Origin of the sequence: Nostoc sp. CCY 9925 (genome assembly GCF_963920935.1) — a bacterium.
Taxonomy (GTDB): Bacteria; Cyanobacteriota; Cyanobacteriia; order Cyanobacteriales; family Nostocaceae; genus Nostoc.
Genome location: NZ_CAWUDO010000003.1, coordinates 115,344 through 173,014, shown reverse-complemented (window position 1 = coordinate 173,014; position 57,671 = coordinate 115,344). Strand labels below are relative to the sequence as shown.

The following is a 57,671-nucleotide window of genomic DNA, read 5'->3' as shown; positions in this document are numbered from 1 at the left end:
GGTGCAAATGCATCAGTTATCAAATATGGGATTAGTCAGATTGAAGATTCGAGAACTAGCACAAGAGAAAGGATGGACACTTAAGGAAGTTTCTGACCGTTCTGGTGTAATTTACAGCACAGTTAGAAGTTATGCTCGTCGTCCAGGAATGACAACAGTTGACTTTACTGCTATCCACAAATTGGCTCGCACCTTTGAGGTGACCATTGAGGACTTAGTGGAAATTTTAGAAGAATAGTCATAGCCCTAACCTTAGGCTAAAGGGCAAAGGGCAAACGAATGAAGAAAACCCCTTTCCCCCTGCTGAATGAAGGCATCCTACCCCATAACTAAAGTTATGGGGCTTGAAGTCAGGACGCCTCAACATTTGCGCTTTGCTTATCTTGAATCTCAATACTCTGCCCAAATAGAATAATGGTGCAAGTATCCCTTTCCCTCTTCCCCTTTTCCCTTTTCCCTTTCCCCTTTAACCTTTCTCCTTCCCTTTTTTTAGTCAAAGACTATACTTGTAACTTTCGTATGACAAGAGTTAAATTTGTTCAAAATTTGGTTTTTAGGTTTGATGCATAATCGGATATCTAACGAAAATTTTCTGAAAGTAGGATAATACTGTGTAATTCTGTTGTAGTTCTCTATGTACAGAATTTGAAATTTATGTTTCCTTGTGGAAGTATGAGTTGAAACACATTTGAATTAAGTTTTAACTATAGAGAATAACTTCATTGGAAGTGCTAAGATTTAGGCTGAATCATTAGTGTTTTTTCTTCCGTGGCTAGAGCTAGTACAGCGATTGGTGTCAGTCCCATTATTAAGGAGATTGTGCAAAAACAGGCACATTCGACACGTTTGACCCTCAAAGAAGTTATTCTTATGGGTATGTTAGCGATTGATAAACTAGATGACCAAGGTCGTCAAGAATTAGCAGATCAGGTTCATCAAATGCAAGTGAATGGAGAAATTTAAGTGAGTAGCTATTATTTATGAGTTATAAATTTTAACTCTTCACTTTTCATTCGTCACTCTTGGGATAATCTGAATCTTGACTAAAACGATAACGACTTCCCATTACATAATCCTCATTAATTTCAAAAGAAATCCATCGGCGTTGGAGAGTCTGAGCAACAAAGCCAGTTGTATTAGAACCTGCAAATGGATCTAAAACTGTATCACCTTCATCAGTTAAAAATTTGATGAAGAACTCGGCGAATCCTTGAGGAAAACGTGCTGGATGAGGTCTAATTTCTGCTGTTTTACAGCGTCGTAAATAAGGGCTATTTGATTCAGTATTAGCAATTTCAAGCAAATTTGGCGGAATTGCACCTTGATTATCTTTTTGAAACTTGTCAGAAATATCATGTCCACTAGGACGAATTTTCGGTTGATAGCCATTTTTAAGTAATTGCTTCATACTTTGGCTATAGGGTTTTAAAACTTTTTTGTTATCTGCTTTAGGATTTGGCGTTTTAGACAACCACCAAACTGTATTGACTGAATCTTTGACACGAATGCGCCTAATTGTCACCCATTCAGCAGGGGTTGGCAGTCGAGCCGGATTATAGTGGTAGAATTCTTGAGCCAGAAAGAAACCTACTTCCTTGCATAATCTAACCAAAAGTTCGTATTGATAGATACTCCGCACGGGATTACCAGGTAAGTAAGCACCCCCTAAATCCACTACAAATGAGCCATTATCTGCCAGTACTCTTTTAAATTCAGAGGCAAAAGGCAAAAACCACTCGATATATTTTTCAGCAGTTTCGTTACCGTATTCTTTTTTCCGTGTGAGAGCAAATGGTGGTGAGGTGAGAATTAAATTAATACTATTATCATCAATAAATTTAATCAGTTTCAGAGTATCACCTAAATACGCTGCTCCATTTTGCTGGGTATAATAGGGACTAAAAATTATTTCTTTTGCTGGCGTTATTGGTTTTTGTTGCAAGAGTTATCAAGCTATCTCAGTTTTATAGTTATAACTTGTTTTGATATTGTCTCGATATTTTATTTGAAAAATCCTGTTTTCCGGGCAAAGTAACACAGAAAAGTATATTAACTTTGTATTCCTGTGTATGAGAACATGTTCGTGAAATATTTGCCTTGAGGTCAGTACACAGGTTGATATAACTTGTTAAAACACTACCACTTTTTGTATGGGAGAAATTTACCAGACATAATGATTTTAACGCGATCGCCTTTGGGGTCTGCTTCTTTTTCCACATCTAAAGTAAAGTCAATGGCGCTCATAATCCCATCGCCGAATTTGTCGTGAATCACGGCTTTAATAGGAAATCCGTAGACCTGCATAATTTCGTAGAAACGATAAATTAGTGGGTCGGTTGGTACAACTGGGCCTAATCCTTTTACCGGATATTCAGTCAATTCGTTAATATAACTTGCATCTAGTCCCAATGCTTCGACTAGTAACTTGGCTTCTTCTGGGGAAGCACTAGCTTGACGGTAGATTAAAGCAGCAATCCATACTTCATCGCGTCCGAGAATTTTTTCTAAATCGGCAAAGCTTAGTCCTTTCTCTTGTTTTGCTGCTAATAGCTTTTGGGTAATTTCGGGAATGGACACCTGGTAACTCCTCTGATGAAAATCTGATTTTCCATACATAGTATCACTGCGATCGCCTGATTTGCGTCTGTATTTCGTCTGCCCCTTTTTGTGTCGGAGAGGGGTTAGGGAGAGATTTACTGAACTCACGTTAATTATTAAAATTTTATAAAAATTTTCTTAACTGTCTTAAATGTCTTAACTGTCCTTGCAAAATTAACTATGGTCGTATTACTATACAAACGACCGCATAAAACAGAATTATTTGCTGCTAAAAAGAGTCTTATTATGGGTAAGTTAGGGTTTAAGAGGATGTTTTAAAAGGGATTTTTGCTCTCATGGTCAAGACAGTGATGCATCTGATGTACATAGCTGTAATCTTGATTCTTTGTTGCACTTGACCTAAGTTAGAGCGGCAAAAGTATAGCTTCCGGCACTTTTAAAACAACCTCTAAGAGCAATTCTAGAGTAGGATTGCGTAGCATCAATTTACCCATAGAAGATAAATACATATGGACAGCTGATGGTGAATCAGTTGACACATTTTCATATGGTTTTGAACAAAGACTTACCAATGGTGTGCCTACACCATTGAGTTTTGTAGCGTCATTCTGGCAGACGTAAGTTGAAATATAAATGTAGAAACTGCTTTTAAAGAATCAAGTTGTTTCTAACATTTTTTTATAGACCATTACGTTCTGTAAGCAAGTTAATAGCTAACCAGTTGATATTGGGGTGTGTTGTCGTTGTCGGCATAGTAGGTCAAGAAGAAAATTCAAAAACCTATACTTCAAATCTCAAATTGTATTGCTCTACAAGAGCAAAAATCAACATACCTGTTTTCAAGTCGCAAGCGTAGAAAATTAAGCAAAAAAGGTAAAAACAAATGGCTAAAATAGTTCGTCCTGTAGTATTGATTCCAGGGCTGGCAGGATCGAGGATAAAAACAAAAGAAAGGCCAACCTATCGAGATAACCTTTGGATGAGTCTAGAAATGCTACAACTCTTACCGAAGGATCAAAGTAATCAACAAAGTGAAGAGGTAAGTCAGCAATCTGCGCCATCAGTAGTGGGATTTAACGTACCAGAATATGAAATAAAAGCAGAAGAAACTCCTGATCCTGGAGCTGAGTGGAAAAGACACATGAAGGTGAATGTCTACGTTGGTGAAAATAATATCATTGATGGCGTAACTCCTCTAGTAGAAGTAGAAGAACCGGAACTTGGAGCAGATGGCGAACCCAATCAATATAATAAGCCAGTGGAAGGATTAGAAGGGATTGAAAATTTCCTTCCAAATATTCCATTCACTGAATACAACACTAGATATTATGAGGAATTAGTGTATACCTTGACAAGAGAGTATAAGAATTTGTTGGGACAAACTAAATCTGATTACAGGAAGAATGAAAATGTAGTAGGTGCCCCCTATGATTGGCGAATCGCTCCAGGAGGTCTGCAAGTACGGTACAGTTATTTCACTAAGCTTAAGAAAAAGATAGAGCAATTATACGAGGACAGTGGAAGTAGTTTGCTAGATCGCGAACGTGTAGTAATAATAGCCCAAAGCATGGGAAATAGGGTAACTCAATATTTCTTACAGTGGGTCAAAAATATTCGAGCACGTGACGGAAAAGAGTGGGGACAAGAGTGGATAGATAAATATATATTCCGATATATAGCAGTCAGCCCACCATGGTTAGGTGCGCCAATGTCCATTCGGATGCTAGTGACAGATGATGGATTAAAGATAGGAACAGCAGCATTATCGGGGATGAAAGAGGTAATACAATCCTATTCGAGTGTTCCTTGGCTATTGCCGGTAACACAAGAACATTACCAATATTTCAATACACAACATTTTGGGTTTCTCAAAAAAGGCTCTGGGCAAACAACAGATGACTTTGCGGCAATAGATATCAAAACTACCTTAGAAAAAGGAGGAGCTAATAGTACCCTGGCATATCTAGAAAAATTTTATCAAACTAATCCTCTCATAACTCAAGCTGAAGGAGAATTTGGGGACAAACTGGTAGGATGCCCACCCGTCAAGAATTTGAGTGTCATTTATTCAACTGGTTTCCCCACAGCAGTAGGAGCATACTACGAGGAAGTGGATGGAGGACTGAAAGTAGCGGATTACTTGGGTAAGGACGAGAAATTGGAGGACGGAGAATTCATTATCAGAAACGGAGTAAGAGTAGAAACAAGTGACACACTACAAACTATAGATAATGAACGCAATTGTGGAGATGGAATAGTTCCCTATGGAAGCTTGACATATTTTAAGGAGTGGCAGAAAGACCCAGAGATAACAGCAAAAACAAATATAAAAGGATACGCATTTCAGGGCGGTGTATCAAGTCATAGCGAAATTCTGCGCGACCCAAGGGTGATCACAAGAATCCTGATTTTGATAGGTCTTCTAGAACCGCCAAAGGGTGAAGAAATTTAGTAGAACTGACGCACTAAAAAGCTGAAACTTCTGTTTTATTGTGGGATGGGTGTCCCCACCCGTCTTTTTTCTGAAGGGCAGGCTTTCCTCCCCACCCCACAATTGAAGATAATTTATTTCTTGAAAATCCTGACTTCACTGTGTCATGAGACTATGACAAGGCATTTATCTATCCAAAACGAACGATGAAAAAAGCTTTATTGTGCTGCTTTGCAATAATTCTAGCAATGTGGGTTGCGGTAACTCCTGCGATCGCATCATCGCCTGACCAGCCGGGTTTACTGCCTACATTCTACGACGTATCTGCGGATGAGGTGGCTGGGCCGCTAGGTTCGATCATTAAAAAAGAAGAGATCGATGCACCTGACGGAGCAATTGCGTGGCGCGTAATCTATCGCTCACAGAAGGCTTCTGGAGTCCCAGTTGCCGTGTCAGGCCTCATAATTGGGCCAAAATCCGCTAAAGAGGGTGACAATCTTCCCGTTGTCAGCTGGGCGCACGGTACTGTTGGCGGTGCTAGGTATTGCGCCCCGTCAAACGTTCCCAACCCAGTCAGTGATTTTGTCGGCTTTCCCTCTTTCGAGAGTACTGTGCCGAATGACTATGGCATACCTGGGCTGTCAGCCTTTATTCAAGCTGGATACGTTGTTGTAGCCAGTGATTACCAAGGCTTAGGTGCTGGAGACAAGCACGAATACGCCGTTGGTCAAAGCCAAGCACGGAACGCCCTCGATATCGTCACAGCAGCCCGTAAACTGACACCAGCAGGCAATAAGGTAGTGCTACTGGGATGGTCACAAGGTGGTTTAGGTGTGGTGACTGCCGGCGAAATAGCTTCGTATGCACCTAATCTTGATGTTGTGGGCGTAGCGGCTTTGGCCCCTGCAAACCCCAAGTCCTTTTTGATTCCCGATATTGCCAAGCAATCTACCGGAGGCCCGCGCATCGGTCGCATCATTCTCCTAAATACAGCTTATGCCTGGGCATATCCCGATTTGCATCTGAGTGACGTATTCACCGACACCGGACTCAAAGCAGCCGAGGCCGCTTCTCGCCAGTGTATGCAGCAGTTGTCAATTACAGGAGACACCGCAGGAGGAGATTCGGTTTTATTTAAGGCAAACAACAATCTTGACGCATGGGTAGCTAGATTGGCCAAAAATGCGATCGGACAAGTTGAGTCCCAGATCCCTGTGCTGGTCATGCAAGGGACTGCTGATAACATAATCCCTGCGGATTCCACAGACCTTTACGTCAGAGACGCTTGTGAACATCACACTCCGGTCTTTTACATAAGGTATGTCGGAAAAGACCATCGAGGGCTGTTGCCGGCTGCGGAGGCTGACTTTACGAATTGGATTGCTGATCGGTTCACCGAAAAATCGCCACCGTCCAATTGCCCTAACGCTGAAGTAAGATTGGACATTCCTGATCAATAAAGCGGCTTTTAAGCTAAGTAGGTCGGCGTAAATAAAGCTAACTAGTGAAGGTCGTCATTTGTCAAAAGTCCTTTAAGTACATTTACGTTTCGTAACATAGTTCTGTTTATTCCCACCGACTTACTTATCCCACGAGTTTCATCTCACCATTGGTTAACAAGTGCTGTAAAGGTAGCTTCTATTTCTGAGATTTGCAGTTCTTCCATATTGCTGGCGATCGCTAAGTTAATTTTAGGCGATGACTACGGCGGTAAACTACGCGGTTTTCACTAGGTTTAGAAGATACTTGAAATTATGTCAGTTTCAAACCTTGAAGCAGTACTGTATTCAACTGCTGAACTTGATTTGTTCCCAATTTACCTATCCTTCTGGTGATTAGTCTACGCTCAATGGTAGTTATTTTAGTCACTCTAACTTTAGACGCAACCCGTAATCCAGTACTAGTAAAATCTGGATCTAGAGGTTCTAAAATAAATTCTTCTGGACTCAAACTACTTATATTTTGAGATGAAATAAAACATAAAGTGACATCATCGCCTATTGTGTCTATCCATAAAACTAAACCAGGGCGTAGCTTTGTTCCAGTCAAGTCTGTAAACGGAAATGGAACCAAGACGATATCACCTTTTTGGAGAGGGATTAGATAGGTTCTCCGTCGTCAAGTGAGTATATATCTGGTTCATTTTCAAGAAAGTTAAATGCTCCTCCATTCTGGGCAAGTAGCACTAGCTCATCAGTTGAAGGCTCTGATTCATCGAAAAATAGCTTTTCTTTCAAAAGCGATCGCTCTTCATCAGAGAGAGATAGAATAACTTGCAACAGTGATTCAACAAGTTTAGTGTTCATTTCGTATTTCGGCTTGTTTTACATACATTTTTTCTATTAATTCGTTTTCGTTTTTTCCTTTTGGTATCTGTATGAAACACAACGGGATACCGAGTTCTTGCTCATCTTCTTGGTCAAGTGATTGAAATTGTGTATATTCATCCTCCATTAAGAAGTAATGTGCTTCTTCTTCATTAGAAAATGTGTATTTAGAACCATCACAATCTAATATCTCAGCAGAGAAATCATCGTAAGTTCTTAACCTTGCCCAATTTAAGTTAGGAAAACTACACCACATCAACCACCAACTTTCTTTGAGAATAGGTTTTTGTTGGAATTGCACTTTATTTCCACTTATTTTTATAGTATTTTTAACTTCTATTACTGTAATTTTAAACTTAATCAATTTTACAAAAAATCCCCCACCTTGCGGCAGGGGATTTTGATTACTTATCTACAAAACTAGTAGCGGAATTAACCGAACTTACCAGCGGTAGAAGCAATCAAGAATGCGGCGTAAGTCACAACATAACCAACTGCAAAGTGGGTTAGACCAACTACGCGAGCTTGAACGATGGATAGAGCAACGGGCTTGTCTTTCCAGCGAACCAAGTTAGCTAGAGGAGTGCGTTCGTGTGCCCAAACAAGGGTTTCGATCAACTCTTGCCAGTAACCTCTCCAAGAGATTAAGAACATGAAGCCGGTAGCCCAAACTAGGTGTCCAAATAGGAACATCCAAGCCCAGACAGACAGGTTATTCACGCCGTAGGGGTTGTAGCCGTTAATCAACTGAGCGGAGTTTGCCCACAGGTAATCGCGGAACCAGCCCATGAGGTATGTAGAGTTCTCATTGAACTGAGCAACGTTACCTTGCCAAATACCGAGATGTTTCCAATGCCAGTAGAAGGTTAACCAACCAATGGTGTTGAGCATCCAGAACGCAGCTAGGTAGAAGGAATCCCAAGCAGAGATGTCGCAAGTACCGCCACGACCGGGGCCGTCGCAAGGGAAGGCATAGCCGAAGTCCTTTTTATCGGGCATCAGCTTAGAACCACGGGCATCCAAAGCACCTTTGACCAAGATCAAGGTGGTGGTGTGCAGACCTAAGGCGATGGCATGGTGTACCAAGAAGTCGCCAGGGCCGATTGTTAAGAACAGGGAGTTTGTACCAGCGTTGATGGCATCTAGCCAGCCTGGTAACCAGACGTTAGCGTAGTTGGGCCATGCTGTGTAAGCAATACTATCAGGGTTAGATAACAAGGTGTCTAAACCGTACAGTACCTTACCGTTAGCAGCTTGGACGAACTGAGCAAAGACTGGCTCGATGAGGATTTGCTTTTCAGGAGTTCCGAAAGCAACTACTACATCGTTGTGTACGTACAAGCCCAGGGTGTGGAAGCCTAAGAAAAGGGATACCCAGCTGAGGTGGGAGATAATCGCTTCTTTATGCTTCAACACGCGGTCAAGAACGTTACCTTTGTTTTGTTCTGGGTCGTAATCACGTACCCAGAAGATTGCTCCGTGAGCAAAAGCACCAAGCATCAGGAAGCCAGCAATATACTGGTGATGCGTGTACAACGCTGCCTGAGTTGTGTAATCCTTAGCTATAAATGCGTAGGAAGGCATGGAGTACATGTGCTGTGCTACCAAGGAGGTCACAACACCTAAAGCTGCTAAGTGCCAACCCAACTGGAAGTGCAGAGAGTTGTTGTAGGTGTCGTAAATACCTTGGTGAGGTAAGTTGAAGGGGCCTTCAACAGGAATACCAAAGAAATTCTTGGCATTTAAGGCTTCTTTGAGACTGTGACCAATCCCAAAGTTTGTCCGGTACATGTGACCGGCAACGATGAATAATACTGCGATCGCCAAGTGGTGATGAGCGATATCAGTCAGCCACAAAGCTTCTGTCTGGGGATGGAAACCACCCAAGAAAGTCAGAATTGCAGTACCTGCACCTTGGGATGTGCCGAACACATGTCCAGGAGTGTCAGGGTTTTGAGCGTAAACAGCCCAGTTACCGGTGAAGAAGGGTGTTAAACCTGCTGGGTGGGGTGGGGTGTTGAGGAAGTTATCCCAACCTACGTGCTGTCCGCGAGCTTCGGGAACAGCAACGTGAATTAGGTGACCAGCCCACGCCAAAGAGCTAACACCAAACAGACCTGCTAGGTGGTGGTTTAGGCGATGTTCAGCGCTCTTAAACCATGCCAAGCTAGGACGGAACTTGGGTTGCAAGTGCAGCCAACCAGCGAACAACAAGACAGCTGCGAATATCAGCAGGAATACTGAACCGTTATACAGTTCGGTATTTGTCCGCATACCGATGGTATACCACCAGTGGTACAGACCAGAGTATGTAATGTTTACTGGATTGCTAGCGCCAGCTTGAGTGAAAGCTTCGACCGCTGGTTTGCCGAAGTGGGGGTCCCAAATCGCGTGGGCGATGGGACGGATGTGAAGAGGATCTTTAATCCACTGTTCAAAGTTACCTTGCCAGGCTACATGGAACAGGAGGCTGGATGCCCACAAGAAGATGATTGCCAAGTGACCGAAGTGAGTAGCGAAAATCTTTTGGTAAAGATTTTCCTCAGTGATGCCATCATGGGTTTCAAAGTCGTTGCCTGTGGCGATCGCATACCATATCCGACGAGTAGTCGGGTCCTGTGCGAGATCCTGGCTAAATTTTGGAAATTTTGTTGCCATAGGTTTAATAATTCCTCTGACCTTTAGCCATCAAGTACCAGTTGAATTTTGGATTTTGGATTTTAGATTTTAGATTCAATCCCTTCTCCCAAGGGGAGACGCTGCGCGAACGGGTTCAGCAGTCACTCATGGGGGAAACCACGCCACTTGCTCATGGGGGAAACCCCCAAGACCGCAGTGGCTCCCCAAGACCACCCTGCTTCACCAAAATCTAAAATCTCAAATCCAAAATTTCCTGATTGCTACCCTACTGAAAGGATGTGTGCATGGAAGAATGCCCAAGTAGTAGCGATTCCACCTAATAGGTAGTGAGCTACCCCTACAGCGCGACCCTGAATAATGCTCAGAGCGCGAGGCTGAATTGCTGGTGCTACCTTCAGTTTATTATGCGCCCAAACGATGGACTCAATTAATTCTTGCCAGTAGCCGCGACCACTGAACAGGAACATCAAGCTGAATGCCCAAACAAAGTGAGCGCCTAAGAATAGGAGTCCATAGGCAGATAGCGCACTGCCGTAGGAGTTGATGACTTGTGTAGCTTGTGCCCACAAGAAGTCACGCAACCAACCGTTGATCGTGATGGCGCTTTGGGCAAAGTTACCACCAGTGATGTGAGTCACAGTACCATCTGGATCTACCGTTCCCCAGACATCTGATTGCATCTTCCAGCTGAAGTGGAAAATTACAATTGATAGGGAGTTATACATCCAGAATAGTCCTAGGAATACGTGATCCCAACCGGACACTTGACATGTACCGCCACGACCAGGACCGTCGCAGGGGAAGCGGAAACCCAAGTTAGCTTTGTCTGGAATCAGACGAGAGCTACGGGCAAACAGCACACCTTTGAGCAGAATTAGGACGGTGACGTGAATGGTGAAGGCGTGAATGTGGTGAATTAGGAAGTCCGCTGTACCCAAAGCGATGGGCGCAGCTGCCACCTTGCCGCCAACAGCCAAAATACCGCCGCCGAAGACATAGCTAACTGGTTCTAGGGCATTAGGTGCAGTTGTTCCAGGAGCCAAAGCGTGAATATTTTGTACCCACTGGGCAAATACTGGCTGCAATTGAATTGCCGTATCAGAGAACATGTCTTGGGGACGACCCAATGCACGCATTGTGTCGTTGTGAATGTACAGTCCAAAGCTATGGAAGCCAAGGAAAATACATACCCAGTTCAGGTGAGAAATAATCGCATCCCGGTGACGAATCACCCGATCGAGCAAGTTGTTTTGATTCACAACTGGATCGTAATCGCGCACCATGAAGATGGCAGCGTGAGCTGCTCCACCAACAATCAAGAAGCCACCGATCCAAATATGGTGAGTGAATATGCACAACTGCGTAGCGTAGTCAGTTGCCAAGTATGGATAGGGGGGCATCGCGTACATGTGATGCGCGATGATGATGGTCAGCGAACCCAAGAAGGCGAGGTTAGTTGCCAACTGAGCGTGCCAAGATGTGGTCAGGTTTTCGTAGAGACCTTTGTGACCTTCACCAGTGAAAGGACCCTTATGGTTTTCCAGGATCTCTTTGATGCTGTGACCAATACCCCAGTTCGTGCGGTACTGGTGACCAGCAATGATGAACAGGACTGCGATCGCTAAGTGGTGATGGGAAATATCTGTCAGCCACAAGCCGCCTGTTACTGGGTTTAGACCGCCCTTGAAGGTGAGAAAGTCAGCATACTGACCCCAGTTCAAGGTGAAGAAAGGTGCTATACCAGCAGCAAAGCCTGGGTAGAGTTCCGTCAACAAGTCTTTGTTCAAGATGAACTCGTGGGGCAAGGGTATGTCTTTGATGGCAACCCCGGCATCCAAAAGCTTGTTAGTCGGTGCAGACACGTGAATTAAGTGTCCTGCCCATCCCAAGGAACCACAACCTAACAATACTTGTAGGTGGTGATTCAGCATCGACTCCACATTCTGGAACCATTCCAGTTTGGGAGCGCGTTTGTGGTAATGGAACCAGCCGGCGAATAGGAATAAGCCTGCTAATACCAAGCCACCGATCGCAGTGCAGTACAGTTGGAAGGAGTTTGTAATACCCCAGCCACGCCATACTTGGAACAAACCAGAGGTGATTTGAATACCGTGGAAACCACCGCCAACATCACCGTTTAAAATGTCTTGTCCCACAATGGGCCAAACGACTTGGGCACTTGGCTTAACGTTTAACGGGTCGCTCAGCCAAGCTTCGTAGTTAGAAAACTTCGCGCCGTGGAAAATCATCCCGCTCAGCCAGATTGTCACTACGGCTAAGTGGCCGAAGTGTGCTGAGAATATCTTGCGGGATATGTCTTCTAAATCGCTTGTATGTGTATCAAAATCGTGGGCGAGTGCGTGAAGGTTCCAAATCCATGTAGTGGTTTTTGGACCTCTGGCTAAAGATCTGTCAAAGTGCCCAGGTTTTGCCCATCTCTCAAATGAGGTAGGAACCGGGTCGTTATCGACGATTACTTTTGCCTTTTTTTCCTCTCGCTCCGGAGGACTTATTGCCATTCGACCTCCTCTCTGATAAGGAATGAGGAATCATGATTACCACATAGTAATGTTTTACCGCACACTCCAGTGATTTGCTGAAGCCACAGTGAAGACCCATGTGGAGAGTTGTTTCTCGTTGAATTATAAAGTCTTCACTTGTACATTGATGGAGATATTTTAACAATAATTCAAAATCGCTGAAATAACTGCCTTTTATGCCTTTTAACCTTCAAACTAATTGTCCAAAAGTCAATAGATTATTCATTTAATTTACAAAGGATAACAATTCGTAAAATATATATTGGGGCATTGGGAGTGCTTAGTGCTGAGTTAGGAGTTAAGAGTTAGAAGTTTTCTCCCCCTGCCCCTGCTTCCCCTACCTCCCTGCCTCCCTTGCCTCTTTTGGGCTATAGTTCCCTATGGACATGTCAAAGAGGATTGCAGGGTGTAAGGCATGGAATTTTGGCAGAAAATGGTGTTAGAGAAGCTCCTCCCTTGGAGTTTTCGGATTCTCAGGTTCGTAATGACATTGGTATTGGTATGTAGCTTAACCAGTTGTGGCGGTAAGGCTGGCAGCCAAGAAGTATCTGTTGGTAATCAATCAGAGGGTGTCCGAATTTCTCAAGTTTCTAAGCAATTTTCGGAAGTTGCCCCTCCTGCTGTTATCCAAGAATTGCGTCCAATTTTGGAAGTTTATCAGCCACAAGTGACGATTATTACTCCAAAACCTGATGAAGTTTTCTCAGATAACAAAGTCACAGCCCGCTTTCAGGTGAAGGATTTACCAATATTCAAAGACCCAGAATTACAACTAGGGCCACATCTACACGTATTCCTTGATAATCAACCTTATATACCTGTTTACGATCTGAATCAGCCCTTAGTTTTTCCAGACTTGTCCCCAGGTACTCATACCTTGCGTGTCTTTGCTTCACGTCCTTGGCATGAAAGCTTTAAAAATGAAGGCGCTTATGCCCAGACAACATTTCACGTCTTCACTAAAACTGACGACAATAACCCAGCTTCTAGTCTGCCGTTGCTCACTTACAGTCGTCCCCAAAGTAGTTACGGGGCAGAACCAATCTTAGTTGACTTTTACCTAACTAATGCTCCCCTGCATCTAGTTGCGTCAGAAAATGCTAAGGACGAATTTAGCGACTGGCGTATTCGTTGCACAATCAATGGTGAAAGCTTTATTTTCGATCGCTGGCAATCAATTTACCTCAAAGGTTGGAAGCCTGGTAAAAACTGGGTAAAACTCGAATTCCTCGATAATCAGGGAAATTCCCTCAAAAATGCTTTCAATACCACAGTTAGGCTGATTAACTACGAGCCAAAGGGTAAAGACACTCTGTCGAGAATTACCAGAGGAGAACTCACGGCAAATCAAGTACGTGGCATTGTAGACCCAAATTATAAATTTGCACCTACCCCTGCTGTTGAAAAAATACCCGAAATACAGCCAAAGGTAGAAAAACAGCCAATTCCTGAAATTGAAGTTCCAGAAGAATCGAAAACACAGCCAATTAAGCCAGAACAACCAAAGTTACAACCTCCAACGGCTGCACCATCTCCTAGCTTGTCGCCAACACCACCAAAAATTATCGAGTCTCCTGCACCAGAACCACAGCCAACAGTAACCCCAACTCCAGAATCAACGCCTTTACCAGAAAAAGTTGCACCTGAGCCAGCAAAACCGAGATTTGGCGGATTTTTCAACCGTCGGGCAGGTAAGACACCCACCCCAGAAACAACAGTTACACCATCTCCGAGTTCGCCACCGACGCTGCCAGAAATTATTGAGTCTCCAGCACCAGAAACAGTTACACCGTCGCCAGCACCACAGCCAGAAGTAACGCCAATTCCACAAGTAACCCCAGCTACGCCACCAGCAGCAACTCAACCAGAACCACTGCCAGAATCAACACCTTTACCGAAAAAAGTTGCGCCTGAACCAGCAAAACCGAGATTTGGGGGATTTTTCAAGCGTCGAACTCTTGAGACGCCCACCCCAAAAGTAATAGTTGCGCCATCTCCGAGTTCGCCACCCACCCTGCCAGAAATTATTGAGTCTCCAGCGCCAGAAACAGTTACACCGTCGCCAGCACCACAGCCAGAGGTAATACCAATTCAAAATTCAAAATGACGCTCGCGGACACGGCTTAGCTACGCTAACAAAATTCAAAATTAAGAAAACTAGATATCACAAGGGTTGGAGCTTATGTATGGGGAGCATTCTTTTTTCAAATTGGTATAATATCAATACCAGAAGTACCCCTGTGATTATCTGTACCTCACTCGGAGAGTAATCTGCTGTAAATCCCCCGAATTTATTTGCGGAGATTCCCCTACACCCCACACCCTTTTTAACGAAAGATACTCAACTCTAAATTTTGCGATAAAGCTTCGACAAAAACCAGCCCTGCTATTGGATTTCCTATTGTGTCTAAGGCGGGGCTGTAACAAGCGATCGCTCCTTTACCTGGTACTATTGCTACAAGTCCACCACCAATGCCTGATTTCATTGGCAGACCAATCCTAACTGCAAACTCGGCAGAAGCTTCATAAAGTCCACAAGTTGACATCACAGCATTGACAATTTGGCGGTTTTGTGTAACTACACAGCCATTTTCAAAAGCTAGGAGTTTTCCTAACAAAGCTAAATCTTCAACTGTTCCCGAAATAGAGCATATTTGCTCATAGGTGTCAAGTGCTGTTTCCAAATCTTGGAGATGTCCGATTTCGGCAAGATAATTAGCGATCGCTTGATTAGCTGTTGAGCGTGTTAATCGTACTGAAGTCAACATGGCTTGGTCTAAATGTAGTTGACAACCTGCTAATTGATTCAACCATTGACAAAATAAAAAAGTGCGATGGCCAGCATCTTTTCCTGGTAATTTATCAGCGAGGGTAATTGCCCCACTATTAATCATGGGGTTACGAGGGCGACCGCGATCGCTAACTAATTGTTCTAAAGAATTGAAAGGTGCATCTGATGGTTCCACCCCAACCCAGCCGAAAACTGTTTTTGCTCCTAGATGTTCTAGGAGATAAAGTAAGGAAAATGTTTTAATAATGCTCATCAGGGGAAACACACAAGCCGTATCTCCAAAGCTGATGATTTGTCCTGATTTACAGCAGATGTGAACTGCAAACCAATTGCGATCGGCTAATGCTAATTGGGGAATGCGATCGGCAAGTTTTCCACGTTCAGCCTGAGTTTTAGCTTGTTGTACCCAAGCTGAGAATTTTGTAGTGCTTAGTTGATCGAGTTCTTTCAAAGGGTTAAAGTGAGTCGGCGTGAATAATTGTTATTAAGATAAGGCAATAGGCATAACAGTAAACAGTTATCCAGTGATAACTGTTTACTGTTAAACCATTTCTAGTTTATGTAAATCGGTTAATTTTGAGTTGGTTGATAGCGAACTTGTAACGTTACAAAAGCTTCTATTCTTTGTTCTCCGGCAACAACAGGCGTGCTGGAGAAATCTGCTGTTTTCTGTATTAAGTTGCTCGTCTCCATTGCTACTGGTATGGGTGGACGAGCGCCGTTAATTTGAATGCTGACAATTTCCTGTTGCTTGAGTTGCAAAGCACTAAGAGCTGCATCCGCTTGAGAGCGAGCATCTTTGGAGGCTGCATCGATCGCTCGTTTTTGTGCAGTAGCGATCGCTTCATCCGAGGCTACTAATGTTACACCATCAATTCGTGTAGCTCCTGTTTTAATTGCTTCATCTAACAAAGTACCAAGTTTTTCTGGAGCAATTTGGAAGCGGACAAGGTTAGTTGCATAATAGCCAATTATTTGGTTACCATCTTTTGGGTTGTAGCGGGGATTTAGAGTAATACTGGTAGTCTCTAATTTAGTCACATCTTGACGCGTTTTTAATAAGTTAACAACTGCTTGCGATCGCTTAGCAAGTTCCTGTTGGACAAGTCCCGATGTTTCACCCTGCACTTGAACACCTAAACTAACTCGTGCATTTGTTTTAGGAATATCCACCATTCCTCTTCCAGAAACCACAAGTGTTTGAGATTGGAATGATATATTTGGCTCAACTCGGCTTTGAGCTGCTTGACAACTTACCAAACCGAACAAACATAAAGCAGGTAAGGTTTTACTAAAATTAGCTATAAAACTTCTCAAAGAATAATACATAACTGTATCAGAAAAATTTTGTGTGTTTCCAATATGGCACTTGGGCAATTACTAGCTGCTGACGTTACAGTTTTGGAAACTGAAAAAATTTGCTTTTACTATAATTTTTCGTGTCAAAGGGTAGCACGTCTGTTTGACCAATCCTGAAAAATGTATTTCACAACGCTATCTTCTGTATTTGAGCCAATGGCTAAAATGTTGCAATAAATTTTCTTGTGGGGCGGGCATCTTGCCCGCCAATTAGGACGGGCTAGAAGCCCATCCCACAAGAGGAGAGCTAATGCACAAATTTAGTCTTGTCACGCCAGTAGGGTGCGTTAGGATGAAATCCGTAACGTACCAAATCCAAAACAATGGTGCCGTACTCTTTGCGCTAACACGTCCTACGTATCTTTTCAAAAATCAAATACTAGTTCTACGATGACTACGTTGAATTGCTAGTTAAACGGATGAGTAAACTTTAGTAAATAACACTTTATGATACCTCGTGTAAGAGCGCCACAATTACCACAAAATTATTCTTGGCTCAATACAGATAAACCTTTATCTCTCAAACAACTCAAGGGTAGAGTAGTAATTTTAGACTTTTGGACATACTGCTGTATTAATTGTCTACATATTCTGCCAGACCTGAAATATTTAGAACAAAAATATCAAGACAGTCTTACTATTATCGGCGTTCATTCTGGCAAATTTGATAACGAAAAAGAAACCGAAAACATCCGCCAAGCTATCTTACGTTATGACATCGAACACCCAGTTATTGTTGATAGTGGTTTTCGAGTTTGGCAAGAGTATGCTGTGCGTGCTTGGCCGACTTTAATGATTATCGACCCGGAAGGTTATGTAGTAGGTTCTGTCTCTGGTGAAGGAAAGCGTAACGTTTTAGAAGAGTTAATTCAAAAGTTAATTCAGCAACACCGCGACAAAGGTACAATTAATTTTCAACAGCTTAGCTTGACTTTAGAAAAACAACGTCAACCGTTAATCACACCTTTAGCTTTTCCTGGTAAAGTTCTAGCTACCCAAGCAGGTTTATTTATTGCTGACTCTGGACATCATCGCCTGATTATGAGTACTTTTGATGGCAAAATTCTTCATTTAATTGGTACTGGAAAATCTGGTTTAACTGATGGTGCTTTTGACGAAGCACAATTTTTTGCACCGCAGGGAATGACATTTGATGCAGAAAATCAAATGCTTTATGTTGCTGATACAGAAAATCATGCGCTGCGACGAGTTGATTTGCAGCACCAGATAGTAGAAACTATCGCTGGAACTGGGGAACAAAGCCGCAAAATTCAACTTCATGGCGGTGCTGGTTTAGAAACTGCGCTGAATTCTCCTTGGGATTTAGTGAAAGTGGGAAATTCTTTGTTCATTGCAATGGCGGGGTCGCATCAAATTTGGCAGATGGATTTAGAAATAGGCGTTGTTAAACCCTATACTGGTATGGGTGCAGAGGCGTGTATTGATGGTTCACTCGTTGAATCTGCGTTTGCTCAACCAAGTGGTATCAGTCATAATGGGCAAGAATTATATATTGCTGACAGTGAAGTTAGTTCCATTCGTGGTGTTGGAATTGTAGAACCTTACCAAGTACGGACTGTTTGCGGTAGTGGAGATTTATTTGGTTTTGGCGATGTTGATGGACAAGGTGAAGATGTGCGTTTGCAACACTGTTTGGGAGTGGAATATGCTGAGAATTTTCTCTGGGTGGCGGATAGTTACAATCACAAAATTAAATTAGTCAGTCCTAGCGGTAATTGTCAAACAGTTTTAGGAGATGGTACTGCTGGTTTACAAGATGGACAGGGTAAAAAGACTCAGTTTTTTGAACCTTCTGGATTGAGTGTTTTGGGTTTATATCTATATATTAGTGATACTAATAATCATGTGATTCGCCGCGTAGATTTGAATAGTTTTGAGGTGATAACGCTGGAGTTTGTTGGGTTGTGTGCGCCAGATGTTTGTATTCCACCGAATTTATAGAATGATTACCTCACCCAGAGACGCAGACTTTTTCTTTGCGTCTTTGCGCGGCAGTCGCTACAACGGGGGGAACCCCCGCAACGCGCTGCCTTGCCTTTGCGTGAGATTTTAAAGAATAATAGACCTCTTGCAAAAGTCCCTAACACCCCACCCCCAACCCCTCCCCGTAAGCGGTGCTACGGTGTACACACAAGTCTGATTCAGTTTTATCCTAATACACTTGGGATTAGCGAGAAAGCCCTCATGTAGAGACGCGATTTATCGCGTCTGATAGACCAACACGTTCACAAGACGCGATAAATCGCCGTCTCTACAGAGAATCTACTAATTTTACAAAAGGTATGTATAAACGAAATTGAGTTTCCAGTTGAAGATATCACATGGCAATCTTCTAGGAAAGGTATAAAATGTAGTGTTTTGAGAGTTGGCTCTACGAGTTGGCAACGTGGAAAAATCAATATAAAGGTATCTACAGAAATTATTGCTCCAACAAATTATAAAGAACGTGACAAACTCAACATTACTGTAGTGTTAGAATTTTATCCTGATGAACCAGAATCGCCTTTAGATGATCTTCGTAAGATGATACAACCAACATGAATACTATTCTTCACATTACACAACGCCAACAATGGGAACAAGCAAAAAATTTGGGCAGCTATCACGTTGATTCACTCGATTCTGAAGGTTTTATTCATTGTTCTAGGTCAACGCAAATCGTTAAAGTTGCAAATAGATTTTTTAATAATCAAAAAGATTTGGTTTTACTTTTTATTGATTTAGAGAAAGTTCAAGCTGAGATTCGTGAGGAGGAGGCAGAAATAGGGGAATTATTTCCTCATATTTATGGAGAATTGAATATCGATGCTGTGTATTGGGTGATTGATTTTGCAGCTGGGGAAGATGGGTTTTTTCAGTTGCCGCGAGAAGTTAGGGATTTATAATTAACGAACCGCAAAGGACGCAAAGAGCGCAAAGGAAGAGAGATGGAAGACCGAGAATTTGATGTGGAGGAGTATGTTAAGCAGATGGCGTTATTGTTGGATTTGCAGGTAAAAGATGAGTATTTTGATAGGGTGGTGGCAAATTTTGAGAGAATTAAGGCGATCGCTAATCTCGTAAATTCTTTTCCTTTACCTGAAGAAATTGAAGTAGCACCAATATTTGAACCATAGTCGCTTTAAGGATCGGCTATTTTTTAGTAATTTTACTGAGTCATAAGTATAAATGCAGCACTAATATATTAGCCGACAATGCTATTAGAAAGATGCAATGAATAATTTGAATGATGCTGAGTCGTTGAAGTCAGCAAGTGTGGGTAGATTCTTGGTGCGTTTACTTTGGGTAGTTTTGGGAATTGGGCTGGTATCTACACTGTTCTCTTTGCTGCAAGTAATTGCACAACCCGTTTATCAATTACTTGCTTTCTTGGATGGATTGGTATCAATAGTTTCATTGATTGTCGGTGTAGTTTCAATCATTGTTTTTTTGGTTTGGTTACATCGTCTCCATGCAGATTTAAAGAATCTTTTTCACGAATATCCAATTAGTCCCGGAGGTGCGATCGCCCGATTTTTAATTCCAATATACAGTCTTTGGGGAATAGCTAACACTTTGTCCACTTTTGCTGACCGATTTAAAGGCGAAGGTGGTGATTTAACAAGTTTGAGCGAAAAAGTGCGATCGCTGATAGCACCGCTGTATGGCTTTATGATTGGTTCAAATGCTGTGGGTCGTATCGCTTTTACACAAGCCGCAAAAAATCCTGAAGATAAATTCCTGCCAATTTGGTTTCTATTATCTTGTATTTTAGATGTAGGTCTTACAACTATTTTGCTGCAACTAGCAAAAACTATGCGGACTGCTATTACTCAAAAAGCTAAACGTGCGATCTCCTAAATATTCCAGCATGAATTTTGATTCAGCCGATGCCCTGACGATATCAACTGCTGTACGTGAAGGCAATGTTAGCGCGGTGGATGTTACCAAGGCTGCGTTAGCACGAATCGCAACGCGGAATCATCAATTCAACTGTTTTACAACAATCACTGCTGAGGCAGCTTTGACTGATGCTGCACGCATTGACGAAGAAATTGCCCAAGGTAATAACCCTGGAATACTTGCTGGTGTGCCGTTCGCGGTGAAAAATCTTTTTGATATTGCTGGTTTAACGACTTTGGCGGGGTCGAAAATCAATGCAGATAACCCAGCAGCTACCCAAGATGCAACCGCAGTGGCGAAGTTGAAACAAGCCGGTGCTGTTCTACTTGGTGCTTTAAATATGGATGAGTACGCCTATGGCTTTGTGACCGAAAATTCCCATTATGGTGCTACTCATAATCCCCATGATTTATTGCGAGTTGCTGGGGGTTCGTCGGGCGGTTCAGCGGCGGCTGTGGCTGGTGGCTTGGTGCCGCTGACGCTGGGTTCTGATACCAATGGTTCGATTCGGGTTCCGGCGGCGTTGTGTGGGGTTTTTGGTTTCAAGCCGACTTATGGCAGGTTGTCTCGCGCTGGGGTAGCTTTATTTTCTAGCAGTTTTGACCACATTGGGTGTTTTGCACGTTCAGTACAGGATATTTCTGCGGTGTTTGATGTGCTGCAAGGAAAAGACCATCGCGATCCAATCTGCACCCAGCGTCCTCCTGTAGAAACGTTACATGTAACATCTCATCAAGATATCTCTGCAATCAAAATTGCGATCGCTGCTGATTATTTCACCAAAAGTGCCCAAGCGGAAGCTTTAGCAGCAGTGCAAATAGTTGCTGATGCTTTGGATGTAACTGAATATGTAACCATAGCAGAAGCGCACCGCGCCCCTGCTGCGGCGTTTGTGATTACGGCTAGCGAGGGAGCAAATCTGCATTTAGATAAGTTGCAAAGGCGTCCTGAGGATTTCGATCCAGCAACACGCGATCGCTTTTTGGCTGGGGCGTTAATTCCTAGTAGTTGGTATCTGCAAGCGCAACGCTTTAGAAGATGGTACCGCGATCGCGTCCGAGAAGTATTTCAAAATGTCGATATCATTCTTGCCCCAACTACACCAATTTCTGCCCCGTTAATTGGTCAACAAACTATGATTTTAGACGGCGAAGAAATTCTGATTCGTCCTCATTTGGGTTTATTTACTCAACCATTATCTTTTATTGGTTTACCTGTTTTATCAGTGCCAATTGTGCGTCCAAATGCCTTACCTTTAGGCGTGCAATTGATAGCAGCACCATATAATGAAGCATTGATTTTACAAATTGCCGCAGCCTTAGAGGAAAAGGGTATAGTTTCAGCACCAGTAGTTTTTAATAACTAATTGGTAAGTTTTTCATTTAATTTTTTGCTATTAAAATTATTCATTAAGTTGACCTACTTAGTTAACAAAAACCAAGTGATTGTACAGAAATTTCTAGGGGCGCAAAGCTTTACGACCCTACCTTGTACCTCACTAGAATGGGAAATGCTATGTCATATCATGTCCGCCTAATCACTTATCATTAAAATCTCTCCGCGTCCCCGCGTCCCCGCGTCAGTCTAAATGATAAGTATTCAGCCGGACATGATATCAGTCCCAATGAATATCATCGCACTAAATCCGATTGCCCTTTTGGGCGAGAGGGCAGTGACCAACTTTTCACTTCACCTAGAGTCACTGGCATCGCAATTGCCACGTCAAGGGTAAAAAGGAAGACCTTGCGCCCCCGACTGCTACTTTCTGGGTCGAAGAACTCAAGCCTAACATCCCAACAGTTACTATTAACCCGACAGAAAGGGCTTTTTTCGACTTTAATGGTGTCTAGTTGACGACGCTGGACGATCGCTTTGGCAAAGGTCGAAGCAGCTTGGAAAATGTTGGTGGCAGCGAAGTTGAGGGCGCGATCGCGGGAACTCTGCCCCACATTGCGTAGCTCGTTGTAGACTCGGTTGAGGAAGTTCGCCAGACTTTGGCGCACAAGGGGTTCTCGGTCTTCGTCCACCTGACGAGAGATTGTCGCCATCGCTGCGTTCACCAGAGAATTGACGTTCCAGCCGTACATTCCCCGTAGGTTATGTACTTTCACCACAGGCACAACTTCACCGGAGAAGAGTTCCACCGTGCGGTTGGTGAGTTGGGCGGGTATGCTAATCCACTCAACTAATTCATCGCTGCCTTCTGGCTCCAGTTGCCCTGCCAACATCAGCAAAAACATTTCGTATATCTGCCCTGAAAACGCTCCTGTTGGCTCTAGGGCATAAATGGTGTCTCCATCGAACTTCAAAGTCCAGATTAGAGAACTGCTTTCACCAGGGTTGCGATCGAGGTGATTGACCATCTGGCGGGCATCGTGGGGGTCTGGTGGAACGATAATGCCGTTGACTTGGGCGGGAGCCATCTGTTCCTTAAAGGTGTCGCGCCGAGTTTCATCCCCAAGGTCATAACCAAGGGTGCCCAGGACGAAAACATTGGTAGAGTAGATGATACTAGGTTCGACGCTGCTTGTTTGTGCCGGAGCAGCAGCGCTGACGGATGCCTCGGTTGATATGCCAAGGGTAGCAGGTTGCAGGGCTGGGCTGGCATTGGTAGCGGCGATCGCTGTACTGATGCTTGCTAAAGGAAGCGTAACGTCAGGAATGGCGTATCCACCATGTTCTGTGCGGGTCACTTGGTCGCCTGCAAAGGAAATGGTGACGGAGGGTCGCCCAAACAGCATCTTCATAGCACCGAGGATATTGACAAAGCCGCGCAGACAGCGTTCCGGTTCTTCGACGATTTCTGTGTCGCACTTAATCGCAGTTTTAAGCAATGCTGCGCGGACGGCTTCGGCATCTACGGGTTTGCCCGCTTGCAGTTGCAAACTCATTAGTAGCGCCGAGATTCCGGTTACAATGGGGGCGGCTCCACTCGTTCCCGTTCTGAGTTTGGGTTTTTCGCTTGCCAATTGCGCTCCCCAAATGTCATCACCGGGAGCCATAATTCCCTCTTTAGTATAATTGCCTCCCCAGTTACTATAGTCGGCTGGTGGATGGCCTAGATCCATTGCTCCTACAGGAAGGGTTCCTGGCAATACAGCAGGCAGACACCAGTATTCACCTGAACCGTTACCCGCAGGTGCAACAATCAGAATGTTGTTATCTAAGCACTTCTGTACGGCTTTAGCAAATAGCTCTTCCCCTTCGCCAGTTTTGGTGGGGCGACACATTCCAAAGTGAATGATATTTGCTCCTAAATCTAGGGCTAACTCAAAAGCACGGGCTAAATTAAGAGGAGAGATAAATTCTTCTGGAATCCCTGTGTTATTAAGTGGCAGATTAATCAGGCGGCAGTTGGGAGCAATACCAGCAGCAGGGGTATTCTCTTGACCCACAATAATGCTAGTGACATGGGAGGTATGGTCATCACCTTTAAGACGTTGGATGAGCGTTTCTGGAAAAGCCGCTTTGAGTGCTTCTTCTTTCTCCTGCTTAGTGCGATCGCTGTCCTCAATTGCTCGGAAAGTCGCGTATTCTTCCGCAGAAAACGGCTCTGGAATCTCCTCCCAGTAGGGAAAAACTTTAGAAATTTCGGCTCCCTGGAAACAGGACAAAGAATGGTCGGGGTTGCCTTCGATAACCACAATAGTGATGCGGGGGTCACCGAGAGTTTGGTTGCGTAGATGAGCTAGTCCAGGGATGCGATCGTCGAGGATGTGGGAATGAAGCGCCAGAGGAACCTGTTGTGCTGTTGCCTCAACCTCGCTGGCTGAAATGGTTGTAGGCTCAATCACATCGTTGGTGGAATTTGAATCTACTTCATCAGCTGAGTCCTGTGCCTGGGTTGCTTCAACTGCTGTTTGTGCTGATGCAGAAACCTCAACAGCTTCAGCCTGACTCACCACAACGTCACTAGCAGATTCCTCAACAGACGTTCCCCAGCCTTCTATGGATTGGCTTGACGGCACAGGCCTAACCCCAAACTCAGATTCAGTAACGCTATCTTCTACATCAGCAGACTCAAATTGAGCTTCAACCGTACCTTCATCCGTTTCACTCGCTGCAACTTTTGTCTCATGTCGCTCAGGTTCAGCAGATTCAACCTGACTCGCCGAAACTGCTGCCTCCATAGTCTCATTCGAGCTAGCCACTTCATTTAAAGCAACATCACTCACTTTCACAGCATGGTTCGGCAGCGAACCTAATATGAACTCACCTACCGCTGACTCTTCCACATAATCCAGACCTGCTGCTCGGTCAAAACCATCGCTATCGCCAGCCCCCAACGCGCAAGGAGCCAGACCCATATTCGTTGCTACTAGATAGAGATTTTGTTGTAATACTCCGACATGTTTGAGCACTAACGAATAAGCCACAGAGCGATACTTGCGGAACAGCCGTCCAAAACGCGCTGTAATTACAAGAAGGACTTGCGGTTGTGGTTTGTAATAAATATATGGTTCCAGAGCGAGGACATCCTCTGATTCAGCAATCTTTTCCAATTGATGATTGAGTGGATTGTAGTGATACAACCCTGCATCCAACCCTCGACAACGCCGCACCACTGGATAGATCTCCAGTTCATACATTGCTCCACCGCCAGGATATGGCCGACTGCCTAACTCGCCATAGTCAATGGGCGCGTTAAAACCAAGTATTTCCCGCCAATTTTCACCAAAATACTCTTCTGCTTGACGAATGTCTTTGACACGGGCAGTACGATAGAGTAGTTCGCTGAGTTGTTCTATGGTGATTGGATTTGTTTCATCGTATTCTCGAATAGATTTCCGCGTTTCAATTGCTTGCGTGAGTGTAGCATCATTACACTTCAACGCTCCTAAGTTCGGACGCGGCAGTGGGACAATTTGGTGGCTCATAGGCGATTTCACCACCGGAAAATCAGACCACTGCTCAATGTTAATATTTTCTGGTGAATAGTCATGGCGGCCCAAGCGGCTGCGACTGTGGAACAGCAGGTTGTGAAAATCCCAAAGCTGGAGCGAGGGGGGTTCAGGGTCAGATGTCAGAAACCCTGCTGCCCACAACAAATTGAGGAATTGATACGCGGTTTCTGGCCCCAAGTAGGGTGGTGGCGTTAATGTCGCTAAGGATTGCGGCTGGGCAAGTTGAGCTAAGATCGCACTTGCTCGCCAATCGAGGAGTTTAATCCGAAACTTTGAGAGGGGGGACTCCAGCACCATTGCGCCATCGTGGGAATGCTGATAGGCAAAGCGCGAGAGAGTGAGGCGCGTTTGTGTCCAATAAGGTTCGGTGAGATTCAACTCGGCAGAGTCCACCATTGGGATTGCTTCTGCTAAGGGCAACACGGCGTAACTCAACCAACCCCGTTCATTTAATTGTTCTAGCATCCGCCCGAACTGTTCCCCGGTTGCACGACCATCGAGTTCGGCTAACGCTTGTACAAGTGACTCAATGGTGGTGTTGCCTGCTTTGAGATGCTCAAGAGCCATACCAATTCCGGGCGTTGTAGCCATAGTAAGCAAAGCGGTTGGATCGGATTCTGGCGATCGCAGGGTGTAGTGGTCTTCGGTGCTTGTCACTTGCACAAAGGGATTGAGGGAAACAGCGAAGGGATGATAGCTCATGGCAGTGGATAATCAAAAACAATAATTGGGGAAGTTAGCTTATAACAGCAAGGACTAATGAAGAAATTGCGATTACTATTTTCTTTAACGAGTAATACCAGCAGCCATTGAAATTAAGCTTGCTTTATCTAAATTCGATTGACATGTATCGCTTTGGTTGTAAAAAAAACTATATTTATCTAATCTATTACTTTTTAATTCTTTCTCTGTAGTACTTACACCAGCATAGGTAACGCAATCCTGACTCTGACAAAAGTCATAAATCTTATTGCCTATGCTATTAAATGCAAAATATCGCCGTATGTCTTTGATGTTCAAAAAATGGAAATGCAAACCTGGCTCTATCTTCTCCTTAGAAAAACTTGCCGCAACAAAGTCTGAAACATTAAAAATAGAAATTACTTTGTGTGAAAAGTTTTTTTGTATATAAGCAGTGAAATGCTTTCCAAAACTTCCCTGAAGTTTATATTTTCCTCCTGGTGAACCCGCTGCTATTAAGATGTTACTACGGCCATCCAAGAAAAGATTAAACCCAATTATAACAACATCTTTTATTAGAACTTCTGTCAATTCAGCCGAATATTCAGCACCATCAAGAGCAATCGCTGTCATCACTAAATCTTCGTTACCTTCCCCAGGAGTGATGTGCATATATATTTTGATCGAAGAATCGTGAAGTGTCGGACGTAAGTCAATGCCTATGGTGTTATTTTTGATTTTGCTAGATCCAATATATAGCGCTGAAAAGCGATCGAGCAAGTTACGATTGATTTTAAGATCTATTCTGCTTTCAACTTTATCTAAAAAATTTGAGGCATCTGTCAGCGATCTAGGCCAAGTATGTTCATAGCTAGCGACTTGAAAATGTACTGCAAATAGCCGATCGCCTTCAACGTTGCATATAGGTTCAACACCAGACGGTGCTTCTAGTTCAAGAACAGCTTCTTCAAAAAGGCGGAGAGCGAAGGTTGGCTCAACATCGAAAGCATCGCAATAACTTCGGATAAACTGAAGACGACGTTCTCGTAGATTCATCTGTTGAAATGAATAATTCAGAGTCATAGTTTTTTTCAAAAAATAAGTAAAATTTGCCAATATTAAATTATATTTTTTGGGCTTCAAGCAAATTCCTTTCTGTAATACAAGCGAAAATCATCCAATCGCTCAACATTTAAGTTTCCCTCAGTAACACCTATCAAAGTCATAATAATAGAATCTTGACTTCGACAAAAGTCATAGACTCTATTACCTAAACCGTTAAAACAAAAATATTTGGGTATATCTTTTATGTTGTCAAAACAGTAATATAAAACTGGCTCTACATTAGCTTTGGAAAAGCCTGCCATAAAGTGATCTGCAATATCAAGCAGAGAAATAACTTTTTCTGAAAAGTTTTTCTTTATATAATATCTAAGATATTCCCCTCGATGTATAGAGTTTTGCTTTTCTGAAGAGTAACCATATAGCTCTACCTCACTGTGCCCATTCAGAAAAAAGTCAAACCCAATAATGCGACAATCTTTTAAAAGAACCTGGACTAACTCAATTGGGTAATAACCACCATCAAGAGCAATTGCCGTACTCACTAGTTCTTCAGAGTTTTCATAAAGCATAAAATGTATTTTTACACTAGATTTTCCAAGTTCTGAGCGTAAGTCGAGTCCCGTGGAAATCCCCATAATTTTGCCAGAATTGATGTGTGCTGCCAGAAACTGTAGCAGCGAATCGCGGTTAATTTTAACACCCACTCGACTTTCAATTGAATCCAAAAAATTTAAGGCTTGTGGTAATGTTTTATGCCAAGTATTTTCTCGATCGCTAAAAATTAAAAAACGACCTGAGTGCAATTTATCGCGTTCAATCTTACAGGACGGCTCAATAACACAGCTTCCCTCTATTTCAATGACTAACTTTTCAAAAAGCGGTAGAGGAAAATCAGAAGTAACATCAAAAGCATCTCTATGTGCCTGCATGAATTGAAGGCGCTGCTCTTGTAAATAATTATGCTCAAAGACAGAAATCATATTCATAATTATATTTCCTGATGAAACAGCTTTTAAGTATCTAAGATGAATGATATACACTCATCAGAATCGAATTTATTTTATATTCATCTTGATTTTATTCTGCTCACAAAGTCAATCATGTGATAGTACATTTTTACCCTTTGAATTGAATCAGCAAAAAACTCAGATTCAGGCATACCGAGATATAAATCATGAAAGACTCGATTACGATAGTGAGAATGAACTTGTTTAACCATCTCATTACCAACATAGTCAACAGCACGGTTGGGAGATTTAAAACCAGCAAAATAGAGGACATCACTATCGTTCTGATCGCTAATACCGATTTGAACACACGTACTCTCATTGAGCAGTGGAAGTGCTTTGACAGGGAGTATTGAAGTTAAATACGCTTGGACATCTGACCGCTGAAGGTCGGTTGGGTAGAAGGTGGGATAAACTTCTACAGCAGATCGATTGTCAAAGAAAAAGTCAAATCCGACCAATAACATCCCATTTATAATTAAATTTTTCCAATCACGCTGTTCTCCACAAAGTTTTATGGCAGTTGCTATTTTTTCTGGATAATCTTTGATGGTCAAATACAACTTAATCCGCGAATGTCTTACTTCTGGACGAACATCAATCGCAAAACTCACCATATCCACTTTAGAAGTATCTAGACCCGTGGCTAAAAACTGCTGAAGTAACTGACGATTAATCTGAAGTTCTGGTCTTTCTTCTATGCCACGGCAAAATACGAGAAAATCTTCAATATCAAGCAACTTAGTTGCATCCGAGACATGAACTTCACAGAGGTAATAAAAGCGAGCTGGATAAAGACGGTCTTTTTCAACATTGCAGCAACAGATAATCGAACCTCCTTTATCTTTTCGCTGCTTTCCTATAAATTCTTCAAAGCAATTCAATAGATAGGAATTTTCAATGTCAAAAATTTGCTTGTGATCCTCAATGTAACGCAAATTTTCTTCATGACGATTTTGACCGTGGCTGAAGGTTATACTACCACTTTGAATCCGTTTTTGAGCTTTAACTTTGGCTGGTTTTACCGCTTTAATATCAGCGAAAAATAGAGGAATATAAGGGTGTAAGGAATTTGCATAAGCAATACGAAAAGCGAGTGCTGGCATCTTAACCATTTGGTTTTCGTCGTAATCAATGGCTTGGAAACCCGCCTGCTGAATAACTTCAACCGTTTTATTGAGAGTAATAATATGAGTGCCTTGTAGTTCTTGCTGTTTAGCCTCATTGATTGCCTGTTGCTCTAGGGAAGAGAGGGGTGGCTCTTTAATAAATAGACCTGTAATGTATAGTGTTCCCCCCGGACGAAGTACGCGTTTGGCTTGAGCAAGAACTTGGGATAACTGATCGGAATACTTAATGCTGTCGTTAAAAAAAACTACATCAAATACTTCGTCTGGAAACGGCGGTGCATGGAAATCACCCATTTGCACCCGTATCCGGTCAACTAAGTTTGCTTGGGCAATCCGAATTTGGGCTTCGGCCACTTCCACTTCCGAAATCGTGATACCATCAATTCGCGTACCGGGAAACGACTGGGCAATATGAATCGCCGGTATCCCTGCTCCACAACCCGCATCAAAGATATAGTTTCCGGGCTGTATTCCCATACGAGCTGCTAGGCTAAGGTTGTGCGATCTAGCTACTGGATCGGGAACCATACGACTAAAGTTAATCGAATTTTTATTATAAAAATTACGAACTTTTTCGACTTCAGGTGTCGGGTTGAACTGAGTAGTAACACTAGGACTAATGGAATTATTCTGCATAATGTTTAATCACGATAAGCCGTGGTTAGAAAAGTCATAATTTATGAGTAGTTAGTCACAAGTCAAGTTCACTGTGCAGACAAGAAAACTTTTAATAAGCAACATTTTTGAAAAATGGTATCAATTGGTTGTGAGCTTGAGTGCGTCTTGAATAAAAAAGACGAGACTAAGATAAGGAAGACAAGACTTGAGAGAATGTCTGCCATCCAAGCATCTTCAGCCTCGTCTTTCGCCTAAAGCCTAATACCGTTTAGTTCTGATACTTAGGACAGTGAACTGCCATTTTCCCAAATGTGGACTAGGCTTAAGATCGATTTGTTTAAAATTAGCAAATCAGAGATGTTTAAGCTTCGCCAGCATCTACGGAACAGTACACAGACGCATCTACGGAACAGTATACAGACGCATCTACGGAACAGTACACAGACGCATCTACGGAACAGTACACAGATGCATCTACACCAGCATCACCTAGAGATTCTTCAGAGAGTTCAGCTAAGTAGCTGGGGAGCTTACCGCTGGTTGTGCGGATTACAGGCTTGCCTTGGTAAGGCAGGATGTTTTTCTTATCCATGAGAAAAATTCCTATTTTTTGTTGTTTGGTTTATTGACCCGTCAGGGTGGGTCAGCCCCTCCTTCTTGAGAAGAAGCCTAGTAGGGCAATATTTGATATGTAGCGAAATCTATTGCCCGCAAACTTTAAAAATACTTAAAATGGCATCGGTATGAGGTTCATCTGAGCTTCAGTGAGCGGTTCATCTCGCCACCCCAGCTTCACTGGCACATCATATAGGCGACCTGACCCAAACCGCGACCAAAAATGCCGCATTCCTGGCATAATCACCTTAACCACATTCAAACCAATGTCGGGTCGGGTTTGATCTACCACCAAAGTCTCTAGACCAACTTCTTGAGCAAGCTTTACACAGGTCATAACCTCAGCGTAAATATCATCCCCCCAAAGCTTGGGGTAATCCTGAGCAGTCTTGAGGGCTTGAGTAGAATCGGGAATTAGATAGGGATGATTTGCTAACGTCGCACTCAGTAACCAATTTGTCGCCTCACCCTTGAGGTTCTCGTCTGGCACTTTATCCAGTTCCCAGCCAATTTGGTTGACTTCTGTAAGGGCGCGGAGGATGGCAATGCTTGGGTCTAAGTGCGCTCCAAAGCCAAGAACCAGTCTTTCTGAGCTTCCACTTTTCCGATTCGACACGCCTACAAAGGCTGGAATACCTAAATCTGCTGTCAAATCCAGCACCCACAAATCGCGATCGCTTTCCTGATAAAACCGTTGCAACTGGATAAAATACGGCTCATTAAAGCTGCTCAGATCCACTGCTGGACGGCTCAGACGGTTGTACCACCACAATGCCACACTGTCGCGTTCCACCAGTTCCAAAAACCCTTGTAGGATTGCTTCTTCCAAGGTATTACCTGCTGCGTTACCATTAGAGTCATTTCGGCAGAAGTGGTGGTTTGGTGGCGAGGGGTAATGGTAGTAACACATCGCTGTGGGTACATATTTATGGGTCTGCTCCGTTACCGACCACATTGGTGTCCAGTCAATGGTTTGACTCGGATCGAACCGCTGGGGAATCCAGTCATGAGCGACAGTTGCCCGCTCATTCAGCATGTCTCGGTTAGCATACTGCTCATCGCTAAAGCACAAACACTGCTCTGGATGAATCGCCAAATCTCCTAGTTCTGCCAGGGTTGCCCGTTTACGGGGTTCGTCCCCCTGAAAAATAGCCGAATAACGTTCTACTGCCTCACACAAACCACTCGCTCGTGATTGGCTATCGGTCTTACCCTTGCCAGAACTCTTATGGCGCAAGGTATGGCGTAGACCGCGCAGGGAGGTGGAATTGCCGAAGCTATGCCCCGCCCGATAAGTATGTACCAACGGATTAGCTGGGTCAGAGATTCGCACCAGTTCCGTTACTACTCCCGTTACCGGACTAATCAAGTGCTGGTATTTTTGCAAAGTCTGTTCTGGAGTGGCAGCGCGGTGACCGCCATCATGGGTGAACTGCTTGCGGCGCGATTCTAGCTTCAACGGTTCAAACCCCCGCCGCTGCAAAATTTCCGGGTCACCACAGGTCGGACATTGCGGCCGCTTAATCAAGATATGACTTTTCAAATCTAGGATCGTTTGCTTGAAGGTGATAACCTTGCCGTCGAGGGTGGGGAAGAGAGCCGTTCCCGGCGCAACAGAATTGACGTGTTGCTTGACAATCCACTTGGCAATCTCGGTAGCGGCGAACTGTAGCCCAGTTTGCAGGGTAGACGGCAGCGTTGCCCGTGCTGTGGGCAAGCTTCCTGCCACACGATCTTTTTGGCCATTGCGCTCCTGCTGGGCTTGTTTTTGCCGCAATACCGAAGACTCAACTTCACGGTTACCCCGCAGCCGATGAGCGAGACAGTCCCAACACCCGGTTTCTTGGGGAACAAACACCGGCCCCAACCACAGGACACTACCCACGGGTTTGACGAGCAGCCAAGTTTGTTGCCGCTCAAGAGCCTGTTGGTTGATGGTAGCCAGTTCGGGCTGCAAATAGTCATCGGTCAAGACGATGTTAAGTGCTATTGAGCAACTTGCATCTGGGAAATTTTGCACCGGAATGCCCATATCCCTTAACGCAGTTGCCAGGGCAGCAACAGTCACTTCACTTATATTCTTGCCCACCGTTGTCAGTGTTACCGACTGTTGTAGCCCCTGCGCTGCAACGGGGGGTGCAATCCCTAACTCGCTCCAAAATGCTGCCACTTCCGGGGATAGATCTGGCGCTGCCTCGGTGAGGTAGCCCTTCTCTGCCAAGCGATTTAGCACATAGTCGATGTATTCCGCTGGGACTTCTCCATCAAGCTTTTCAAAAATCTGGTCGATGGTGTGTTGCCCATCTAACAGGGGTACAATTTGACAGTAGAGTTGCCCAGTGAGGGCATGGTTACCCTGTTCGCCAAGAAGATACACTTGCTTTGGCTCGATCACCTCGACATGAAAGTGGGGCTTAATTTGCAGCAGTGTGGTGGATTGCATAAAGCAAACAGTCAGACAATTTTGGATTTTGGATTTTGCGAAAAGTCGGAGCGTCGGCTTCCGGCGTTAGCGCAGCGATAGCGAGTCCGCGAGCGTCTCTGAACTTTTCAAGACGGATTTTGGATTGACCCCAGGATTTATCCTGGGGCTATCCTCTCACAGGATTTGAGATTGCAGATTGAGTCCGAGGATTTATCCACTTTCTCGTAACTTGGGAGAAATTATTGGTCAGCGATTAACTGATTAAGCCCAGATACGACCCCGCCGGAAGGACTTGTTCTGCTGTTCGGGCGGTTTGGCATGTTGTCTGACGTACTCCCACCAGTAAGAATAATCTTGCAGCCCGGTTTGAGAAGTGGGCACATAAGACTTTTTCTTTTTCTGTTCGGGGGTCGAGGAGACTTCTGGGGGTGTTATTTCTGTTTTCTCCTTAGCCATAGTTTCCTTAGTTTCCTTTGGTGGTTGCGGTCTTTGGAGGGTTTGCGGTTGCACGGGAGCAACAATCCCCTCTAACTTGAGGTAGTCGATCCGGTGTCCGCCATCTCCCGACCCGCCAGCAGTGGTCAGGGTCAGGGTATGTTGCCCAGCACTGAGGGCTGGCAAGAGAATTTGGTTTTGGGTTACCTTACCTGAGCCTACGAGTTCGGCCACTGGCTCGCCATCAACCCAAAGGGTGTCAACTTCAGAGCCAAAAAAGTTGTAAAAGAGCGTAAGTTCGCCTGCACTGTAGCTTTGGGCAAGGGTAAATTGAATATTCAATTTGTCCGTGGAAAAAAGCTGCTTTGCTTTGCGCCGTGATTTTGTTTTGCGGCTTGGAGCTAAGAGCAACGATGGCATCTGCGGGTGGTTAATTGGGTCTGGATCTGACCCAATAATGTAGGTAAATTCTTCTTGCCAGTCGCCTGTCTGCGAAAACTCTTGACCTCCTTTACCAGGTTGACCAATTTGCCATAAAGTTTGAGTTTGTTGAGACATTGTGATTAACGGCTTGTCAGTGGTTCCTTAAAAGAATCGTCCCATACCTGCAAAGCCGCCCCAGCTTGGGCTGGCACAAGAGTGCATAACTTGGTTGATATTACGGTTGGCAAAGGTTGAAGGATCGTTATAGTTGGCGGCATGGAGCAGATCCATCCGAATATGCACCAAATCCTCTGGATCGCCATTTTCCAGATCCACGCACAGCGCCGGCTGTACGAAATGAGGTCGTTTGACGGGGGGAGACAATACAGGAAGTCGCATCGTTGAGTAATCTCCGTATAATTAGGGTAAACAAATTTACGTTTAATGGCAAGAGTGCATTTTTTGGTTGCACTCTTAACCCAATTGTATTGCCCTTTAATACGGTGAAGACCAGGAACGAACTTCGCCCAAGGTAACAGGAATCAAGTCACTGACATCAATGGTGAAGCGGAAAATTTTCTTGGCACGGCGGTTGTTTTCAGGGTCGAAGAACTTCAGTTTCACATCCCAACAATCGCTATCTATCCGACAGAAGGGGCTTTTCTCTACGGTAATACTGTCAAGTTCCATACCAACAGCAACTGCTTGGCTGAAGGTTTGGGCAGCTTGGAAGGCGTTGGTAACCGCGAAGTTGAGGGCGCGGTCTTGGGATGTGGTTCCCAAGTTGCGGAGGTCGTAGTAAATGCGGTTGAGGAAGCCATCTAAGGTATTGCGGATTCTATCTTCGTCAACAGTCCCAGCTTCAGCTTGAACTGCTACCAAGGCTGCATTCACTAAGTTGTTGACTTTCCAGCCGTACATACCGCGGGTGCTTTGGGGTTCCAGCACTGGGACAATTTGACCAGAGAAGAGTTTGACGGTGCGCCCTGTCAAAATGCCTGGTATGCTGACGCGCTCGACATATTCTATGTCGGTTTCGGGTTGGATTTGACCCGCGAGGAGTTCTTGGAGGGCACGGTAGGACTCAGCAGCGAAGGCACCCGCAGGATCGATCGCATACACTGGAGTTAATTCTATATTAAGTGTCCAAATTAGCGATCGCGCTTCCGAAATATTGGCGTCCAAGTAGTCCACCATCTGCCGAGCATCGTAGGGGTTAGCTGGTACCATTACACCATTGAAGTCAAACGGTGGCATCAGTTGTTTAAAGGAGTCCCGACGAGCATCAGTTCCGAAGTCATAGCCCAGGGTTCCCAAGGCGTAGGTAAGCTGGCCGAGACCTGGAAGTTCGCTGGGGGCTTGGCTGGCAGTGACGGAGTTAGCAGTGAGGTTGGACATCATTGGTTGTTGGGTTACAGAGGTGGGAAACGATTGAATTAAGTTTTGCAAGTTGGGGGTGTTGTTAAGGACAGCCTCAGTTCCTGGTAGCTTGCTTGGTGGTCCAACCAAGCTAGAAACTGGTTGCCCTCCGCCAGCGATCGCTTCACTAGTGCTGGTTAAGCCACCACCACAACCGCAGCCTGCGGCTTCTACTTCTGATGCACCGACTTCTGATGCACCAACTGATGGGAATTTCTCAGCCATCTTTCCTCCTTTTACTAACGTTATGGCTCCAGGGATATTTAGTTTGCCTGCTAGACACCGCTTGGTGTCTTCTGGCAAGTCTGCGTCGCAGGGTAAAGCACTCTGCAACAACACTTGACGAATTTTTTGCGGGTCAGGGGTTTGTCCCTGCTCCAGCTGAAGGCTCAGCAGCACAGCTGCTACACCTGAGACAATGGGAGCGGCAAAGCTCGTACCGCTAAGGCGGTGGATACCACCACCGACTTTAGCCCCCAGGATGTTCTCGCCAGGGGCAAGGATACCTTGTGTTTGGTAGGTTTCGCCCCAGTTGCTAAAGTCCATAGGTTTACCATTTGCATCCATCGCCCCCACAGCCAGCGCAGCGGGCATGGCAGCGGGTACGTGCAAGCAATCGCAACCATTGTTGCCAGCTGCGGCGATGAGCAAAACATTATTCTCTTGGCACAAACGAATGGCATTTTGTAGCCAGCCATCAGATTCGCCAAATTCGGTCATTTGACCCCCACTGATATTGATCACGTGGGCGCCAGCATTAACAGCTTGCTCGATCGCCCTAGCCAAATCTAGCTGGGAAGTTTTGCGGCGATCGTCGGAGAAGACTGGTACAATTATTCCCTTGCATTGGGGAGCGATTCCTTGCACCGGACTGCCAGGTTGCCCAAATATAACGCTGGCTACGTGAGTGCCGTGGGCAGACATATTGCCATCGATTCTGGCATCGTCTTTAACCAAGCTGGGCAGATACCTTAGGTCAGCGCCTTGGAAGCAAGGATGAGCGCGGTCAACAGGCCCGTCCAAAACCGCCACACAAATACTATTGTTTCCCTGGGATATTGTACTTAATGTCTCTAGCATTTATAACTATATGGGAATCCGGTTTGATTCAGAGAATTTACTTTGCTTAGTAGGCAAGAGGCAACAGGCAACAGGATTCTAGAAGATTAAGTGTACCTAGTTTTTTCATAAATCAAATAAGAGTCCTATAGCTAGTTGATCGTATTATTTGATTCGTTTGCGTATAAAACTTCGGGTAAATCACAAGTGTTTTAAGTTTTGATCAGAGGTTTTTGTAATTTTCTGTTGCAAAGGTACAAAGTATCATTTCATCGCTTACAAGTTTTACTTTTTTGAGATATATAATTATTTTCCACACCAATGAAAAACACTATGTTTTCTAGCTAAAATAAGCGCCATATTATTTATCTACTATATTTTGTTGTTTTTTACCTGGCTGAAAAACACTATATTTTTGACTTGAAATAAGCTTGTTTAATTAAAAACATTTGCTGAACTTCAACTGAGTATGAATCATCTCAGCTTTCTCAAAAAAAAGCAATAGCAGCGAAAAAATTAATAGTCCACTTAATACTCTATTTAAGACAGTTAAGTGGATTTTTTAGTAGACAGTTAAGACAGTTAAGACAGTTAAGAGGACAGTTAAGAGGACAGTTAAGACAGTTAAGACAGTTAAGACAGTTAAGGCAGCTAAAATATTTCAAATAGTAAACAAAAAAAATTAATAATTTTAAATTTATTGATAATTTTCACGAAGGCAAGGTCATCAATTCCACACTCAAGCAAGAAGCCAAAACCCGCATTCTGCCAGGAATTTTCTACTATCTTGAGTTTTTGCATCCGCACAGGTCAAACATTTGATGCACTTTGACTTGTTGTCTACAAAACGCTCAAAAAAAAAACACCGATAACTACAAGTATTTACAGTTGAATATACTACAGTAGATTAGGACATCTGTCTTAACATACGAAGATTTAATTTTCAAAGGGTGTATTCTATTAAATTGAAAACCGCTATAAGTTCTCAGCTATGAACAAAGCAAATTGACTTTGTTCTACTTGCCTTTCAAACTGGGTTGAAGATTTTTCATTTTGGGTACTTGGTGTGGTAAAATAATCGCCTTATCTACGAGATCTAGGCGAACACAACAGATTTACTTTTTTGCCAGAAACTTGTGGTGTCACTCGTGTAGTGGATAACGCCACATCATCTTCCCAATTTCCACCCCTAGATGTGCAATGTATCCACAACTCTTGGAATGGCGATCGCAATTTTCTGTTTACAGAACTCCGAAAATTAAATTAAATTACAAAAATTCATCCTTTGATAAGCTCAAAACAAACCGGAGTTAATACAACTTAAATTGAGCTTATACATGGATATGTTTTCCTCAAAATTTTTGTTTTTATATAAGTAAAACTAAAGGTGTCTTAGAAAAATTGATTCCTTAATTATACAAAGTCATCGAATGATAAGTAAAAAATAAGTTTTCCTTGATAAATTTGTTGTTAATTTATTAATTAATACGTTTTTGTCAATCCGGCATGTCTGGAGTGAGTAACGAACATATTTTTGCTAATCCGGCATGTCTGGAGTGAGTAACGAACATATTTTTGCCAATCCGGCATGTCTGGAGTGACTAACGAACATATTTTTGCCAATCCGGCATGTCTGGAGTGACTAATCAACATCTTTTAGTAAGTCCGGCATGTTTTGGAGTGACTAATGCTTGTTTTGTAGTTTTGTAGGGTGCGTTATGGACGAAAGTCCTAACGCACCGTCCATGATGTTCGGTGCGTTACGCTGGCGCGATAACGCACCCTACCAAACTTAATAAATAAAAATTACCATATTTGTGGATTTTGCTGAGCCAAAATTTAGTTTTAGTGGGGCATAGTAATGTTATCAACCTTAAAAGGTAATAGATTTATGTCTCAGAAAAAACGCACATCTCGCGTTCTAGAAAGTGCTGAGTTAAAATTTGCTGGACTCAAAGCAATAAATAGCAATTTGGATATTGGAGATAATTACAATATCGCAAAACTGACACAATTAATAGAAGAGTTACGCACTAAATTAGAAAATTATAATACTATTATCAGCATGATTGACTCTTCCAAAATAGAAATTGAAGAGTTAGAAAAAAATTTGGCTACTTACTGTGAGAATATGCTGATGGGGATTGGCTTTAAATACGGCAGAGACAGCCGTGAATATGAAATGGCTGGGGGAATTCGTAAAAGTGAAATTCTACGTAAAAGTAGAGCAACTCGGTTAAAAACTGTTGCTAAAAAAGCAGCTAGCCAAAATTTCCAAGTTGTGTAGTCTCCCTAGTAAAAATATAATTGTAGGAACTTACCAATAAAAAAACACACGATTTTCCTTGTGGGGTGGACTTATTGTCCCCCCCAAGTTTTTACTATGCCATATGTGATATCAAGTTCGGATAATTACTTATTATTAAAATCTCTTTGCGTCAGTCTTAATGGTAAGTCTTCTACCAAACATGATATGAATACTATACTTCATCAAATGCAGGTGGATAAACAACTTTTCCCTTACACTTTTTGTGATAATTTTGCAGTGGTTTAACCATGAAAAATTCTTCTGGTACTGGAAAGGGAGATTCTATTCCATAAATCACGGAAGTCTGAAAGCCAAAGCGAGTATAAAATTCTGGATGACCTAGTACAATTACTATGGCTTCTTTGTTTGCTTCGGCTATTTCTAACCCTGCTTTGATTAATGCACTGCCAATTCCTTGTCTTTGAAACTGGGGATAAACTGCCAAAGGTGCTAAACCAAGTACTTGTAATGTTTGTTTGTTCGCCAAATCAATATAGCTAAATAAAATGTGACCGACTACCATACCTTCAATTTCAGCAACTAGCGAAAGTTCTGGAATATAGCGGTCAGAATGGCGAATTCTTTCTACAAGTTTGGCTTCGTTGTCTTGACCAAAAGCTAATGTATTCACCTGTGCTATTGCTGGGTAGTCTGTCAAAGTTTCACAACGGATATTCATCATTTTAAAATCAATTCCATAAAAATCCAGTTCGCTCGATATTCTAACGGAATTTCTGTTTTTTCTAAGTACGGCTCGATATTGTAAAAGCCAAATGCACGATAAAGTGCGTGTGCTTCTTTTGCATAAGGCGCGGTGTCTAAGCGAAGTTTGGAGTAACCAATATCAGTAGCTTCATTGATGATAGCTTGTAATAATGCTCGACCTATTCCTTTTTGGCGGAATTGTGGTTTGACATACATCCTTTTAATTTCGCCAATATCTTGGTTAATGTTTCGCAAGCAAGCACAGCCAGCTATTTGTTCTTCATATTGTCCTAAAAGTAAGCGTCCTGAAGCTAGTAGAAATTCATCGAGTTGGGTGATATATTGCTCGGAAAATGTATTAACATCTATATTGATGTTATATTCTTGGCTAAAGATTGATTTAGTTTCATTAAAATAGTCGAAGAACAGGTTTTTAATATGAGATTTATGTTGTTCATTTTCTACAGGTATGATTTTGAGCAAGGTTTATGCCTCCGCTAAATAAAACTAAGTTGGAGGTGCGTTAGCCTACGGCATAACACACCCTACTGGCTAAATAAAACTAAGTTGGAGGTGCGTTAGCCTACGGCATAACACACCCTACAAATTGTTAACTATATCTTGAATCATTGATGGTTACAATTCCAGTAATTGATTTGGCTGCTTTCATGAATGGCAATGCAACAACTCGGCAAGCTGTTGTGAAAGAAGTTTATCAGGCTTGTCATGAAATCGGTTTTATGTACTTGCAAAATTCTGGTATGTCAAAAGATTTAATTGAGCAAGTATTCACGTATAGTAAATATTTTTTCAATTTACCTTTAGAAGTTAAGCAAAAGCAAGCTTGGAATGATGAATTTAATAATACAGGATATGTTGCTATTGAGAGAGAACGCCTTGACCCGAATAAGCCAGGTGACTTAAAAGAGGCGTTTAATGTCAGCAAAGAAGGTGCTGTGGGTATGGATGCTTGTATTGGGGCTTTTTATGATAGTTGCACAAACTTAGCTAACACAGTTTTGCAAATATTTGCTTTGGCGTTGGACTTGCCAGAAGATTTTTTTACCACAAGGCACAGCCAACACAATCATACCTTGCGATCGCTCCACTATCCCCCATTACAAACACCGCCTAAACCCGGACAAGTGCGTGCAGGGGAACATTCCGATTATGGGAGTATTACTTTACTTTTCCAAGATGAAGTCGGCGGGTTGGAAGTACGAACAACAGCAGGAGAATGGATTCAGGCGGCTGCAATTACTGATACTGTTATAGTTAATACTGGTGATTTAATGCAGAGGTGGACAAATCATGTGTTTTGTTCAACTAAGCATCGGGTAATGATTCCTAATGACGACAGAGTAAACCAGTCTCGCTATTCTATGGCTTTTTTCTGTCATCCTAATGATGATGTAGAAATTGCTTGTTTGGAGAGTTGCAAAACAGGAAAATCACCAATTTATCCGTCTATCCTAGCAGGAGAATATCTTTTACAACGGTTACAAGCAACTTATGGTAATTCGTAATTAGGGAAGATATTTAAGATGCAAACTTACGACTGGATTGTGGTTGGCGGTGGGATTACGGGTGCTACGCTTGCTTATGAATTAAGCAAAGCAGGCTTTGGTGTACTCCTGGTGGAAGAATATGAAATACCACAGAATGCAACTCGCTATAGTTATGGTGGACTTGCTTATTGGTCGGGTACTACACCACTAACTCGCCAATTGTGTGAAGATGCGATCGCTCGTTATCATATCCTATCTCAAGAGTTAGACGCTGATATCGAATTTCGGGAATTAGATTTGTTACTGACTATTTCAGCAGCTATTGACCCAGAAGCGATCGCTGCGTTATATAGTAATTGTGCTGTTGTACCGCGTTTACTGGACGTACAAGCAGCTAGTGAATTGGAACCGCTAATAAATCAACAGGCGATATCTGGCGCTTTAACTGTTAAACACGGTCATATTCATCCACAAAAAACTGCACAAGCTTACATTCAAGCTTTTTTGCGTAGTGGAGGTGAACTCCAAGTTAGCAAAGTATTGCAAATATTGGAAAATGGCGTACAAACGACCAATGCAACTTACCACAGTGCAAATGTCGTCATCTGTGCAGGTGGACTTAGCCGCCAACTATTAAAATCAGCCGGTATTTCCTTGAAGATATATTTTACCCACGCAGAAATAATTGAAACTGCACCAGTTGATATCAGGTTACGCACCTTAGTTATGCCAGCAAATGTGCAACGGTATCAATTAGAAGCCCAATCTACTCAAGTCGAGCAATTGTGGGATGAACCAGGTAATGAACCAGTACCAGCGATTTTAGATGCCGGGGCAATTCAGTTTCAAGATGGTAGTTTGCGTTTAGGTCAAATTAGCCGCGTTCTTACAAATCCTCATGCGGAGGTAAACTCACAAGCGAGTGAACGCTGGTTGCGAGAAAGTGTCGGGGAAGTCTTACCAGCTTTGAGGAATTTACCAGGAACTTGGCATCATTGCTTAGTGGCATTTAGTAACAATCAATTTCCTTTAATTGGTACTGTTCCTGGATTTGAAAGCATTCATGTATTTTCTGGATTTAGCAACCCCCTGGTAATCGTACCACCCTTAGCAGAGCGCTTTGCTAAATTTGCAACTGGCAAGGAAGATGAAATTATTAAAGAAATCAAAAGTCAGAGCCAATTTCCAATCAGAATAAATGGTGCCCAATAATAAGGGTGATTATATTGGATATCAATCTCTGTTTCTTTGGCATTAATCAGTTTCAATTGAGCAATTTGTAAAGCTTGTGCTTTACTCATTTTTGATTCACGTAATTTACTATAAAACTCTGCCACTAAATTAGCTGTAGACTCATCCCCCACAGACCATAGTGAAGCCATTGCACTTTTAGCACCAGCTTGTAACGCCACACCCGCTAACCCTAAGGTTGACCTATCATCACCAACTGCTGTTTGACAGGCGGTTAGTGCTAATAATTCAACTAAGTTAGAACTATTATTAGTTTGACGTAGCAATGTTTCTAGTTGATTAATTGTGAGTTTGTCATTATTTCCTGTGACTAAGAATGTATCTTCTGCAATTGTGCCGAATTGTGCGTGAGTTGCAACGTGAATAATTGGATAAGATGTGTTTTGAATTTCTTGTTCTAAATTGCTAATTGTAAATTCCTGATTTTCTAACTTTTTAGTATCTGCAAATAGTTCTTGAACTGCCTTTGTTTCTAGAGGAACATTCGTTAATGCTTCAAATAATTTATCGTCGATTTTTGCTTCTTGACTGACAGCTAAAATTAAGGCTCTACTTGATTTGATATTAACTTTTTGTGTCGAGGTTAATTGTAAGCTGGGAGTACTAGCGATCGCATATTTTTCGATCAAATATTTTTTGTCTTTTTTATCATACAGTGCAGCCATCGGCACATTACGCAAAAAGCTATCTTGGATAAATACTAAAGTTGTAATTTTGTTAGCACTTAAATCATCCTCAAACGGACGGATGATTAATTCATAGAGATTTTCTGCATCTTTAGTATTATAATTAATATCTCGTTTTCCTCGAATTAACCCAGCGTAAAAGTTTGTAATTTCCTGGCGAAGAGTTTCCTGACTTTTATCTATCCATTGCAAATGTCTTTCTTGATTAGGTAAAATCAAGATAACTCCTGTCTTACCTTTAAGAACTATTGAACTAATAAATGCAGTATTGTCCTCTACGACTTCGGTAACATTTTTGTTATTAATTGCTGTTAAAATACAATCATTACCAAAGTAATTTTGAATTTCTGCTAACCTGAGGGAATTTATTGTAGTTAAGGCAGCATTTAAGGCTGGACTACTCAGTTGTTTATTATTAGTATTACTTGCTGAAGCAAATTCTAATTGAAGTTGTGCTAGCTGACGATAAACAGGCTCAATGATATCTCGAAAATCAAACTGAAAATCACGGTCTGCAATCAGAATATCGCTGCGTAACTCTTCTAGAGTATTGTATGCTCTTTGATAAAAAGGAAGTGCCTCAAGATTTCTATTCTGTGCTTCTAAAACTCTTCCCGCTTGCCATTCCCATAAATATAGGCTATCTTTAGCTTTTAATTTTTGATCTGCTAACCAAATTGCTTTATTAGTTAATTCCCAAGCTTGTTGATATTTTTTTTCTTGACACTCATAGAAATGACCAAGCGCTCCTAAAGCATAAGATTCAGAACGAGAGTCTTGCAATCTCTGAGAAATATTTATAGCTTTATTAAATAATTCCTTTGCTTGCGCGTTTGGTAATTTTGGCTTTGCCAAACATTGAGTTAATGGTGAAGTTAATTCCTCATCGACAGCAGGCAAATTTGCTAAATCGATCGCTGCATACACTTTATTCATAGAATCGGGTAATTTATCCAACAGTTCCAAAGATTCTTGAATATTTTCTTGCAACTGATTTTGAGGTATTAAACTGATTGTTTTGGAATGGTAAAAAAGCTGAATCAGATTGAGCAGACTTCGGATTTCACCAGATTTATTATCTTGTTGACGAGCTTCTTTGAGACTTGATTGGAAATATTCTAGCGCTTGCTGATAATCATTTTTTGCCTTTTGTTGGAATTCCCTTGCTTTAGAAATACTTTGTTGTTGAGCCGATTTTGTACGTAGATTCCAAAGTTGGGCGCGACTGGCGTGAGCATTACCTAAACTATTTAAGATTGCAAAATTATATGTTTGATTATTAGTCTTTTTAGCAGCTTCCAGATATTGAATTGCTACATCATAATTACCTCGAAGCCGATAAGCTTCGCCAAGACTTCCTAATGCTGCAATTTTCCCTGCTTTATCTTGTTGTTCTGAAGCTATTTTTAATGCACTACCTTGCTGACATGCTAGGTTTTCGATATTTTTGGCATCAGAGACACCGCATAAAAAATTAATTGCCTTTGCTGTTTGCCCAAAACTACTATAAGCTTGTGCTATTTCTGTTAATATTCGCCCTACTTTTTGCCAGTCTTGTTGAGAAAGATAGTAATTATTAACTTGCTCCCAATAATTTAGGGCTTGCTCATTTTCACCCAATTGTTGATAAGTTCGTGCTAAATTTTCATTGGCGATCGCCACATTATTATAGTTCTTTTTTTGTGTATATAACTCTAAAGCTGCTTTCCAAGATTGAATTGCAGCCCGAAAGTTTCCTGCTTGATAACTTTCAACACCTTTGTTAACTAATTGATCGGCATCAGGGGCTTGAGCTTGGACTAACTTGCCGATACTTAGTTGGGGACTTGTCAATTGCACATTATTCAACCATACACAAAGGGTGAAACTGACAAAAAATAAAATTGTTAACCAATAATGAGTAGTTGATTTAGAAAATTTTTTGACCACGGGAAAACAAAGGTTAATAGTGATTATAAATAGGCTTATTACAAATAAAATCAGATGAGTTGTATATTTGTCAACTCATTGCAAAAATATTTACGTAAGTAATTAGCCATAGCAAATTTCAGGCATGTTGACTATGTAGTTTTCTGCAATTGCTACAACATTATTAAGTATTATTCAGATTTTATTTATGAAGTAAATATATAAGAGGTAAAAATTACTTTCTCACAAATCATGATGAATAAATTGCACAAATTACTCATGACTACCACAGTCATAATATTCTTTAGTGGCATTCCCTTTGGTGAAACACTAGTTCAAGCGCAAGAAGCAGCATATCTGCAATGCATTAAAGAATATACTAATTTAGGTATCTCAGCAGATGCGGCATTAGCTGAATGTCAAAAAACTAGTTTGGCTGAGTGTGTTCAACGTTTAATTACTCAAAAATATGTGGCTAAATCAGTATCAGAATCTAATGGACGTTACTTAATTGATTTGGGTGCAAGTGAGACAACATGGCTAGAAGGTAACGGATGGAGAAGCAAAAAATGTAGCCCTAACACAGAAGGGCCATCTAAAAAACAAACCCAGCAATTTGTGTCAGGAACTTCGACCGAAACCGTTCTCTATGAGTGGTTTAGACAGGGCTGGTGCAAAGAACCACAAATAGATTTAGGCCAAAGTTACTCTGTTGATGAAGCAAAAACAATTTGTGAATTGGGTTTGCAGCCAAAAGAATAAAGTGCGATCGCTCTTTAACCGATTTATTATAAATCAGCGATCGGCGCATTTAAGTAAGTCGCCGATAAAAGTTCAATCTAGGTGAATAAATATAAATTCGATGTCAGGTGTGTTGTCAAATAGCGCAACGCACCTTGAATTGTTGACGGTGCGTTAGCCTACGGTATAAAGTAACATACTGCCGTAGTCACACAGGTTAGGACATTTTGAAAGCATGGAAGCTAGGAATAGTAATACTTTTACCTCCTACCTCCTGCCTCCTGCCTTCTGCCTTCTGCTATACTTCAGATTTATTAATTCTGAATTCTGCTGTATTTACATGTCATTTGAAACAAGCTACTATTTTTACGTCTTTAATTACGCCGTTAAAAGCGGTTAAATAGAATTGTGGCTAACCAATATTATTCAAAATTGTGCTTACCTTTTGGGCTAATCCTGAGCTTTGCTTTGACAACTAATATTAGCGTCTTAGCTCAAGTCACAGCCGATCAAACCTTGGGAACACAAGTTATAGATAATGGGCCATTTTCTTTTATTGAAGGTGGAACAACTGTTGGTAATACAAATCTATTTCATAGTTTTAGCAGTTTTAGTATTCCTAATGGCAGTGGAGGAATTTTTCTCAATGATTCCAACATTACCAATATATTTGCACGAGTTACTGGTGGAACAGCATCTGATATTCAAGGATTGATTTATGCCCAAGGTGCTGCTAATTTATTTTTGATAAATCCCAATGGAATTGTATTTGGAGAAAACGCCCGATTAAATATCGGTGGTTCCTTTGTAGCTACCACAGCTAATGCAATTCAATTTCCTGGTGGGGCTGAATTTTCTCTAATTTCACCAGTTGCACCAGACAATAATTTACTCAGTATTAATCCTACAGCATTTCTGTTTAACCAAATTGCTACCCAAGGTGTCAACTCAATTGAAAATCAAGGAACTTTGAGAGTTAATAACAATAAAAGTTTAATATTACTTGGTGGTCGTGCGTCATCTACACCTGAATCTACAGGCCAAATTCTAATGGATGGAGGGCAGGTTATAGCACCAGATGGCAGAGTCGAGATTGGTGGATTAACTGCACCTGGAACAGTAGGACTGAATATTGATGGCAACAATTTCAGCCTGACTTTCCCTGATGATGTAGCAAGAACAGATATCTCACTTGAAAATCAATCTCTCGTTGCTGTTTTTGGTGCAATTGGCGGTGATATTGTAGTGAATACCAATAATCTTAAATTACTTAATAGCAATATTTATACAGGTAGAACCAACCAAGGCTCATCTCAACTTCAAGGAGGTGATATTTTAATTAATGCTGATGGAATTGTTAGCTTAGAAGATGGAAGTCTTATTGGTAATATAGGAGTAGAAACAGGCAACACAGGAAATATCAACATTACTGCCAAATCATTAGAAATTATAAGTAGTGGAATTTTTGCAGATGCAATCAATAGTAACACAAATCCTATTGATATCAAAGTTAAGGATACAATTACTTTATCTGGTGAAAATAGTACAATCAACAATCAAGGTATTGGTGGTATTAATATTCAGGCAAAAAATATTTTACTTCAAGACACTAGCTCTTTATCAAGTAGAACTGGAAATGTGAATATTCAAGCTGATGAATCAATTATTTTGAATAATCAAGCTTATATTGATACAAGTAGCTTGGAACTAGAAAATACGGGTAATTTATCAATTGTTACTAATCGCTTGAGTCTGAACAATGATTCTAATATATCAGCAATTAACATTCAAGGGACGAATGCAGGAAATATAAATATTAAAGTTACAGAACTGAATGCAGAAGATAATTCTTCTATTTTTGCTTTTAGCGCTAATTCACCTACAAGAGGTAATGGAGGTGATATTACTATTGATGCAGAACAAATATTATGGAATAGTAGTAAAGAAATAAATGCTGCAAGCGATACTGGTAATGCAGGCGATATAACTATTAATACTAACTTTTTACAATTAACAGATGGAGCTATCAATACTGCAAGCTTTGGCACAGGTGATGGAGGGAAGATTCTTGTTAACAGCAAAAATAGTGTAGTTCTTGATAATGCTGATATTTCTAGTGAGATCAGAGAAGGTGGGGCGGGTAATGCCGGTGATATTACAATTCAGACATCAAGATTAAATTTAAGTAATGGCAGTCAAATTATTGCAGGTATTAGTGGGTCAACACAAAATCTTCCTGGAGGGCAAGGTAAAGGTGGAAATATTCTCATTAATGCTGCGGATGCTGTAATAATTTCCGGAACTAATGCTAATGGATTTCCTAGCTTATTATCGACTCAAACCGATAGAGGAAGTGTTGGTCAGGCAGGAGATATTGTAGTTAACACAGATTATTTTCGCTTAGAAAACAACGGCGGTGTAACGGCAGATACGAAAAATTCTAATAATGGAGGTGATATCACCATTAATGCTCGTGTATTTGAAGCATTTACTGGAGGGCAAGTTTTTACAACAACCAACAGTAGTGGCAATGCTGGTAATATCACTATCAATGCTACAGATGAAATTACTATTTATGGCTTAGTCAGTGGTATATTTACAACTACAACAGCAAACTCTACTGCTAATGGTGGGACAATATATTTATCCACAAATAACTTAAATCTAGCTAATGATGCTAGAGTTTTTGCACGCAGTGAAGGAGAAGGTATTGCAGGCGATATTAATATTATTGCCAAAGGTAATTACAGTGCGGATAATAGTTTAGTCAGCGCCAGTTCTGAAAAATCAAGCGGTGGTGATATCAATATTACTGCAAAAAATATTAGTCTACGCAATAATAGTGATATTCGTACTGACTTATCTACTGGGCAAGCAACTGGAGGTGATATCAGCCTCAATGCTGACACCATTATCGCTTTAGAAGATAGCGACATTCTCGCTTTTGCACCAGAGGGTCAAGGCGGTAATATTACTTTTAACACTCGTGCTTTATTTAGTGATTCTCTCTATAACCCTACACAAACATTAGCTGATAGAAATAGTCTTCAGTCACTAAATAATAATAATCGTTCTGACATTAATGCTACTGGTGTAATTTCTGGTAATATCATTGGTGTGCCTGATATCACTTTTATCCAAAACAGCCTCACAGAATTACAAGATAATCCCATTGATACTAATGCGCTGATTGCTAATAGTTGTATCGCCCGTAGTCCCAAGCAAGAAGGTACTTTTTTAATCACAGGTGTTGGTGGTTTACGATCTCGTCCTGGGGATGCTTCAGCTTCAACTTATCCTACAGGTGATGTACAGAATGTTGCCAATGATAGTGTAACTAGTCAGTGGAAAAAGGGTGACTTGATTATTGAACCAGAAGGAGTGTATCGACTAGCAAATGGACAATTAGTGATGAGTCGAGAGTGTCGCTGAGGATTAAGCACATTAGGGCAGGCAAGATGCCTACCCCATAAAATAATGATTTATTGATTAAAAATCTCTAAGCAGCAACGAAAATATCTGCGTTGGTTAGAGACAATCCAGCATTGAGTGTGGCAATTTGGATTTTAGCGATCGCTCCTGTACCATCTTGGTCGAAGAACAGAGAACCGTTGCCTTTATCATAAAGAAATCTTTGGCTAGCTGTACTTGCTGCTGAACCGAGGAAAAATTGACTAGCAGCGATCGCTGCACCAGCAACTAACCCGCCACCAAAAGCAGCCGCAGAGACAGCAATCGTATCATCAATTACGCTAAAATCAGTAATTTTGTCGGTTCCTTCACTGCGAGAATTGAATGTAAAGCGATCGCTGCCACTACCACCAGTTAGTGTATCGTTCCCAGTACCACCAACAAGGACATCATTACCAGTACCACCAATTAGTGTATCGTTACCACCACCGCCAGTTAGGGTATCATTCCCCGTACCGCCATCCAGAAAATCGTTGCCAATGCCAGCTGTTTGAACTGTAAATTGCAGCGACCAACTATTGAGCGTACCAGCAACTGCAATTTCATCATCTCTGACTTCTAGTTTCCATGTGCCATTGGGGTTTTTATTGTCAAAAGCAGATAGCAGTCCTTCTGGTTTGAAACTTCCGCTAAAAGGCGCAGTCCCAAGTGTAATGGATGTTGCTGCCTCATCGTCCAATGTCGTGTTAGTAAAATTAATGTTACTACCGCCGACATCAGTAAACAATTCCACGCGAGTCCCTGTTGGACTAATCAGAAAAACATCTAGATCAGAATCCCAGTTGTGCTTAATATTTAAAGTGACGTTGACATCAGCAATCGATGCAGGTAAACCACTGACGGCTAAACTAGATGTAATTGTAGACAAGTCAGGGATACTAACAGGAGAGTTATTGCTAAAGGTTTTGGTTTCGTTAGTAGCTCCATCACCAACTAGACTATCATTGCCAGCACCACCATATAGTGTGTCATTGCCAGCGCCGCCATTGAGTTGATTGTTAGCACCGTTACCTGTAATTGTGTTGTTGAGATTGTTACCAGTGCCGTTGATTGCAGATGTACCTGTGAGAATCAGATTTTCTAAATAAGCTGGGCCTAAGTTAAAGTTGTAGGCAGACTCAACTGTGTCTGTACCTTCATTAAGGTATTCATAGATACTGTAGTAACTATCGCCATTGATTATATAGCGATCGTTGCCAGTGCCACCATACAAAGTATTATTGCCAGTACCGCCATTGAGGGTATCATTACCAGCGCCGCCATAAAGGGTGTCATTTCCCGCGCCACCTACAAGACTGTCATTTCCAGCTTTGCCATCGATGACATCGTTTCCGCCTTCCCCAGACAGATAATTGTTGTATTCATTTCCTGTTAAACTGTCATTAAAATTACCTCCTATGGCATTTTCAATCACAGATATACCGCCTTTGGAATTAGCGATGGTAAATCCTCCTTTAACGCCAACAACTTGGCTAATAAAGCCAGCAGCATCAGGATCGTTATTCGCCAGAGTCGCATTATTTAAGTCGATAATTACTGAATTAGTTGCCCCTTGACCAGATATTGTATCTATTCCGCCTGCATCCCAAATACAAGACCAATAGGTTCCCACACCATTAAAAGTTGGCAGCAAATAAACATTATTACCTGTGTTGTATGTCTTATTAATACCGTAAATATGCTGGATAGCTGCAATATCAAATGCCATTGGCCCCGCAGCATAACCCCAATTTGTTTCATACCCAGGAGAATAGGGACTTTGAATATCAACGTAAGACATGACTGTGGTAACAAACTGATTAAGGCCGTAGTCGCCAAAATCTCCAGAGTTATCAACGCCAGGAAAAATAGAAGAAGTTCCGCCTTCATCGTGGGGATGAGCTAATCCCAAAGCATGACCAATTTCGTGAACAAAAGTATAGTAAGAATAGCCACCAACTGCTAAAGCAGCATCAGGATTGTATTGGTAAGGTTCCCAGTTAACTAAAACATCTCCTTGCTTAAAAGGGTTAATATTTACTCCTGGTGGCATTGCTTGACCTAGTACACTATCACTGCCAAAAACAGAAGAATCAACACTATGAAAACTTAACTCAGCTTGAGGATCGTTAAACCCAGAATATTCTAGCTGGAAGTTAGCAACATTTGACCAGGCTTTTATTGCATTAGTATAGGCACTGATTTCAGCATTATAGAATTCATCATCCCAAGATTTGTTATCAACAAAAGAATAAGTCAGTTTTCTATTGTCGTTTTCAATTTTCCAACGACTGCCCCATAGTAAACCGTCTACGTAGGCTAAACCAGTTTTAGGAACACCAGTAGCAGAACCAACAAAAGTAGACATTTGTTTCTCCTTTTCGCAATTAAAATGAGAGTAAATATAGTAGTCAGCTTTGATTTCTGAGCTTACTTATAGAATTAGGGAATAGGAAATAAAGCTGAGAAACCAAGGAACAAAATATAGAGTAAGAAAAGTACGAAAATTATTCGCTCAGGTTTCATGCAGTGTTATATGCATAATTGTGTATGGCAGATTGCAGAAAACTACATTGTAATTTAACTGGTGATATGCAAAAGATTATGCATTAGTCTGGATTTCGTGAAAAATAGCGATCGCTTGAATATCAAAACTAGTCTGTGGTGCAATCTCTGGTAATATGATTGCTGTGTCTAATACTGAACAACAAGATCCCCGACTTCTTCAAGAATTCGGGGATCTAAGACTATAAATTTAAGCCATGATTAATCAATCTTATTTAAATTGGTATTGGTGCTTAGGGCTATCAATTAGTTTAAGTTTTATAACAAACATCAGCGCCTTAGCTCAAGTAACACCAGACCAAACTTCAGGAACAGAAGTTACAGATATTGGCTTGGGTTCTTATATTTCAGGTGGCACAACAGTTGGCAATACAAACCTATTTCACAGCTTCAGCAGTTTTAGCATTCCTAATGATGGCGGAGCAATTTTTCTTAACGATTCCAACATTAGTAATATCTTTGCACGAGTAACTGGTGGAACAGCATCTAATATTCAAGGATTGATTTATGCCCAAGGTGCTGCTAATTTATTTTTGATGAATCCCAACGGCATTATTTTTGGAGAAAATGCCCTGTTAAATATTGGTGGTTCATTTGTAGCTACCACAGCTAATGCAATTCAATTTCCTGGCGGTGCAGAATTTTCTTTAACTTCTCCAGTTACACCCAATAATTCATTACTCAGCGTCAATCCTACAGCATTTTTATTTAATCAAATTGCTAACCAAGGGGCAAACTCAATAGAAAATCGTGCGATTTTGGCGGTTCCCAATAATAAAAGTTTAATCCTACTTGGCGGTCGCATCTCACCTACACCTGAATCTACAGGACAAATTCTAATAGATGGAGGACAACTCGCCGCGTTAGACGGTAGGGTAGAGATTGGTGGGTTAAGTGCACCAGGAATAGTAGGACTTAATGTTGATGACAACAATTTAAGCTTGACTTTTCCTGATAGTGTGGCGAAAACAGATATCTCGCTTGTGAATCAATCTGTTGCCATTGCTACTGGTGCTGGTGGTGGTGATATTGTAGTTAATGCTAATAATTTGAATTTAGAAAATTCTAGTTATTTCTTCACTGGTATAAATCAAAATCAAGGAACTTCTGACACCAAAGCAGGTGATATTGTAGTTAATGCTAGTGGAGTTGTAACACTCAATGAAAATAGCATTTTTGGAAATATTGCTTTAGGTATTGGAGATAGTGGTAATATCAATGTTAGTGCGCGATCGCTAAAAATGAATAGTGGTAGTATTCAAGCAATTGCCACAGAGGGTAATTCAGGAATTGTTAATATCAAAGTTGAAGATACAGTTTCCCTATCTGGAACAAACGCTAATGGTTTCGGTAGTTTGATTGCAAGCGCGGTTCAACCACGTGACACCTCTATATCTACAGAACAAACCTTTTCAGGAACGCCAACCTACGGGAGAAGCGGTGGTATTGATATCCAAGGACGAAATCTTTTGCTCACAGATGGTGCTTTAATAAGTGCTACGAACATTTTTGCAAATGATTCTGGAGATATTAAAATTCAGGCTTTTGATACAATTAATTTGAACAATTTTGCAGCAATATTGTCTATAAGTTCTGATGGAAAAGGAAATGCAGGTAATTTATCGATTACTACCAATTATTTGAATTTGGAAAACCAGTCTCAAATATCAGCTAATACTCTTGGTGGTAACGGTGGCGATATGAATATTGCAGCTCAGAGTATTAGTTTAGATAATTCTTTTATTTCTGCATCTGCTAATTCTTCTTCTGAAGTTATATCTAATGTCGGTGATGCTGGCAATATAAATATTAAAACTGGAAGACTTACTTTAACAAATTATGGAACTATACTTTCTGTTTCTGGAGAACCAGAACCAGGCGAAACAATTGGACGTGGCGGAGATATTAATATTACAGCCACTGATTTAATAGAAATCGATCCTAAAGGTTCAACAGATAGAATTACTGGTATTTCTGCCACAACTTTTAGCAATAGTCGTGCTGGTGATGTAACACTAGACACTAAAAATCTCCTGGTGAGAAATGGCGGTTATATCACAGTAGGAGCTATTAATAATTTGGGTGGTGATGCAGGTAATATTACTATCAATGCATCAGATTCTGTTGATTTAATTAGCTCAAACGCTAATTTTCGTAGTTTAATCTCTACACAAGTTCAACCTGTAGGTAATGGCGGTGATATAACAATTAATACTAAACGTTTGCAGTTAACAAATGGAACTATCAGCGCTGGAACTTTTGGCAAGGGTAATGCTGGTGATATCTTTATTGCCAGCAATGATACGGTTATTGTTGAGAACGGTATAATCGATAGTCGCGTAGGAGCAGGCGGAGTTGGTAATGCTGGAGATATTAAAATTCAGACACGAAAGCTAACTTTAACTAACGGCGGTGCTATTAGTACTTTAATTGCTGAAGCAACGGGAAATTTGCCTGGTGGACAAGGTAAGGGTGGAAGTATCCGCATTGATGCTGCTGATGCAGTAACTATTTCAGGAACTGATATAAATGGAAATGCAAGTGGAATATCAACCGAAACCCAAAGTGGGGCGCTTGGTCAAGGTGGAGATATCATAATCAACACAGATTATTTCCGTCTAACAGACAATGCTTTTGTATCAGCAGCAACTAGTAATTCTAGTAACAGCGGTAATATAACTTTGAATACTCGTGTATTTGAAGCATCAAATGGTGGATTAATAACTACTGGAACTGTTGACAGTGGTAAATCTGGTGACATTACTATCAATGCCGCAGATAGTATCAGTATCTCTACCAACTCAGATAATATCACTGGTCTATTTGCAGGTACTAGTTCTACTGGAAACGGCGGAACAATATTCTTATCTACAACTAACTTTAATTTATTTACAAGCGATTTAAACTTACCTAATAACGTTGCTGGAGTTTCTACAAGCAGTAATGGAAGAGGTGTTGCAGGCAATATTAATATTACTGCTAAGGATAATTTTAGGGCAAATAATAGTTTAGTAAACGCACAATCCGAACAAGCAGGCGGTGGTAGCATCAATATCACTGCGAGAAACATTCGCTTACTTAATAACAGCGACATCCGCACCGATTTATCTACAGGTGAAGGTAGTGGAGGTAATATTACCCTCAATGCCAACACTATTATTGCCTTAGAAGATAGCGATATTCTCGCCTTTGCGCCAGAAGGTCAAGGTGGTAACATTACTTTTAACACTCGTGCTTTGTTAACTTCACCACTATATCGCCCTACACAAACTTCAACTGATATAAATACCCTTCAGTCATTAAATAATAACGATCGCACCGATATCAACGCCAGCGGTGCAATATCTGGTAATATCATCGGTGTGCCCGATATTACATTTATCCAGAATAGCATCACAGAATTACAATCTAATCCCATTGATACTAATGCGCTAATTGCTAATAGTTGTATTGCTCGTAATCTGACGCAAGAAGGTACTTTTTTAATTACAGGTGCTGGTGGTTTACCTGCTCGTCCTGGGAATGCTTCAGCTTCAACCTATGCCACAGGTAATGTGCAAAATGTTACTAATGATAATGCAAGACATCAGTGGAAAAAAGGCGACTTGATTATTGAACCCCAAGGAGTGTATCGATTAGCAAACGGACAATTAGTTATGAGTCGAGAATGTGGTTGAGGCTAAGACAAATGCAACTGAAATTTATAATAATAATTTCTCAAAAATCATTGCAGACACGGTTTAATTTATTGGGCTGTGTTGCATTACAAATATTATTTTTTAGCAACTGTGTTTTTGCTCAAAGTAACATTATACCAGATAATACTTTAGGTAGCGATCGCTCCCTTGTCACACCTCTAGATAACATCAACAATTTACCAGTTGACTTAATCGATGGTGGCGCAGTTCGTGGCATCAATTTATTTCACAGTTTCCAAGAATTTAATGTTAGCGAAGGACGAGCAGCATACTTTTTAATTAATAACTCTGACATTCAAAATGTCTTAACTCGCGTCACAGGAAAAAACCCCTCAGAAATTTTCGGAACTCTGGGTATAATTAGCGATTCTAACCCGAATTTATTTTTAATTAACCCCAATGGTATTATCTTCGGCAGCAACGCTAGTTTAGATGTGGGGGCTTCATTTGTTGCCACAACTGCTAATGGCGTTAATTTAGGACAAACGGGTATATTCAGCGCTTCTGAACCTGCCAAAAGTAATTTACTCAGCGTCCAACCTTCAGCATTATTTTTTAATGCTGTTAACAATCAAGCAGAAATTATTAACAATTCTAGGGCTAGTTCGACAGTATTAGGTTCTGTATTGAATGGCAATCCTCAACGTCAAATATCAGGGCTAACAGTACTTGATGGCAAAGATTTATCACTAATAGGCGGAAATGTCACTTTAGATGGAGGGTTTATATTTGCTCCTGGTGGACGAGTTGAATTAGCAGGTTTAACAGAACCAGGAATAATTAATCTAGATACTACGGGTTGGCGTTTTCCTGATAATGTAGCACGAGCAGACGTATCTCTTAAAAATGCAGCTGCTGTTTTTATTGTATCTGGCGATCAAGGTAGTATTGCTGTTAACGCTCGTAATTTTTCTCTTTCAAGTGGTAGCGTTTTCACAGTTCTAAATAACGGTTCAAGGAATATTAATAGTTCCACAGGAAATATTGAAATTACTGCTACAGATAACGTGACTCTTGAGGGTACAAATTCGTCTTTGACTGGAATTAGCAATGCAATACAAGGTACTGGTAATGCGGGAGATATAGTTATCAATACAGGTAATTTTGAAATTATTGGTGATGCCTTAATCGGTTCTTTCACGACTGGAAAAGGTAATGCTGGAAATATTGATATTCGAGCTAGAGACAAAATAACAATTTCTGGAATTGGTGCAACAACTTCAATTAGTAGTTCTGTTGGAGAAACAGCTGAAGGTACGGCAGGAAATATCAACATCCAGACAAAAAATTTTGCTTTAAATAATGGTCAAATTAGCGCTAATAGTTTTGGACGCGGGAATGCAGGTAATATTCAAATAAATGCTGCTGAATCTTTTAGCGTTAAAAATGCACAAATAGGAAGTAGTAATTTTGGACAAGGAGATGCGGGAAATATCACAATAGAAGCAGAAAATGTGGATATTTTATTTGATTCAAGTTTAATATCCAGTACTGCGGGAGGAAGCGGACTATTAGGAACAATAAGTAGTGGACAAGCTGGTGATATTTTAATTAAAGGGCGATCGCTTTCTTTAACTAACAACATTATTCAAACTATTACCGTAGGACAGGGAAACGCCGGAAATATAAGTTTAGACATCCAAGACAATGTTTCTTTCGCAAATAGTTTTATCGTTGGTGTAGTTGCTGATTCAGCTACTGGTCAAGGTGGTAATGTTACTATTGAATCTGGTTCCCTTTCTCTAACTGATGGTTCAGAAGTGAATGTTAGCACAGCAGGTAAAGGGGATGGAGGAAAGATATTTATCAATACGGATTTGCTAGAACTTACTAATAATTCATTCATCGGTTCTAACACTCTTGGAGAAGGAAATGCTGGCAATATAACTATCCAAGCTAGAGATAAAATCTCAATTTCAGGAAACGATAATCAAAGTGGAATAACTAGTAGTGTTGGAGAGTCAGGTATCGGTAACGGAGGAGATATTGATATCCAAACAGGTTCGCTCTTATTAAATAACGCTTTTATTTTTACAGGTAATCTCGGAGCAGGAAAAGCAGGTAATATCCGCATCAATGCTTCTAATTTGATTTCTGCAAGCGGTAACAATTCTGGAATAGCAACTTCTACCGCCGCAGAGGAAAATGCAGGAAATATAACTATCGAAGCAAAAAATGCCTCTGTTTATTTTGAAGGGATTGTGGTACAAAGCGTTGCAGGAAGCAATTCACAAGGGAGGGTAAGCGATGGTGAGGGTAAGGGAGGCGATATCACAATTAAAGCGCGATCGCTTTCTTTAAGCAACGATGCTTATTTCCAAAGCAGCGCTTTCGGACAAGGAAATGGAGGCAATATATTTATAGAAGTGCAGAATGATTTGTCATTGAGCAATTCTTTCATAGATAGTGGAGTGGTAGATACAGCTACTGGTAAGGGTGGTGATATTAATATTCAGTCTGACACGCTTTTTTTGACAAACAACTCTTTTATAAATAGCAGCAGTATTGGTAAAGGAGATT

41 protein-coding genes (1 of these 41 only partly in view) are annotated in these 57,671 nt (G+C 41.6%); 19 read left to right on the top strand and 22 right to left on the bottom strand.

Going from position 1 to position 57,671, the window contains the following annotated elements:
* Positions 1 to 25: 25 nt before the first annotated feature.
* Positions 26 to 238 (top strand): helix-turn-helix domain-containing protein, encoded by a 213-nt coding sequence (locus ACM0OY_RS02915; protein WP_414567432.1) that lies wholly within the window; start codon positions 26 to 28, stop codon positions 236 to 238.
* 530 nt (positions 239 to 768) lie between these two features.
* Entirely contained in the window at positions 769 to 963 is a 195-nt protein-coding gene (locus tag ACM0OY_RS02910; RefSeq protein ID WP_073640193.1) for a hypothetical protein, read from the top strand.
* A gap of 46 nt (positions 964 to 1,009) precedes the next feature.
* On the opposite strand, the gene ACM0OY_RS02905 is transcribed toward ACM0OY_RS02910, so the two are convergent.
* Positions 1,010 to 1,942, bottom strand: coding sequence for a DNA-methyltransferase (locus ACM0OY_RS02905; protein WP_414567387.1), 933 nt, complete (start codon positions 1,940 to 1,942; stop codon positions 1,010 to 1,012).
* 194 nt (positions 1,943 to 2,136) lie between these two features.
* Positions 2,137 to 2,577, bottom strand: coding sequence for a cyanase (cynS, locus tag ACM0OY_RS02900; protein WP_414567386.1), 441 nt, complete (start codon positions 2,575 to 2,577; stop codon positions 2,137 to 2,139).
* Positions 2,578 to 3,442: 865 nt separating this feature from the next.
* Here cynS and ACM0OY_RS02895 point away from each other — a divergent pair.
* On the top strand, positions 3,443 to 5,011 hold the full coding sequence (locus ACM0OY_RS02895; protein WP_414567384.1) for a lipase/acyltransferase domain-containing protein: 1,569 nt from the start codon (positions 3,443 to 3,445) through the stop codon (positions 5,009 to 5,011).
* Between the two features lie 428 nt (positions 5,012 to 5,439).
* A complete protein-coding gene (locus ACM0OY_RS02890) occupies positions 5,440 to 6,450 on the top strand; it encodes an alpha/beta fold hydrolase (protein WP_414567383.1) in 1,011 nt (336 codons plus the stop codon).
* A 292-nt stretch (positions 6,451 to 6,742) separates the two neighbouring features.
* On the opposite strand, the gene ACM0OY_RS02885 is transcribed toward ACM0OY_RS02890, so the two are convergent.
* From ACM0OY_RS02885 to psaA, 5 genes are all read right to left on the bottom strand, one after another.
* Positions 6,743 to 7,090, bottom strand: coding sequence for a type II toxin-antitoxin system PemK/MazF family toxin (locus tag ACM0OY_RS02885; RefSeq protein WP_414567431.1), 348 nt, complete (start codon positions 7,088 to 7,090; stop codon positions 6,743 to 6,745).
* Entirely contained in the window at positions 7,090 to 7,296 is a 207-nt protein-coding gene (locus ACM0OY_RS02880; RefSeq protein WP_322711119.1) for a hypothetical protein, read from the bottom strand. The genes ACM0OY_RS02885 and ACM0OY_RS02880 overlap by 1 nt, the downstream gene beginning before the upstream one ends.
* Positions 7,286 to 7,681 carry a hypothetical protein gene (locus ACM0OY_RS02875; RefSeq protein ID WP_414567382.1) on the bottom strand — a complete coding sequence of 132 codons (396 nt, stop codon included), beginning with the start codon at positions 7,679 to 7,681 and terminating at the stop codon, positions 7,286 to 7,288. Before ACM0OY_RS02875 ends, ACM0OY_RS02880 begins: the two co-directional genes overlap by 11 nt.
* Positions 7,682 to 7,749: 68 nt before the next feature.
* Entirely contained in the window at positions 7,750 to 9,975 is a 2,226-nt protein-coding gene (gene psaB / locus ACM0OY_RS02870; protein WP_414567381.1) for a photosystem I core protein PsaB, read from the bottom strand.
* A 242-nt stretch (positions 9,976 to 10,217) separates the two neighbouring features.
* Positions 10,218 to 12,476, bottom strand: coding sequence for a photosystem I core protein PsaA (gene psaA / locus ACM0OY_RS02865; protein ID WP_414567380.1), 2,259 nt, complete (start codon positions 12,474 to 12,476; stop codon positions 10,218 to 10,220).
* A gap of 436 nt (positions 12,477 to 12,912) precedes the next feature.
* On the opposite strand from psaA, the gene ACM0OY_RS02860 reads away from it, so the two are divergent.
* Complete coding sequence (locus ACM0OY_RS02860) at positions 12,913 to 14,604, top strand: hypothetical protein (RefSeq protein WP_414567379.1); 1,692 nt, start codon at positions 12,913 to 12,915, stop codon at positions 14,602 to 14,604.
* Positions 14,605 to 14,824: 220 nt separating this feature from the next.
* Here the strand turns inward: ACM0OY_RS02860 and glsA are convergent, their stop codons facing one another.
* Both glsA and ACM0OY_RS02850 read right to left on the bottom strand, forming a co-directional pair.
* Positions 14,825 to 15,739 carry a glutaminase A gene (gene glsA, locus ACM0OY_RS02855; protein WP_414567378.1) on the bottom strand — a complete coding sequence of 305 codons (915 nt, stop codon included), beginning with the start codon at positions 15,737 to 15,739 and terminating at the stop codon, positions 14,825 to 14,827.
* A gap of 119 nt (positions 15,740 to 15,858) precedes the next feature.
* On the bottom strand, positions 15,859 to 16,617 hold the full coding sequence (locus ACM0OY_RS02850) for an SIMPL domain-containing protein (protein ID WP_414567377.1): 759 nt from the start codon (positions 16,615 to 16,617) through the stop codon (positions 15,859 to 15,861).
* Positions 16,618 to 17,094: 477 nt separating this feature from the next.
* Between ACM0OY_RS02850 and ACM0OY_RS02845 the strand changes: the two genes are divergently transcribed.
* From ACM0OY_RS02845 to ACM0OY_RS02820, 6 genes are all read left to right on the top strand, one after another.
* The gene (locus ACM0OY_RS02845; protein ID WP_414567376.1) at positions 17,095 to 18,609 is read left to right on the top strand and encodes a thioredoxin-like domain-containing protein; all 1,515 of its coding nucleotides are present in this window, start codon (positions 17,095 to 17,097) and stop codon (positions 18,607 to 18,609) included.
* A gap of 300 nt (positions 18,610 to 18,909) precedes the next feature.
* Positions 18,910 to 19,209, top strand: coding sequence for a KGK domain-containing protein (locus ACM0OY_RS02840; protein ID WP_414567430.1), 300 nt, complete (start codon positions 18,910 to 18,912; stop codon positions 19,207 to 19,209).
* Positions 19,206 to 19,553: a DUF952 domain-containing protein gene (locus ACM0OY_RS02835; RefSeq protein WP_414567375.1), complete on the top strand. Its 348-nt coding sequence runs from the start codon at positions 19,206 to 19,208 to the stop codon at positions 19,551 to 19,553. Before ACM0OY_RS02840 ends, ACM0OY_RS02835 begins: the two co-directional genes overlap by 4 nt.
* A gap of 42 nt (positions 19,554 to 19,595) precedes the next feature.
* The gene (locus tag ACM0OY_RS02830) at positions 19,596 to 19,784 is read left to right on the top strand and encodes a DUF4089 domain-containing protein (protein WP_414567374.1); all 189 of its coding nucleotides are present in this window, start codon (positions 19,596 to 19,598) and stop codon (positions 19,782 to 19,784) included.
* A gap of 97 nt (positions 19,785 to 19,881) precedes the next feature.
* Positions 19,882 to 20,508: a DUF4328 domain-containing protein gene (locus ACM0OY_RS02825; RefSeq protein ID WP_414567373.1), complete on the top strand. Its 627-nt coding sequence runs from the start codon at positions 19,882 to 19,884 to the stop codon at positions 20,506 to 20,508.
* Positions 20,509 to 20,518: 10 nt separating this feature from the next.
* Positions 20,519 to 21,916: an AtzE family amidohydrolase gene (locus tag ACM0OY_RS02820; protein ID WP_414567372.1), complete on the top strand. Its 1,398-nt coding sequence runs from the start codon at positions 20,519 to 20,521 to the stop codon at positions 21,914 to 21,916.
* Between the two features lie 265 nt (positions 21,917 to 22,181).
* Here the strand turns inward: ACM0OY_RS02820 and ACM0OY_RS02815 are convergent, their stop codons facing one another.
* From ACM0OY_RS02815 to ACM0OY_RS02775, 9 genes are all read right to left on the bottom strand, one after another.
* Positions 22,182 to 26,156 carry a PatA/PatG family cyanobactin maturation protease gene (locus ACM0OY_RS02815; protein WP_414567371.1) on the bottom strand — a complete coding sequence of 1,325 codons (3,975 nt, stop codon included), beginning with the start codon at positions 26,154 to 26,156 and terminating at the stop codon, positions 22,182 to 22,184.
* Positions 26,157 to 26,240: 84 nt separating this feature from the next.
* Positions 26,241 to 27,218, bottom strand: coding sequence for a LynF/TruF/PatF family peptide O-prenyltransferase (locus tag ACM0OY_RS02810; protein WP_414567370.1), 978 nt, complete (start codon positions 27,216 to 27,218; stop codon positions 26,241 to 26,243).
* Positions 27,219 to 27,274: 56 nt separating this feature from the next.
* The gene (locus tag ACM0OY_RS02805; protein ID WP_414567369.1) at positions 27,275 to 28,186 is read right to left on the bottom strand and encodes a LynF/TruF/PatF family peptide O-prenyltransferase; all 912 of its coding nucleotides are present in this window, start codon (positions 28,184 to 28,186) and stop codon (positions 27,275 to 27,277) included.
* A gap of 80 nt (positions 28,187 to 28,266) precedes the next feature.
* A complete protein-coding gene (locus ACM0OY_RS02800; RefSeq protein ID WP_414567368.1) occupies positions 28,267 to 29,973 on the bottom strand; it encodes a DUF5838 family protein in 1,707 nt (568 codons plus the stop codon).
* 343 nt (positions 29,974 to 30,316) lie between these two features.
* Positions 30,317 to 30,547: a DUF5837 family cyanobactin class RiPP gene (locus tag ACM0OY_RS02795; RefSeq protein ID WP_414567367.1), complete on the bottom strand. Its 231-nt coding sequence runs from the start codon at positions 30,545 to 30,547 to the stop codon at positions 30,317 to 30,319.
* Positions 30,548 to 30,682: 135 nt separating this feature from the next.
* Positions 30,683 to 33,013 (bottom strand): TOMM precursor leader peptide-binding protein, encoded by a 2,331-nt coding sequence (locus ACM0OY_RS02790; protein WP_414567366.1) that lies wholly within the window; start codon positions 33,011 to 33,013, stop codon positions 30,683 to 30,685.
* A 243-nt stretch (positions 33,014 to 33,256) separates the two neighbouring features.
* A complete protein-coding gene (locus tag ACM0OY_RS02785) occupies positions 33,257 to 33,988 on the bottom strand; it encodes a cyanobactin biosynthesis PatC/TenC/TruC family protein (protein WP_414567365.1) in 732 nt (243 codons plus the stop codon).
* Positions 33,989 to 34,015: 27 nt separating this feature from the next.
* Positions 34,016 to 34,252 (bottom strand): cyanobactin biosynthesis system PatB/AcyB/McaB family protein, encoded by a 237-nt coding sequence (locus ACM0OY_RS02780; protein ID WP_414567364.1) that lies wholly within the window; start codon positions 34,250 to 34,252, stop codon positions 34,016 to 34,018.
* A 96-nt stretch (positions 34,253 to 34,348) separates the two neighbouring features.
* Positions 34,349 to 36,352: a S8 family peptidase gene (locus ACM0OY_RS02775; protein WP_414567363.1), complete on the bottom strand. Its 2,004-nt coding sequence runs from the start codon at positions 36,350 to 36,352 to the stop codon at positions 34,349 to 34,351.
* Positions 36,353 to 37,454: 1,102 nt separating this feature from the next.
* On the opposite strand from ACM0OY_RS02775, the gene ACM0OY_RS02770 reads away from it, so the two are divergent.
* Both ACM0OY_RS02770 and ACM0OY_RS02765 read left to right on the top strand, forming a co-directional pair.
* A complete protein-coding gene (locus ACM0OY_RS02770) occupies positions 37,455 to 37,598 on the top strand; it encodes a hypothetical protein (RefSeq protein WP_414567362.1) in 144 nt (47 codons plus the stop codon).
* Between the two features lie 624 nt (positions 37,599 to 38,222).
* Entirely contained in the window at positions 38,223 to 38,618 is a 396-nt protein-coding gene (locus ACM0OY_RS02765) for a hypothetical protein (RefSeq protein WP_414567361.1), read from the top strand.
* Positions 38,619 to 38,811: 193 nt separating this feature from the next.
* Here the strand turns inward: ACM0OY_RS02765 and ACM0OY_RS02760 are convergent, their stop codons facing one another.
* Complete coding sequence (locus tag ACM0OY_RS02760) at positions 38,812 to 39,318, bottom strand: GNAT family N-acetyltransferase (RefSeq protein ID WP_414567429.1); 507 nt, start codon at positions 39,316 to 39,318, stop codon at positions 38,812 to 38,814.
* Positions 39,318 to 39,827 carry a GNAT family N-acetyltransferase gene (locus ACM0OY_RS02755; RefSeq protein ID WP_414567360.1) on the bottom strand — a complete coding sequence of 170 codons (510 nt, stop codon included), beginning with the start codon at positions 39,825 to 39,827 and terminating at the stop codon, positions 39,318 to 39,320. Before ACM0OY_RS02755 ends, ACM0OY_RS02760 begins: the two co-directional genes overlap by 1 nt.
* A 149-nt stretch (positions 39,828 to 39,976) precedes the next feature.
* Here ACM0OY_RS02755 and ACM0OY_RS02750 point away from each other — a divergent pair, with 149 nt between their 5' ends.
* Positions 39,977 to 40,870, top strand: a complete 894-nt coding sequence (locus ACM0OY_RS02750) for an isopenicillin N synthase family dioxygenase (RefSeq protein ID WP_414567359.1) — start codon at positions 39,977 to 39,979, stop codon at positions 40,868 to 40,870.
* 18 nt (positions 40,871 to 40,888) lie between these two features.
* A complete protein-coding gene (locus ACM0OY_RS02745) occupies positions 40,889 to 42,064 on the top strand; it encodes an NAD(P)/FAD-dependent oxidoreductase (RefSeq protein WP_414567358.1) in 1,176 nt (391 codons plus the stop codon).
* Here the strand turns inward: ACM0OY_RS02745 and ACM0OY_RS02740 are convergent.
* Positions 42,025 to 44,628, bottom strand: a complete 2,604-nt coding sequence (locus tag ACM0OY_RS02740) for a CHAT domain-containing protein (RefSeq protein ID WP_414567357.1) — start codon at positions 44,626 to 44,628, stop codon at positions 42,025 to 42,027. The genes ACM0OY_RS02745 and ACM0OY_RS02740 overlap by 40 nt on opposite strands.
* Positions 44,629 to 44,976: 348 nt before the next feature.
* Between ACM0OY_RS02740 and ACM0OY_RS02735 the strand changes: the two genes are divergently transcribed.
* Both ACM0OY_RS02735 and ACM0OY_RS02730 read left to right on the top strand, forming a co-directional pair.
* The gene (locus tag ACM0OY_RS02735) at positions 44,977 to 45,459 is read left to right on the top strand and encodes a hypothetical protein (RefSeq protein ID WP_414567356.1); all 483 of its coding nucleotides are present in this window, start codon (positions 44,977 to 44,979) and stop codon (positions 45,457 to 45,459) included.
* Positions 45,460 to 45,906: 447 nt separating this feature from the next.
* Positions 45,907 to 48,870 carry a filamentous hemagglutinin N-terminal domain-containing protein gene (locus tag ACM0OY_RS02730; protein ID WP_414567355.1) on the top strand — a complete coding sequence of 988 codons (2,964 nt, stop codon included), beginning with the start codon at positions 45,907 to 45,909 and terminating at the stop codon, positions 48,868 to 48,870.
* A gap of 67 nt (positions 48,871 to 48,937) precedes the next feature.
* Here ACM0OY_RS02730 and ACM0OY_RS02725 read toward each other — a convergent pair whose 3' ends face one another.
* Positions 48,938 to 51,256, bottom strand: a complete 2,319-nt coding sequence (locus tag ACM0OY_RS02725) for a proprotein convertase P-domain-containing protein (protein WP_414567354.1) — start codon at positions 51,254 to 51,256, stop codon at positions 48,938 to 48,940.
* Between the two features lie 394 nt (positions 51,257 to 51,650).
* Between ACM0OY_RS02725 and ACM0OY_RS02720 the strand changes: the two genes are divergently transcribed.
* Together ACM0OY_RS02720 and ACM0OY_RS02715 are read left to right on the top strand one after the other, a co-directional pair.
* Positions 51,651 to 55,130, top strand: a complete 3,480-nt coding sequence (locus ACM0OY_RS02720) for a filamentous hemagglutinin N-terminal domain-containing protein (protein WP_414567353.1) — start codon at positions 51,651 to 51,653, stop codon at positions 55,128 to 55,130.
* 11 nt (positions 55,131 to 55,141) lie between these two features.
* Positions 55,142 to 57,671, top strand: partial view of a filamentous hemagglutinin N-terminal domain-containing protein gene (locus ACM0OY_RS02715; protein WP_414567352.1) — the 5' portion only. It continues 722 nt past the right edge of the window; only the first 2,530 of its 3,252 coding nucleotides appear in the window; it begins with the start codon at positions 55,142 to 55,144; its stop codon lies off the right edge, out of view.

Coding starts and splice junctions, on each gene's coding strand:
- ACM0OY_RS02750 (WP_414567359.1), top strand. CDS start 39,977: ATGGTTACAATTCCAGTAATTGATTTGGCTGCTTTCATGAATGGCAAT.
- ACM0OY_RS02805 (WP_414567369.1), bottom strand. CDS start 28,186: ATGAATATGATTTCTGTCTTTGAGCATAATTATTTACAAGAGCAGCGC.
- ACM0OY_RS02795 (WP_414567367.1), bottom strand. CDS start 30,547: ATGGATAAGAAAAACATCCTGCCTTACCAAGGCAAGCCTGTAATCCGC.
- ACM0OY_RS02830 (WP_414567374.1), top strand. CDS start 19,596: ATGGAAGACCGAGAATTTGATGTGGAGGAGTATGTTAAGCAGATGGCG.
- psaB (WP_414567381.1), bottom strand. CDS start 9,975: ATGGCAACAAAATTTCCAAAATTTAGCCAGGATCTCGCACAGGACCCG.
- ACM0OY_RS02880 (WP_322711119.1), bottom strand. CDS start 7,296: ATGAACACTAAACTTGTTGAATCACTGTTGCAAGTTATTCTATCTCTC.
- ACM0OY_RS02825 (WP_414567373.1), top strand. CDS start 19,882: ATGAATAATTTGAATGATGCTGAGTCGTTGAAGTCAGCAAGTGTGGGT.
- ACM0OY_RS02720 (WP_414567353.1), top strand. CDS start 51,651: ATGATTAATCAATCTTATTTAAATTGGTATTGGTGCTTAGGGCTATCA.
- ACM0OY_RS02915 (WP_414567432.1), top strand. CDS start 26: ATGGGATTAGTCAGATTGAAGATTCGAGAACTAGCACAAGAGAAAGGA.
- ACM0OY_RS02785 (WP_414567365.1), bottom strand. CDS start 33,988: ATGTCTCAACAAACTCAAACTTTATGGCAAATTGGTCAACCTGGTAAA.
- ACM0OY_RS02780 (WP_414567364.1), bottom strand. CDS start 34,252: ATGCGACTTCCTGTATTGTCTCCCCCCGTCAAACGACCTCATTTCGTA.
- ACM0OY_RS02835 (WP_414567375.1), top strand. CDS start 19,206: ATGAATACTATTCTTCACATTACACAACGCCAACAATGGGAACAAGCA.
- ACM0OY_RS02810 (WP_414567370.1), bottom strand. CDS start 27,218: ATGACTCTGAATTATTCATTTCAACAGATGAATCTACGAGAACGTCGT.
- ACM0OY_RS02895 (WP_414567384.1), top strand. CDS start 3,443: ATGGCTAAAATAGTTCGTCCTGTAGTATTGATTCCAGGGCTGGCAGGA.
- ACM0OY_RS02800 (WP_414567368.1), bottom strand. CDS start 29,973: ATGCAGAATAATTCCATTAGTCCTAGTGTTACTACTCAGTTCAACCCG.
- ACM0OY_RS02725 (WP_414567354.1), bottom strand. CDS start 51,256: ATGTCTACTTTTGTTGGTTCTGCTACTGGTGTTCCTAAAACTGGTTTA.
- ACM0OY_RS02820 (WP_414567372.1), top strand. CDS start 20,519: ATGAATTTTGATTCAGCCGATGCCCTGACGATATCAACTGCTGTACGT.
- ACM0OY_RS02775 (WP_414567363.1), bottom strand. CDS start 36,352: ATGCTAGAGACATTAAGTACAATATCCCAGGGAAACAATAGTATTTGT.
- ACM0OY_RS02790 (WP_414567366.1), bottom strand. CDS start 33,013: ATGCAATCCACCACACTGCTGCAAATTAAGCCCCACTTTCATGTCGAG.
- ACM0OY_RS02745 (WP_414567358.1), top strand. CDS start 40,889: ATGCAAACTTACGACTGGATTGTGGTTGGCGGTGGGATTACGGGTGCT.
- ACM0OY_RS02815 (WP_414567371.1), bottom strand. CDS start 26,156: ATGAGCTATCATCCCTTCGCTGTTTCCCTCAATCCCTTTGTGCAAGTG.
- ACM0OY_RS02845 (WP_414567376.1), top strand. CDS start 17,095: ATGATACCTCGTGTAAGAGCGCCACAATTACCACAAAATTATTCTTGG.
- ACM0OY_RS02765 (WP_414567361.1), top strand. CDS start 38,223: ATGTCTCAGAAAAAACGCACATCTCGCGTTCTAGAAAGTGCTGAGTTA.
- ACM0OY_RS02860 (WP_414567379.1), top strand. CDS start 12,913: ATGGAATTTTGGCAGAAAATGGTGTTAGAGAAGCTCCTCCCTTGGAGT.
- ACM0OY_RS02735 (WP_414567356.1), top strand. CDS start 44,977: ATGACTACCACAGTCATAATATTCTTTAGTGGCATTCCCTTTGGTGAA.
- ACM0OY_RS02850 (WP_414567377.1), bottom strand. CDS start 16,617: ATGTATTATTCTTTGAGAAGTTTTATAGCTAATTTTAGTAAAACCTTA.
- psaA (WP_414567380.1), bottom strand. CDS start 12,476: ATGGCAATAAGTCCTCCGGAGCGAGAGGAAAAAAAGGCAAAAGTAATC.
- ACM0OY_RS02760 (WP_414567429.1), bottom strand. CDS start 39,318: ATGAATATCCGTTGTGAAACTTTGACAGACTACCCAGCAATAGCACAG.